This window comes from Citrobacter sp. TBCS-14, from assembly GCF_005280805.1.
GTDB classification, from domain to species: domain Bacteria; phylum Pseudomonadota; class Gammaproteobacteria; order Enterobacterales; family Enterobacteriaceae; genus Citrobacter; species Citrobacter gillenii.
This window is the reverse complement of sequence record NZ_SZWM01000295.1, coordinates 1-57,671: the sequence shown is the minus strand read 5'-3', so window position 1 is coordinate 57,671 and position 57,671 is coordinate 1. Positions and strand designations below refer to the sequence as shown.

Annotated in this window: 50 protein-coding genes, 2 pseudogenes and 1 riboswitch (1 of these 53 running past the window's edge); of the genes and pseudogenes, 25 read left to right on the top strand and 27 right to left on the bottom strand. The window is 53.0% G+C overall.

Going from position 1 to position 57,671, the window contains the following annotated elements; translation table 11 throughout:
- A protein-coding gene (cpxA, locus tag FDX22_RS14680) for an envelope stress sensor histidine kinase CpxA (RefSeq protein WP_096758834.1) crosses the window boundary here: on the bottom strand, positions 1-297 show its beginning. Its footprint begins 1,077 nt before the window's first position; 297 of the gene's 1,374 nt are visible here — the first part of the coding sequence; the start codon lies at positions 295-297; its stop codon lies off the left edge, out of view.
- Complete coding sequence (gene cpxR / locus FDX22_RS14675) at positions 294-992, bottom strand: envelope stress response regulator transcription factor CpxR (RefSeq protein WP_005121756.1); 699 nt, start codon at positions 990-992, stop codon at positions 294-296. Before cpxR ends, cpxA begins: the two co-directional genes overlap by 4 nt.
- 150 nt (positions 993-1,142) lie before the next feature.
- Here cpxR and cpxP point away from each other — a divergent pair, with 150 nt between their 5' ends.
- Positions 1,143-1,643 carry a cell-envelope stress modulator CpxP gene (cpxP, locus tag FDX22_RS14670; RefSeq protein WP_117343652.1) on the top strand — a complete coding sequence of 167 codons (501 nt, stop codon included), beginning with the start codon at positions 1,143-1,145 and terminating at the stop codon, positions 1,641-1,643.
- Between the two features lie 207 nt (positions 1,644-1,850).
- Here the strand turns inward: cpxP and FDX22_RS14665 are convergent, their stop codons facing one another.
- Together FDX22_RS14665 and FDX22_RS14660 are read right to left on the bottom strand one after the other, a co-directional pair.
- Positions 1,851-2,210, bottom strand: a complete 360-nt coding sequence (locus tag FDX22_RS14665) for a putative T6SS immunity periplasmic lipoprotein (RefSeq protein ID WP_117343653.1) — start codon at positions 2,208-2,210, stop codon at positions 1,851-1,853.
- Positions 2,207-2,770: a type IV secretion protein Rhs gene (locus tag FDX22_RS14660; RefSeq protein ID WP_146717402.1), complete on the bottom strand. Its 564-nt coding sequence runs from the start codon at positions 2,768-2,770 to the stop codon at positions 2,207-2,209. Before FDX22_RS14660 ends, FDX22_RS14665 begins: the two co-directional genes overlap by 4 nt.
- A gap of 307 nt (positions 2,771-3,077) precedes the next feature.
- Here FDX22_RS14660 and fieF point away from each other — a divergent pair, with 307 nt between their 5' ends.
- The 6 genes from fieF to FDX22_RS14630 all read left to right on the top strand — a co-directional run bounded on the left by fieF (position 3,078) and on the right by FDX22_RS14630 (position 10,133).
- Positions 3,078-3,980: a CDF family cation-efflux transporter FieF gene (gene fieF / locus FDX22_RS14655; protein ID WP_096758832.1), complete on the top strand. Its 903-nt coding sequence runs from the start codon at positions 3,078-3,080 to the stop codon at positions 3,978-3,980.
- A 184-nt stretch (positions 3,981-4,164) separates the two neighbouring features.
- A complete protein-coding gene (gene pfkA, locus FDX22_RS14650) occupies positions 4,165-5,127 on the top strand; it encodes a 6-phosphofructokinase (protein WP_096758831.1) in 963 nt (320 codons plus the stop codon).
- 200 nt (positions 5,128-5,327) lie between these two features.
- Positions 5,328-6,317: a sulfate/thiosulfate ABC transporter substrate-binding protein Sbp gene (gene sbp, locus FDX22_RS14645; protein WP_146717401.1), complete on the top strand. Its 990-nt coding sequence runs from the start codon at positions 5,328-5,330 to the stop codon at positions 6,315-6,317.
- A gap of 103 nt (positions 6,318-6,420) precedes the next feature.
- Positions 6,421-7,170, top strand: coding sequence for a CDP-diacylglycerol diphosphatase (locus tag FDX22_RS14640; RefSeq protein ID WP_137400232.1), 750 nt, complete (start codon positions 6,421-6,423; stop codon positions 7,168-7,170).
- A 73-nt stretch (positions 7,171-7,243) separates the two neighbouring features.
- Positions 7,244-8,548: an SLC13 family permease gene (locus FDX22_RS14635; protein WP_146717400.1), complete on the top strand. Its 1,305-nt coding sequence runs from the start codon at positions 7,244-7,246 to the stop codon at positions 8,546-8,548.
- Between the two features lie 112 nt (positions 8,549-8,660).
- Positions 8,661-10,133: a DASS family sodium-coupled anion symporter gene (locus tag FDX22_RS14630; protein ID WP_135912764.1), complete on the top strand. Its 1,473-nt coding sequence runs from the start codon at positions 8,661-8,663 to the stop codon at positions 10,131-10,133.
- A 41-nt stretch (positions 10,134-10,174) separates the two neighbouring features.
- Here the strand turns inward: FDX22_RS14630 and tpiA are convergent, their stop codons facing one another.
- Both tpiA and FDX22_RS14620 read right to left on the bottom strand, forming a co-directional pair.
- Positions 10,175-10,942: a triose-phosphate isomerase gene (gene tpiA, locus FDX22_RS14625; RefSeq protein ID WP_096758826.1), complete on the bottom strand. Its 768-nt coding sequence runs from the start codon at positions 10,940-10,942 to the stop codon at positions 10,175-10,177.
- Positions 10,943-11,050: 108 nt separating this feature from the next.
- Positions 11,051-11,650, bottom strand: coding sequence for a YiiQ family protein (locus FDX22_RS14620; protein ID WP_096758825.1), 600 nt, complete (start codon positions 11,648-11,650; stop codon positions 11,051-11,053).
- Positions 11,651-11,875: 225 nt separating this feature from the next.
- On the opposite strand from FDX22_RS14620, the gene FDX22_RS14615 reads away from it, so the two are divergent.
- Positions 11,876-12,298, top strand: a complete 423-nt coding sequence (locus FDX22_RS14615; protein ID WP_096758824.1) for a DUF805 domain-containing protein — start codon at positions 11,876-11,878, stop codon at positions 12,296-12,298.
- Between the two features lie 86 nt (positions 12,299-12,384).
- Here the strand turns inward: FDX22_RS14615 and fpr are convergent, their stop codons facing one another.
- The 4 genes from fpr to FDX22_RS14595 form a co-directional block, all read right to left on the bottom strand.
- Positions 12,385-13,131 carry a ferredoxin--NADP(+) reductase gene (fpr, locus tag FDX22_RS14610; protein ID WP_096758823.1) on the bottom strand — a complete coding sequence of 249 codons (747 nt, stop codon included), beginning with the start codon at positions 13,129-13,131 and terminating at the stop codon, positions 12,385-12,387.
- 95 nt (positions 13,132-13,226) lie between these two features.
- Positions 13,227-14,237 (bottom strand): class II fructose-bisphosphatase, encoded by a 1,011-nt coding sequence (glpX, locus tag FDX22_RS14605; protein WP_096758822.1) that lies wholly within the window; start codon positions 14,235-14,237, stop codon positions 13,227-13,229.
- Between the two features lie 177 nt (positions 14,238-14,414).
- Positions 14,415-15,923 (bottom strand): glycerol kinase GlpK, encoded by a 1,509-nt coding sequence (gene glpK / locus FDX22_RS14600; protein WP_096758821.1) that lies wholly within the window; start codon positions 15,921-15,923, stop codon positions 14,415-14,417.
- A gap of 21 nt (positions 15,924-15,944) precedes the next feature.
- Positions 15,945-16,790, bottom strand: a complete 846-nt coding sequence (locus FDX22_RS14595; protein WP_096758820.1) for an MIP/aquaporin family protein — start codon at positions 16,788-16,790, stop codon at positions 15,945-15,947.
- Between the two features lie 428 nt (positions 16,791-17,218).
- On the opposite strand from FDX22_RS14595, the gene zapB reads away from it, so the two are divergent.
- Positions 17,219-17,464 (top strand): septal ring assembly protein ZapB, encoded by a 246-nt coding sequence (gene zapB, locus FDX22_RS14590; RefSeq protein WP_115259761.1) that lies wholly within the window; start codon positions 17,219-17,221, stop codon positions 17,462-17,464.
- A gap of 217 nt (positions 17,465-17,681) precedes the next feature.
- On the opposite strand, the gene rraA is transcribed toward zapB, so the two are convergent.
- The 7 genes from rraA to priA all read right to left on the bottom strand — a co-directional run bounded on the left by rraA (position 17,682) and on the right by priA (position 25,660).
- A complete protein-coding gene (rraA, locus tag FDX22_RS14585) occupies positions 17,682-18,167 on the bottom strand; it encodes a ribonuclease E activity regulator RraA (RefSeq protein ID WP_115259760.1) in 486 nt (161 codons plus the stop codon).
- Between the two features lie 92 nt (positions 18,168-18,259).
- Positions 18,260-19,189, bottom strand: coding sequence for a 1,4-dihydroxy-2-naphthoate polyprenyltransferase (gene menA, locus FDX22_RS14580; RefSeq protein ID WP_117343660.1), 930 nt, complete (start codon positions 19,187-19,189; stop codon positions 18,260-18,262).
- Between the two features lie 67 nt (positions 19,190-19,256).
- Positions 19,257-20,588 carry an HslU--HslV peptidase ATPase subunit gene (hslU, locus tag FDX22_RS14575; protein ID WP_096758815.1) on the bottom strand — a complete coding sequence of 444 codons (1,332 nt, stop codon included), beginning with the start codon at positions 20,586-20,588 and terminating at the stop codon, positions 19,257-19,259.
- Between the two features lie 9 nt (positions 20,589-20,597).
- Positions 20,598-21,128: an ATP-dependent protease subunit HslV gene (hslV, locus tag FDX22_RS14570; protein ID WP_003028805.1), complete on the bottom strand. Its 531-nt coding sequence runs from the start codon at positions 21,126-21,128 to the stop codon at positions 20,598-20,600.
- A gap of 92 nt (positions 21,129-21,220) precedes the next feature.
- Positions 21,221-22,186 carry a cell division protein FtsN gene (gene ftsN / locus FDX22_RS14565; protein ID WP_115259758.1) on the bottom strand — a complete coding sequence of 322 codons (966 nt, stop codon included), beginning with the start codon at positions 22,184-22,186 and terminating at the stop codon, positions 21,221-21,223.
- 93 nt (positions 22,187-22,279) lie between these two features.
- Entirely contained in the window at positions 22,280-23,305 is a 1,026-nt protein-coding gene (cytR, locus tag FDX22_RS14560) for a DNA-binding transcriptional regulator CytR (protein ID WP_096758813.1), read from the bottom strand.
- A gap of 156 nt (positions 23,306-23,461) precedes the next feature.
- The gene (priA, locus tag FDX22_RS14555; protein ID WP_115259756.1) at positions 23,462-25,660 is read right to left on the bottom strand and encodes a primosomal protein N'; all 2,199 of its coding nucleotides are present in this window, start codon (positions 25,658-25,660) and stop codon (positions 23,462-23,464) included.
- A gap of 332 nt (positions 25,661-25,992) precedes the next feature.
- Here priA and rpmE point away from each other — a divergent pair, with 332 nt between their 5' ends.
- The 3 genes from rpmE to FDX22_RS14540 all read left to right on the top strand — a co-directional run bounded on the left by rpmE (position 25,993) and on the right by FDX22_RS14540 (position 28,739).
- The gene (rpmE, locus tag FDX22_RS14550) at positions 25,993-26,208 is read left to right on the top strand and encodes a 50S ribosomal protein L31 (protein ID WP_096758811.1); all 216 of its coding nucleotides are present in this window, start codon (positions 25,993-25,995) and stop codon (positions 26,206-26,208) included.
- Between the two features lie 336 nt (positions 26,209-26,544).
- A complete protein-coding gene (locus tag FDX22_RS14545) occupies positions 26,545-27,225 on the top strand; it encodes an oligogalacturonate-specific porin KdgM family protein (protein ID WP_096758810.1) in 681 nt (226 codons plus the stop codon).
- A gap of 89 nt (positions 27,226-27,314) precedes the next feature.
- Positions 27,315-28,739 carry an MFS transporter gene (locus FDX22_RS14540; RefSeq protein WP_115259755.1) on the top strand — a complete coding sequence of 475 codons (1,425 nt, stop codon included), beginning with the start codon at positions 27,315-27,317 and terminating at the stop codon, positions 28,737-28,739.
- 120 nt (positions 28,740-28,859) lie between these two features.
- On the opposite strand, the gene metJ is transcribed toward FDX22_RS14540, so the two are convergent.
- Complete coding sequence (gene metJ, locus FDX22_RS14535) at positions 28,860-29,177, bottom strand: met regulon transcriptional regulator MetJ (protein ID WP_003825168.1); 318 nt, start codon at positions 29,175-29,177, stop codon at positions 28,860-28,862.
- Between the two features lie 265 nt (positions 29,178-29,442).
- Between metJ and metB the strand changes: the two genes are divergently transcribed.
- Positions 29,443-30,603, top strand: a complete 1,161-nt coding sequence (gene metB / locus FDX22_RS14530) for a cystathionine gamma-synthase (RefSeq protein WP_096758808.1) — start codon at positions 29,443-29,445, stop codon at positions 30,601-30,603.
- A gap of 2 nt (positions 30,604-30,605) precedes the next feature.
- Entirely contained in the window at positions 30,606-33,038 is a 2,433-nt protein-coding gene (metL, locus tag FDX22_RS14525; RefSeq protein WP_146717399.1) for a bifunctional aspartate kinase/homoserine dehydrogenase II, read from the top strand.
- Positions 33,039-33,138: 100 nt separating this feature from the next.
- Here the strand turns inward: metL and FDX22_RS14520 are convergent.
- Positions 33,139-33,321: pseudogene (locus FDX22_RS14520) on the bottom strand (carboxymuconolactone decarboxylase family protein); the annotation flags it as partial.
- On the opposite strand from FDX22_RS14520, the pseudogene FDX22_RS14515 reads away from it, so the two are divergent.
- The 3 genes and pseudogenes from FDX22_RS14515 to katG all read left to right on the top strand — a co-directional run.
- Positions 33,303-33,630 (top strand): annotated as a pseudogene (locus FDX22_RS14515) (LysR family transcriptional regulator); the annotation flags it as partial. The pseudogenes FDX22_RS14520 and FDX22_RS14515 sit on opposite strands and share 19 nt — an antisense overlap.
- 157 nt (positions 33,631-33,787) lie before the next feature.
- Complete coding sequence (gene metF, locus FDX22_RS14510) at positions 33,788-34,675, top strand: methylenetetrahydrofolate reductase (RefSeq protein WP_096758802.1); 888 nt, start codon at positions 33,788-33,790, stop codon at positions 34,673-34,675.
- Between the two features lie 167 nt (positions 34,676-34,842).
- The gene (katG, locus tag FDX22_RS14505) at positions 34,843-37,023 is read left to right on the top strand and encodes a catalase/peroxidase HPI (RefSeq protein WP_146717398.1); all 2,181 of its coding nucleotides are present in this window, start codon (positions 34,843-34,845) and stop codon (positions 37,021-37,023) included.
- 106 nt (positions 37,024-37,129) lie between these two features.
- Here katG and gldA read toward each other — a convergent pair whose 3' ends face one another.
- The 6 genes from gldA to argE form a co-directional block, all read right to left on the bottom strand.
- Positions 37,130-38,233, bottom strand: a complete 1,104-nt coding sequence (gene gldA, locus FDX22_RS14500; protein ID WP_135912759.1) for a bifunctional L-1,2-propanediol dehydrogenase/glycerol dehydrogenase — start codon at positions 38,231-38,233, stop codon at positions 37,130-37,132.
- Between the two features lie 11 nt (positions 38,234-38,244).
- Positions 38,245-38,907 (bottom strand): fructose-6-phosphate aldolase, encoded by a 663-nt coding sequence (gene fsa / locus FDX22_RS14495; RefSeq protein WP_146717397.1) that lies wholly within the window; start codon positions 38,905-38,907, stop codon positions 38,245-38,247.
- Positions 38,908-39,175: 268 nt separating this feature from the next.
- The gene (locus tag FDX22_RS14490) at positions 39,176-40,027 is read right to left on the bottom strand and encodes a helix-turn-helix transcriptional regulator (protein ID WP_146717396.1); all 852 of its coding nucleotides are present in this window, start codon (positions 40,025-40,027) and stop codon (positions 39,176-39,178) included.
- A 151-nt stretch (positions 40,028-40,178) separates the two neighbouring features.
- Positions 40,179-41,912: a phosphoethanolamine transferase CptA gene (locus FDX22_RS14485; protein ID WP_137400463.1), complete on the bottom strand. Its 1,734-nt coding sequence runs from the start codon at positions 41,910-41,912 to the stop codon at positions 40,179-40,181.
- Between the two features lie 211 nt (positions 41,913-42,123).
- Positions 42,124-44,775 carry a phosphoenolpyruvate carboxylase gene (gene ppc, locus FDX22_RS14480; RefSeq protein ID WP_115259747.1) on the bottom strand — a complete coding sequence of 884 codons (2,652 nt, stop codon included), beginning with the start codon at positions 44,773-44,775 and terminating at the stop codon, positions 42,124-42,126.
- A gap of 280 nt (positions 44,776-45,055) precedes the next feature.
- On the bottom strand, positions 45,056-46,207 hold the full coding sequence (gene argE, locus FDX22_RS14475; protein ID WP_096758795.1) for an acetylornithine deacetylase: 1,152 nt from the start codon (positions 46,205-46,207) through the stop codon (positions 45,056-45,058).
- Between the two features lie 155 nt (positions 46,208-46,362).
- On the opposite strand from argE, the gene argC reads away from it, so the two are divergent.
- The 4 genes from argC to oxyR all read left to right on the top strand — a co-directional run bounded on the left by argC (position 46,363) and on the right by oxyR (position 50,842).
- A complete protein-coding gene (argC, locus tag FDX22_RS14470) occupies positions 46,363-47,367 on the top strand; it encodes an N-acetyl-gamma-glutamyl-phosphate reductase (RefSeq protein WP_117343670.1) in 1,005 nt (334 codons plus the stop codon).
- A 7-nt stretch (positions 47,368-47,374) separates the two neighbouring features.
- Positions 47,375-48,151 carry an acetylglutamate kinase gene (gene argB / locus FDX22_RS14465; RefSeq protein WP_117343671.1) on the top strand — a complete coding sequence of 259 codons (777 nt, stop codon included), beginning with the start codon at positions 47,375-47,377 and terminating at the stop codon, positions 48,149-48,151.
- Between the two features lie 107 nt (positions 48,152-48,258).
- The gene (argH, locus tag FDX22_RS14460) at positions 48,259-49,632 is read left to right on the top strand and encodes an argininosuccinate lyase (RefSeq protein ID WP_146717395.1); all 1,374 of its coding nucleotides are present in this window, start codon (positions 48,259-48,261) and stop codon (positions 49,630-49,632) included.
- Between the two features lie 292 nt (positions 49,633-49,924).
- Positions 49,925-50,842, top strand: coding sequence for a DNA-binding transcriptional regulator OxyR (oxyR, locus tag FDX22_RS14455; RefSeq protein WP_115259743.1), 918 nt, complete (start codon positions 49,925-49,927; stop codon positions 50,840-50,842).
- Here oxyR and sthA read toward each other — a convergent pair.
- On the bottom strand, positions 50,825-52,225 hold the full coding sequence (gene sthA, locus FDX22_RS14450) for a Si-specific NAD(P)(+) transhydrogenase (RefSeq protein ID WP_096758790.1): 1,401 nt from the start codon (positions 52,223-52,225) through the stop codon (positions 50,825-50,827). The two genes, oxyR and sthA, sit on opposite strands and share 18 nt — an antisense overlap.
- Positions 52,226-52,416: 191 nt before the next feature.
- On the opposite strand from sthA, the gene fabR reads away from it, so the two are divergent.
- Both fabR and FDX22_RS14440 read left to right on the top strand, forming a co-directional pair.
- Positions 52,417-53,052 carry an HTH-type transcriptional repressor FabR gene (gene fabR / locus FDX22_RS14445; RefSeq protein WP_003028862.1) on the top strand — a complete coding sequence of 212 codons (636 nt, stop codon included), beginning with the start codon at positions 52,417-52,419 and terminating at the stop codon, positions 53,050-53,052.
- Between the two features lie 15 nt (positions 53,053-53,067).
- On the top strand, positions 53,068-53,427 hold the full coding sequence (locus tag FDX22_RS14440; RefSeq protein ID WP_003825114.1) for a YijD family membrane protein: 360 nt from the start codon (positions 53,068-53,070) through the stop codon (positions 53,425-53,427).
- A 46-nt stretch (positions 53,428-53,473) separates the two neighbouring features.
- On the opposite strand, the gene trmA is transcribed toward FDX22_RS14440, so the two are convergent.
- Complete coding sequence (gene trmA, locus FDX22_RS14435; RefSeq protein WP_135912755.1) at positions 53,474-54,574, bottom strand: tRNA (uridine(54)-C5)-methyltransferase TrmA; 1,101 nt, start codon at positions 54,572-54,574, stop codon at positions 53,474-53,476.
- Positions 54,575-54,689: 115 nt separating this feature from the next.
- Positions 54,690-54,886, top strand: a riboswitch (cobalamin riboswitch).
- 64 nt (positions 54,887-54,950) lie between these two features.
- Here trmA and btuB point away from each other — a divergent pair.
- Both btuB and murI read left to right on the top strand, forming a co-directional pair.
- Positions 54,951-56,789, top strand: a complete 1,839-nt coding sequence (btuB, locus tag FDX22_RS14430) for a TonB-dependent vitamin B12 receptor BtuB (RefSeq protein WP_146717394.1) — start codon at positions 54,951-54,953, stop codon at positions 56,787-56,789.
- A complete protein-coding gene (gene murI / locus FDX22_RS14425) occupies positions 56,734-57,585 on the top strand; it encodes a glutamate racemase (protein WP_115259740.1) in 852 nt (283 codons plus the stop codon). Before btuB ends, murI begins: the two co-directional genes overlap by 56 nt.
- The last annotated feature ends 86 nt before the right edge of the window (positions 57,586-57,671 follow it).

Genomic DNA, 57,671 nt, shown 5'->3' with positions numbered 1-57,671 from the left:
GCGTTCTGCGCCGATCACGCGTCCTTCCGTCGTAACAAGTAATAACCGCTGTCCCGGCGGCGCCCACTTGTCTATCGCACGAAACAAGCGACGCCACCACATCAAATCGTTGGGCGGATCGTTCGCCAGTTCAGCTTCAACGTGCTGCTCAATCATCAACCCCTGGCGCTGTTCGCTATCCAGTAGCTCGGTCATCTGGCGTGAGTCGAGCTTGGGTAACATCAGCACCAGCATCAGCACCAGTGCCAGCGTTAACCAGAAGATGGCAAAGATGCGTGCGGTTAAACTTCCTATCATGAAGCGGAGACCATCAGATAGCCGCGACCGCGCAGGGTTTTAAACCACGGGTGCCCGTCTTTACGCTCCGGCAGCTTACGACGCAGGTTCGAGATATGCATGTCGATAGCACGATCGAACGGTGTCAGGCGTTTGCCCAGCACTTCCTGGCTTAAATGTTCACGAGAAACCACCTGGCCGAGATGCTGCGCCAGCAAATACAGCAGGGTGAATTCGGTACCGGTTAACTCCAGGGTTTGCCCGTCAAAGCTGGCTTCCTGGCGACCTGGATTGAGGCTTAACGCATCCACCTCCAGCGTCGGCGAGCCGTTATCGCTGTTCTGCTGCTGTTCGCTCCAGTGGGAGCGGCGCAGAATGGCGCGGATACGCGCGACCAGTTCGCGGTCGTTAAACGGTTTGGGTAAATAATCGTCCGCGCCCAGCTCAAGGCCGAGTACGCGATCCAGTTCGCTGCCGCGGGCGGTCAGCATGATTACGGGGGTCTGGTGTGTCTGGCGAAGTGCTTTCAGTGTATCAATGCCGTTTTTCTTCGGCATCATGACGTCGAGCAAAAGTAAATCGATGCTGTCATCCAGAAGCTCCAGTGCCTGCTCCCCATCATGGGCAACCAGCACATCGAAACCTTCCATTTCGAGCAGCTCCTTTAACAGGGATGTCAGCTCTCGGTCATCATCAACTAGCAGTATTTTATTCATTTTTTACGTACCTCCGAGGCAGAAATTACGACATCAGGCGGCGCTAATCTATGACTTTACGTTGTTTTACACCCCCTGACGCATGTTTGCAGCCCGAATCGTAAACTGTCTCTCGTTGAATCGCGACAGAAAAGATTTTGGGAGCAAGTGATGGGCAAAGTTACCGCTGCCGTCATGGCCTCAACGCTGGCACTCAGTACGTTTAGCCATGCAGCTGAAGTCGTCACAGGCGATCACTGGCACCTGGGTGAAAGCTCTTCGCAACGTAATGCGCAGAGCCACATGTTTGACGGTATCAGTTTAACCGAACATCAACGTCAACAGATGCGAGATTTAATGCAGCAGGCCAGACATGAGCAGCCTCCTGTTAATGTTAGCGAAATGGAGACAATGCATCGTCTTGTCACCGCAGAGAATTTTGATGAAAGCGCTGTGCGCGCTCAGGCAGAAAAGATGGCACAACAGCAGGTTGCCCGCCAGGTTGAAATCGCCAAGGTCCGCAACCAGATGTATCGCCTGTTAACGCCCGAGCAGCAAGCGGTTTTAAATGAGAAACATGAACAACGAATGGAGCAGCTGCGCGATGTCGCGCAATGGCAAAAAAGCTCATCGTTGAATTTATTGAGTAGTAGCAACTCACGTTCCCAGTAGTAACCCTGTTTTCCTTGCCATAGACACCATCCCTGTCTTCCCCCACATGATGTGGGGGTTTTTTTTGCCCAAAATTCCAGTGAACTGCCAAAGAAAAACAGCGACTTGCAGAAGGTATTTAGCGCTTATAAAAGCTTTTGTTATGTGTGGCTGACCTCAATGTAACTCACAGCCTTTATGTAGAGCCGTGTAATCTGATAATAGTGCTCAGCTTTTTCCTAAATCCAACACAGTACCATCATGGGTAATGATAAATGTGTAGTAGTGATTTTTTCCATTTAAGGTATAGCTTGCACCATACACCACCCCTTTTTCTAAATTAACCGTGAAGCAGGTACTTGGGTAGGTGAGATGTTTAAAATCGCCGACTAATAATTTTTTACCTTCTCTACCATTAGTTGACAGAATATAGCGGTTTAACACATCGTTTTTATCTATGGTAAAGCAAACACGATTGCCATCTACGTAGATCGCCCGTCGTTCACCGGACTCTGCACCCTCTCTGCCTTTCCCCGGGCACCCGGCCAGAAATAAAAGTAAAGGGAGAAAAAAGAGCGATTTCTTCATATCTGAAAGCTCCCGAGTACCTTTTCATATTTCTGCATTAATTCCAGCGCCGGTTCTTCAGGGTCATAATCGCGGTAAACATAGAGATCGCTATGCCCATCAAACCCATAGTGCTTTAACAACCAGTAATCGCTGACTAAGGATGCTTGCTGCTCCAGTCCGTAATCAAGTAGATTTTTTTCATTTAGACTGTATGTATAATCAGCAGCCCATGAGAACGCCCCACGTGTTCGTACCCACATTCCATATTGGTGCTGCCAAACATGCATCATTTCATGCAAAAAAAGATGCTGGGCATTTGGTGTTGGCTGTTTTGTTGGCATCGAGAAATCATCTTCGTATTTTATGGTTCTAAACCACATTTCGCCGTCAGGCGTCATCGCCTGACCTGGGTTTTGAGTATCAAAAGGAAGGTAACTTTCCAGATGAATCCAAACTTGATGGTAAAGAATGCTGAAGTCAAAGAGCGAGTTTGCAAGATTTATCTCGCCAAGCCTTAACCTACGCAGTCCCCCTTCTTGGATCGGTTTCCAGTCAATAGAATTAGGGTAATACACTATCTTAATCCCTCAAGATATGTTGATTGAGTATTTATCGTACACCTAAAGTAAAGGAGTAATGGAAAAGTTGTTGAGAGGTCCTAAAAATTCAGAATAAAACGTATTCAGATGACGTATTGCCATACTGGTCCGGCTATAAGAGGGGGCGTAATTTTTTATTTTAATGTGCTATGTTTGCTGCAACATTCCATCCCCGTTTTTCCACACATTGCGTATGGTTTTTTTTGCCCAGAATTTGACACTTTCTTATTGCCTGACTGTTTTAGTTCATCCGTTATACTAGCGGCATATCCTGATGGGAGTGCTTATGAATCAAACTTATGGGCGGCTGGTGAGCCGGGCGGCTATCGCGGCGACCGTGATGGCTTCGCTGTTACTTTTGATCAAAATTTTTGCGTGGTGGTACACCGGGTCGGTGAGTATTCTGGCTGCACTGGTGGACTCTTTGGTCGATATTGCCGCGTCGTTAACCAATTTGCTGGTGGTGCGCTATTCCTTACAGCCAGCCGATGATGAACACACGTTCGGGCACGGGAAAGCAGAATCGCTGGCGGCGCTGGCGCAAAGTATGTTTATTTCTGGCTCGGCGCTGTTCTTATTTTTGACCGGCATTCAGCATCTTGTTCAACCGACGCCGATGAAAGATCCGGGCGTCGGGGTAATCGTCACCGTCATTGCGTTAATTTGTACTATCATACTGGTCACGTTTCAGCGTTGGGTCGTTAAGCGTACGCAAAGTCAGGCCGTGCGGGCAGATATGCTTCATTATCAGTCTGATGTTATGATGAACGGCGCTATTCTCGTCGCGCTTGGTCTGGCCTGGTACGGTTGGCATCGTGCGGATGCCTTGTTTGCGCTCGGGATTGGCATCTATATTCTATATAGCGCATTGCGTATGGGCTACGAGGCGGTGCAATCCTTGCTGGATCGCGCCTTGCCCGATGAAGAACGTCAGGAAATTATTGATATAGTGACGTCATGGCCAGGAGTCAGCGGCGCTCACGATCTTCGCACGCGGCAGTCAGGGCCGACCCGCTTTATTCAGATTCATTTGGAAATGGAAGATAATCTGCCGCTCGTTCAGGCGCATTTAGTGGCTGAACAGGTTGAGCAGGCGATTTTGCGGCGTTTCCCGGGATCGGATGTGATTATTCATCAGGATCCCTGTTCAGTCGTACCCAAGGAAGGCAAGATGTTTGAGCTTTCATAATTCGTTGTAAAAAAGTGAGCAGGGCCAGCATTTTGTGTATAAATTACCACCGTTTGGCCTGACCTGAATCAATTCAGCAGGAAGTGATTGTTATACTATCTGCATATTCGTTGGATCGTTTCGATATGCGGAATCGACTTCCGGCAGCAGATTTCATTTTGCATTCCAAAGTTCAGAGGTAGTCATGATTAAGAAAATCGGTGTGTTGACAAGCGGCGGTGATGCGCCGGGCATGAACGCAGCAATCCGTGGTGTTGTACGTGCAGCGTTGACGGAAGGACTGGAAGTCATGGGGATCCATGATGGCTACCTGGGTTTGTATGAAGACCGTATGGTTCAGCTCGACCGTTATAGCGTGTCCGACATGATCAACCGTGGCGGTACTTTCCTCGGTTCTGCTCGCTTCCCGGAATTCCGCGACGAAAACGTGCGCGCTGTGGCTATCGAAAACCTGAAGAAGCGTGGGATTGACGCCCTGGTTGTTATCGGTGGTGACGGTTCCTACTTGGGTGCAAAACGTCTGACTGAAATGGGTTTCCCGTGCATTGGCCTGCCGGGTACTATCGACAACGATATTAAAGGCACCGACTACACTATCGGCTACTTCACCGCACTGGGTACCGTGGTAGAAGCGATTGACCGTCTGCGTGACACCTCTTCTTCTCACCAGCGTATCTCCATCGTTGAAGTGATGGGGCGCTACTGTGGTGACCTGACTCTGGCGGCAGCAATTGCCGGTGGCTGCGAATTCGTCGTCGTTCCGGAAGTTGAATTCAGCCGTGACGATCTGGTCGCTGAAATCAAAGCTGGCATCGCCAAAGGTAAGAAACACGCGATTGTGGCGATCACCGAGCACATGTGTGATGTTGATGAACTGGCGCATTACATCGAGAAAGAAACCGGACGCGAAACGCGCTCAACCGTACTGGGTCACATCCAGCGTGGTGGTTCCCCGGTGCCTTACGACCGTATTCTGGCATCCCGTATGGGGGCGTATGCCATTGATCTGCTGCTTGAAGGTCATGGCGGTCGCTGCGTCGGTATTCAGAACGAACAGTTGGTTCACCACGACATCATCGACGCTATCGAGAATATGAAGCGTCCGTTCAAAGGTGACTGGCTGGACTGCGCGAAAAGATTGTACTGATTGCAATTGCCGGATGGCGGCTTGCGCCTTATCCGGCCTACATGATGCAAATCGTAGGCCTGATAAGCGTAGCGCCATCAGGCAAACACCCGATTCCATATATTCCCCCACGTTATAGCAAATCTTTTTTTATTCTTTAAAGTTTGGTTCGCTTTCTGGCACGCTCTGCTCATCACAACATTAAATAAGAGAGCTGGGCGATGAACAAATGGGGCGTAGGGTTAACATTATTGCTGGCATCGACCAGCGTTCTGGCAAAGGATATTCAGTTACTTAACGTATCGTACGATCCAACGCGTGAGCTGTACGAACAGTACAACAAAGCCTTCGCGGCGCACTGGAAACAGGAAACGGGCGATAACGTGGTGATCCGTCAGTCACATGGTGGCTCCGGTAAACAGGCAACCTCAGTCATCAACGGTATCGAAGCCGATGTGGTTACCCTGGCGTTGGCCTATGACGTGGACGCCATTGCTGAGCGTGGCCGTATCGATAAAAACTGGATTAAACGCCTGCCGGACAACTCTGCACCTTACACCTCCACCATCGTCTTCCTGGTGCGCAAAGGCAATCCAAAGCAGATTCATGACTGGAACGATCTGGTTAAACCGGGTGTATCAGTCATTACGCCAAACCCGAAAAGCTCCGGCGGGGCACGCTGGAACTATCTGGCGGCATGGGGTTACGCCCTGCACCACAACAACAACGATCAGGCCAAAGCTCAGGACTTCGTCAAAACTCTGTTTAAAAACGTGGAAGTGCTGGATTCCGGTGCGCGCGGCTCTACCAATACCTTTGTTGAACGCGGAATTGGCGATGTGCTGATCGCGTGGGAAAACGAAGCGCTGCTGGCGACGAACGAACTGGGTAAAGACAAGTTTGAGATCGTCACGCCAAGCGAATCTATTCTCGCAGAACCGACCGTGTCTATTGTCGACAAAGTGGTAGAAAAGAAAGACAGCAAAGTGGTGGCCGAAGCCTACCTGAAGTATCTCTATTCTCCGCAAGGTCAGGAAATTGCGGCGAAAAACTATTACCGCCCGCGTGATGCTGACGTGGCGAAGAAATACGAAAATGCCTTTCCGAAGCTGAAGTTGTTCACCATCGACGACGAGTTTGGTGGCTGGACCAAAGCGCAGAAAGAGCATTTCTCTAACGGCGGTACGTTTGACCAAATCAGTAAACGCTAACGCAGATGTGTTTGCAGGCCCGGTGGCATAACGCGACCGGGCTTTTTTATTTGTCATCATTTTACGTTACGCTTACCCTTCAATGGGATACAGGAAACGCGTAATGAAAAAAGCAGGCTATTTTTTACTGGTGGTGATGATTATCGCTGCCGCTGCGGGCATAGGTTACTGGAAACTCAACGGTAACCCGGATGCATTACGCCAGATTGTTCTTGAGCAATGCCTGCCGAACCAGCTGCAACGGCATAACCCTGCGCCGTGTGCGGAGGTGAAACCGGATGCCGGGTATGTGGTGTTCAAAGACCGTAACGGCCCTCTGCAATACTTATTGATGCCCACTTACCGCATTAACGGCACGGAAAGCCCGCTGCTGTTGCAATCAGGCACGCCGAATTTTTTCTGGCTCGCCTGGCAAGCGCGCGGTTTTATGAGCCAAAAATACGGCCAGGAAATTCCTGATAAAGCGGTATCGCTCACGATCAACTCGCCGTCTGGCCGCACGCAAAACCATTTCCACATTCATATCTCTTGCTTGCGTCCTGACGTTAGAACGCAACTGGATGACAATATGGCGAAAATCAGCACCCGCTGGCTGCCTTTGCCGGGGGGATTACGTGGGCACGAGTATCTGGCGCGCCGCGTGACGGAAAACGAACTGGCACAGCGCAGCCCGTTTATGATGCTGGCGGAAGAGGTGCCGGATGCGCGTGATCATATGGGGCGCTATGCGCTGGCGATGGTGCGTCAGAGTGATGAGTCCTTTGTCCTGCTGGCGACCCAGCGCGATCTGCTGTCGCTGAATCTCGCCTCCGCCGAGGAAATTCAGGATCATCAGTGCCAGATCCTGCGGTAACCCCACCTAATCTGGCGTTTACTCTCTGTGCCTGTCCCCGTATTCTTGTTGAAAAAAACAACAGGAGACAGGCATGTCGCTCTGGCTTACGCACCCTCTGTTTATCCCTTCACTGGTGGTTGGCATCACCATTCTGCTCTGGGCCACGTCGCTGTTACCGGAGTTCATTACGGCACTGATATTCTTCTCTGTCGCAATGGTGGCGAAAATCGCCCCACCGGAGGTGATTTTTGGCGGCTTTGCTTCGTCGGCGTTCTGGCTGGTTTTCAGCGGTTTCGTGTTGGGCATCGCGATACGTAAAACGGGACTGGCGGACAGGGCGGCGCGGGCGTTGTCGTCCCGGCTGACCGATTCCTGGCCGTTAATGGTCGCAAGCGTGGTGCTGCTGAGCTATGCGCTGGCGTTTGTGATGCCGTCCAATATGGGGCGTATTGCGCTGCTGATGCCGATTGTCGCGGCGATGGCGAAACGCGCTGGCATTGTCGACGGTACCCGTGCCTGGTACGGTCTGGCGTTAGCTGTGGGTTTTGGGACGTTCCAGCTTTCCGCTACCATCCTACCCGCCAACGTACCGAATCTGGTGATGAGCGGCGCAACGGAAGGTTCTTACGGTATCCATCTGAATTATCTACCCTATTTAATGCTGCATACGCCGGTCCTCGGCTGGCTAAAAGGCGCGCTGCTGGTTGGACTGATCTGCTGGCTGTTCCCCGGCAAGCCCCATGCCCCTATGGATGTGATGCCACCTGCGCCGATGAGTCGCGATGAAAAACGGCTGGCCTGGATGTTAGCGGTGGTGTTGCTGATGTGGGTCAGCGAAAGCTGGCACGGTATTGGTCCGGCCTGGACTGGGCTGGCGGCGGCAATCATTACGCTGTTGCCACGGGTAGGCTTTATTAACGGGGACGAGTTTTCCAGCGGGGTGAATATCCGCACCTGTATTTATGTGGCGGGGATCCTGGGGCTGGCGATCACCGTGACGCAAACCGGCATCGGTAGCGCGGTGGGGGAGGCGTTGCTACACGTGATGCCGCTGGACGCGGATAAACCCTTTACCAGCTTTCTGGCGTTAACCGGTATTACCACTGCGCTCAATTTTATTATGACCGCCAACGGCGTTCCGGCGCTGTATACCACGCTGGCACAGAGCTTTGCCGATGCGACCGGGTTTCCGCTGCTGTCGGTGATTATGATTCAGGTGTTGGGCTATTCCACTCCGTTGCTGCCGTATCAGGCATCGCCAATTGTGGTGGCGATGGCGCTAGGCAAAGTGCCTGCACGGGCAGGAATGCTGCTGTGCATTACGCTGGCTATGGCAACGTATCTGGTTCTGCTGCCGCTGGATTATCTGTGGTTTAGCGTACTGGGGAAACTATAACGTCTTGTAATCGTAAAAATTTATGTATTGAGAAGGTGAATCGCATTCTGTATGTCGATACCGGGTAATATCGATGTGCATACTTGCGTGCTGGAAACTCAAGGATTGACTCATGGACAGATTGACCCCTATACGCTGTTGGCCTGCCATTATCTCGATCGTGATTACCCTGACTATCTGGTTTGTTATCCCTTGCCCTCCTGACGTTACCCCCGAAGCGTGGCATCTGCTGGCGTTGTTTATTGGCACTATCGCGGCCATCATTGGCAAAGCCATGCCTATTGGCGCTATCGCGATTGTAGCGATTATGCTGGTGGCAATGACCGGCGTCACTCACCCTGGTAAACCGACTGCGGCGCTGAGTGATGCGCTGAGCGGTTTCTCTAACCAACTGATCTGGTTGATCGGTATCTCCATCATGCTGTCGCAAAGCCTGTTGAAAACGGGGCTGGGCGCGCGCATTGGCTATGGATTTATTGCCCTGTTTGGCAAACGGACGCTGGGTATTGCCTGGGCGTTAACCCTGGCGGAAACGCTGATAGCCCCTGTAACCCCAAGCAATACCGCGCGCGGTGGTGGGATTATTCACCCGGTCATGCGGGCGATTGCCGAAAGCCTCGGGTCTCAGCCAGGAGATAAGGAAAACGGTTCTACCGGCCGCTATCTGGCGCTGGTGAACTACAACATTAACCCGATCACCTCGGCGATGTTTATTACTGCGACCGCGCCTAACCCATTGATTGTCAGCTTTTTGACCAAAGGGACGGATGGGGTACTGAATATGACCTGGGGAATGTGGGCCATCGCTGCGCTTCTGCCTGCGGTCATCTCACTGATCGTGATGCCCATTATTATCTGGTGGCTCTACCCGCCGGCCATTACCCGCACGCCGAACGCGCCGCAGTTCGCCCGGCAAAAGCTCGATGCGCTTGGCCCGCTTGCGCTGGCAGAGAAAATCACCCTCGCGGTTTTCGTTTTGCTGCTCTGCCTGTGGGCGGGTGTTCCTGCGATGATCATGGGCAGTGCCTGGACCGTCAACCCCACCAGCGCGGCGTTAATCGGCTTATCAATTTTGTTAGTGACCGGGGTACTCAGCTGGGATGATATTCTCAAATGCCGTGGGGCATGGGATACGATAGTCTGGTTTGCTGCGCTGGTAATGATGGCGGACTTCCTGAGCAAACTGGGCCTGGTCGGTTGGCTGGCGACCAGCGTCGGAAGTGCCATCGATCATCTCGGCGTTCACTGGAGTATCGCCACACTGCTGCTGGTTCTGCTTTACGTCTATTCGCACTACTTTTTTGCCAGCACTACCGCGCATATTACGGCGATGTTCGCGGCGTTCTTCGCGGCGGGATTAGGTCTCGGTGCGCCTCCGGCGCTGCTTGGCCTGATGCTGGGATTCTCATCCTCGTTGATGATGTCGCTCACGCACTACGGCACAGGTACTGCGCCCATCATTTTTGGCTCGGGTTACGTTACGCTGGCTGAGTGGTGGAAAACAGGGCTGGTGATGAGTGTGGCCAACCTGACTATCTGGGGGGTAACGGGTGCCTTCTGGTGGCACTGGCTGGGATATTGGTAACGCGGAGATGACAAGGGGGGCAATGCCCCCCTTACAACAACTTAAGCCTGTTTAGCGGCTTCAGCTGCCTTAACGATCACGGCGAAGGCGTCGGCTTTCAGAGAAGCACCACCCACCAGCGCGCCGTCGATGTCCGGCTGCGCGAACAATTCTGCCGCGTTAGCTGCGTTTACGGAACCGCCGTACTGGATGATAACTTGTTCAGCGATTTTTGCGTCAGCTTTAGCAATATGGTCACGGATGAATTTGTGAACAGCCTGAGCCTGTGCCGGAGTTGCAGATTTGCCGGTACCGATAGCCCATACAGGTTCGTAAGCGATAACCACGCCTTCGAATGCTTCTGCGCCCTGAGTCTTCAGTACTGCGTCGATCTGACGTGCGCACACTTCTTCAGTTTTGCCCGCTTCGTTTTCTGCTTCGGTTTCACCGATGCACAGAACCGGCGTCAGACCCTGCTCTTTCAGCACGGCGAATTTTTTAGCGATCAGTTCGTCAGACTCTTTGTGGTAAGTACGACGCTCAGAGTGACCGATAATGATGTATTTCGCGCCGATATCTTTCAGCATTTCAGCGCTGGTTTCACCGGTGAATGCGCCAGACAGGTTCAGGTCAACGTTCTGCGCGCCCAGGATGATGTGGCTACCGGCAGCGGCGTGGTTCGCCAGGTCGATATACATTTCCGGTGGAGCGATTGCTACTGCACAGCCAGCAACGCCAGCCAGTTCTTTACGCAGGTTAGCAACCAGCTCGTTTACCATGTGGCGGCTGCCGTTCAGTTTCCAGTTACCCATCACTAAAGGATGTCGCATTTCATTTCTCCACGCTTGTCAGCGAATTAAGGAAGATGGCCACCCGTCAGGGCAGCATGGTCTGTGAAACAGTATAGAGATTGATCATCATGAAGGCTTTGCTTTTTGTCATTTATTCGACCCTTCGAGATTTTCAGATAGCGCCAGCTTAATCGGTTCAACAGCGAAGGTCAGCCCTTTTTCGCCGTTATCTGCCACGACATAGCGAATTGCACCCTCGGTTTCTGCGTAGTAATGCTTACTTTTGCCTGCGGTGAGCAATTTTTGCAGTTTTTTCTGACTTTGTTCTTTGGTCAATAAGGGGGCTACGGTGCGGATGACGGCACTCATGTACTCCAGCGCTTTGGCTTTGGCGGCCTTTTGTTCCGGCCCCTGGATCGGCAGCCAGGTGATCTGCATGCTTTTAATTTTCAACGTCCCGCGCTCAAGGGCTGATGACGCATACAGGTTTTCATTGATTTTACTGGCTGCTCGGGTGAGATTTGCCTTATCGCGGCTGCTGTCGATGGCGCGGAATTCATTTAATGCAAGCTTCGGATTCTGCGTATTAAAGTTTTCACGAAATTGGCTGATCGACAGATCAAACGTCGGCGCACCCGCCAGCAGATAGGGGGCAGTGGTTGCCGTCGAGGGCGCTTCCGCCCGAGCCACAGGGCTTGCGGACAGGGCTGAAAACAATAATAAAAACAGAGTAAATCCTTGCTTCATCAATCGTACCTTTCATTATGACTGACCACGATTAAAACGATATACTCGTCGTCTTTCAAGTGGCAGGTGCGTTAGCTGCGTTCATTCACCCGAATCACTTACTTGAGTAAGCTCATCGGGACTCATTCACTTGCCGCCTTCCCACCACTCGAAATCCATAGAGCAAAACCGTCGGGCTTGTCAAAAGGGTAAGCTGTTCTTGAAGGTAATAATAAAGGAACTTACATGACCATACAGCAGTGGTTATTCTCAATTAAAGGGCGTATTGGACGCCGTGATTTCTGGATTTGGGTCGGCCTCTGGATTGTCGGTATGCTGGTTCTGTTCTCGCTGGCGAGTAAAAAACTTCTCGATATTCAGACAGCGGCTTTTTGCCTGGTGTGCTTGTTATGGCCGACAGCGGCGGTGACGGTAAAACGCCTGCATGACCGGGGACGCTCTGGCGCATGGGCGCTATTGATGATTCTGGCGTGGATGCTGCTGGCAGGAAACTGGACGATGTTACCCAGCGTCTTGCCGTGGGTCGTCGGACGCTTTGTCCCCACGTTGATTCTGGTCGGTATGCTGATTGACCTGGGCGCGTTTGTTGGCACCCAGGGCGAGAATAAGTTTGGTAAGGATACGCAGGACGTGAAGTACAAAGCGTGAATACAATGCCAGATGGCGAAAGTGTCACCCGTAGGCCGGATAAGGCGAAGCTACCATCCGGCAAAAGTGACTTCAGGCAAACACCCTTACCAGTAATGCTCAGCGGTCATATGGCCCGGTCGGCGACGCAGGTGTTTGGTCATCTGCCGGGTATCTTTCAGCAACTGCTGGGTATCGCGTACCATCTGTGGGTTCCCACAGAGCATCACATGGCTGGTGGCGGTATCCATCGGCAGACCGACTGCTTTTTCCAGCTCACCGCTTTCAATCAGTGCGGGAACGCGGCCAGTAAGCGAACCTGCAGCTGTTTCACGGCTGACGACGGTCTGAATACGTAATTTCCCTTCGTAACGCTTTTCCAGCGCCTGCATCAGCGGCAGGTAGCTTAAATCGGCGGCATAACGGGCAGCATGGACCAGCACCAGATTTTTAAAGCGATCGACATCTTTGCCCAGTTGCAGAATGGATAAGTACGGGCCGATCGCCGTGCCGGTTGCCAGCATCCACAGCGTATCGCAATCGGGGACTTCATCCAGCACAAAGAACCCCGCGGCTTCACTGACCACCTGTACGTCATCGCCAGGTTTTAGCGCGGCCAGACGTGGACTCAGCTTCCCGTCAGGCACTGTCACCAGATAAAACTCTAAATCGGGGTTGTCTGGTGCATTCACGTAGGAATAGGCGCGCTGGACGCGTTCGCCGTCGATCTCCAGACCAAGCTTGGTGAACTGACCCGCAGTGAAGGGGAGAACCGGCGCGCGCACGGTCAAACTAAACAGGGCGTCGGTCCAGTTCTGTACCTTAGTGACTTTGCCTGTTACCCAATCTGCCATGGTGTCCTCCTGTCTGCTTTGATTGCCTTATCTTCGTTCGTTGCACGAAAGATTTCCAGCCCCGAAGGACTGGAAGGCTCAATCAAACAAATTTGTTACAGGATATGCGCCTGCACATCAGGATCTTTGCGATCAAGGTAGTGGATGGATTGAATACGACGGATCGTGCGCGACTTGCCGCGGATCAGCAGCGTTTCGGTGGTGGCGATATTGCCTTTACGGCTGATTCCATCCAACAGATCACCTTTGGTGATCCCGGTGGCGGAGAAGATAACGTTATCGCTACGTGCCATTTCGTCCAGACGCAGCGCTTTACCGGCTTCAATGCCCATCGCCTGGCAGCGGGCCAGTTCCTGTTCGCCGATACGGCGGTTTTCTTCGCTGTCGCCTTTGACGTCATGACGTGCCAGCAAACGACCCTGCATGTCGCCGTCCAGCGCGCGGATGACGGCGGCAGAAACGACACCTTCCGGTGCGCCGCCAATGCCGTACAGCACGTCAACTTCGCTGTCTGGCATACAGGTCAGAATGGAGGCTGCGACGTCGCCATCGGGAATGGCGAACACGCGAACGCCAAGCTTCGCCATCTCTGCGATCACCTCATCGTGGCGAGGTTTGGCCAGAATCGTCACGGTCAGATCGCCGAGCGGCTTGTTGAGTGCGGCGGCGACATTACGTAGGTTTGTTTCCAGCGGCAGGTTCAGGTCGATAGCCCCTTTGGCGCCAGGGCCGACAATCAACTTCTCCATGTACATATCTGGCGCGTTGAGGAAACAGCCTTTGTCACCAACTGCGAGGACCGCCAGCGCATTCGCCTGGCCCATTGCCGTCATGCGCGTACCTTCGATAGGGTCGACCGCAATGTCTACGGCATCGCCGTGACCGGTACCGACTTTCTCACCGATAAACAGCATCGGCGCTTCATCAATTTCACCTTCGCCAATCACGATGGTGCCGTCAATATTGACCTGGTTGAGCATAATACGCATGGCGTGCACCGCTGCGCCGTCGGCGGTATTTTTATCGCCGCGTCCCAGCCATTTATAGCCAGCCAGTGCCGCCGCTTCGGTTACGCGTGAAAATTCAATGGCAAGTTCTCGTCTCATTGCAAACTCGTAGCAGAAAGGAATGGCGCGAAGTGTAGCACAGGGGAGAGGGCGGGATTATTGATGTGTGTGCGGGATTGCCCCGCACGAAGATATTGCCGGATGGCGACGCTAACGCGTCTTATCCGGCCTACGTCAGATTCGTATCAGTAGGCCGTGCCATCCGGCAATGACGGGTTACTCTTCGTGGTCTTCCCACGCCAGGGCGCGTTTAACCGCTTTTTTCCAGCCGCTGTAACGGAAGTTACGTTCGGTGGTTTCGATGCCTGGGCGGAATTCACGCTCGATGACCGCTTTTTCCTGCAGTTCATCCAGGTTTTGCCAGAAGCCAACGGCCAGACCTGCCAGGTATGCGGCACCCAGTGCAGTCACTTCACGTACTTCCGGGCGCTCAACGCGGGTGCCAAGAATGTCGGACTGGAACTGCATCAGAAAGTTGTTGGCGACCGCGCCACCGTCGACACGCAGCGCGTGCAGACGAATACCGGAGTCGGCCTGCATTGCTTCCAGCACGTCACGGGTCTGATAAGCGATAGACTCAAGCGTTGCACGGATAATGTGGTTGGAGTTAACGCCACGGGTCAGGCCAAAGATGGCACCACGCGCATACGGGTCCCAGTATGGCGCACCCAGACCGGTGAATGCCGGAACGACGTACACACCGTTGGTGTCCTTCACTTTGGTGGCGAAGTATTCGGAGTCGAACGCATCGCTGATGAGTTTCATTTCATCACGCAGCCACTGAATGGATGCGCCGGCCATAAACACCGCGCCTTCCAGCGCATAGTTTACTTCCCCGGTCGGACCGCAGGCGATGGTGGTCAGCAGCCCGTTTTCAGACTTCACGGCTTTCTCGCCGGTATTCATCAGCATGAAGCAGCCGGTGCCGTAGGTGTTTTTCGCCATCCCTTCTTTCACGCACAGCTGACCGAACAGTGCGGCCTGCTGGTCACCCGCGATACCCGAGATAGGAATACGCGTGCCGCCTTTACCGCCAATGTTGGTCTGACCGTAGACTTCAGAAGAACGACGCACTTCCGGCAGCATGGCTCGCGGGACGTCCAGCGCGTCCAGCATTTTGTCGTCCCAGTCCAGGGTATGGATGTTGAACAGCATGGTACGTGAGGCGTTGGTGTAATCCGTTACGTGTACGCGCCCCTGAGTCATTTTCCAGATAAGCCAGGTGTCCACGGTACCAAACAACAGTTCGCCGCGACGAGCGCGCTCACGCGAGCCCTCTACGTGGTCGAGGATCCACTTCACTTTGGTGCCAGAGAAGTACGGGTCAATGACCAGCCCGGTGTTGTTACGGACATAGTCTTCCATGCCGTCGCGCTTAAGTTTCTCGCAAATATCCGCGGTACGACGACACTGCCAGACAATGGCGTTATAGATAGGTTTACCGGTTTCACGCTCCCAGACGATGGTGGTTTCGCGCTGGTTGGTAATCCCGATCGCGGCAATTTCGTCGGAACTGATATCGGCTTTCGCCAGCACTTCTACCAGCGTAGAGCTTTGAGTCGCCCAAATTTCCATCGGGTCGTGTTCTACCCAACCGGCTTTCGGGTAGATTTGCTCGAATTCGCGTTGTGAAACGCTAACAATATTTGCATCGTGGTCCATTACGACCGCGCGGGAGCTGGTAGTGCCCTGGTCGAGCGCAACGATATATTTTTTTTCAGTCATGATTTTTGTCCCGTAGTCACATTACTGCGAAGCTTTTTGTTGAGTGTTGGCCGCGACGTCTTTCTCTTCAATCGCGCAGACATCGCACGGCAAATGGCGACCAATCAGTTTGCGATATGCCCATGCGCCCAAAATCGCGCCGGTAATCGGGCCAAACACCGGTACCAGGAAGTAAGGAATATCGCGACCGCCCGTGAAGGCAATCTCACCCCATCCAGCCATCCAGGCGAAGAGTTTCGGTCCGAAGTCACGTGCCGGGTTCATTGCAAAACCGGTCAGTGGTCCCATGGAGGCACCAATAACTGCGATCAATAAACCGATCAGCAGCGGCGCCAGTGGACCACGTGGCACACCGTTACCATCGTCGGTCAGTGCCAAAATCAGCCCCATCAGAATAGCGGTAATGACCATTTCAACTGCGAAGGCCTGCACAAAATTGATATGCGGGTTTGGATATGTTGAGAATGTCCCTGCCAGATTGAGGCTTTCAGCGCTACCGCGCACGATATGGTTGGTTTGTTCGAAATCGATGAAAAGATTGTAATAAAGCCCGTAAACCAAAGCCGCTGCGCAAAAGGCGCCGGCAATTTGTGAAATGATAAAAGGTACGACTTTACGCTTATCAAAGCAGGCAAACAGCCAAAGTGCGATTGTGACCGCCGGATTCAGGTGTGCACCAGAAACGCCTGCCGTCAGATAGATAGCCATCGCTACCCCCAGACCCCAGATGATACTGATTTCCCACTGCCCAAAAGTCGCCCCAGCGACTTTGAGTGCAGCAACACAGCCCACACCGAAGAAAATCAACAACCCGGTACCGAGGAATTCAGCAATGCACTGGCCTTTCAAGGTTGATGTTTGACTCATAATCGGATCCTGAAGAGAGATTAATGTTTATTGTGTGCGAGAAGGTCACTGACATCCCCGGAGCCCGGTAGGCACACTGTTAATTTATCGTTAACGAGCAAAAACGAGAAATATCGAAATTAAAATGTGTGTGCTGCATCAACAAAATGAGCGTTTTCGCGCCATAACGAGGTATTTGTAATACATAACTAGTGTGAGCTGAATCATTTCATTAACCAATATGTTAACACTTTTGAGCTATAGGGTGTTTGTCGCCAGGACAAGGATTAAAAGTGTTGCAAACCGCAATCTACGCGGGATGCTGCTGGACAGGGATGGCGCGGCTTCATACAATCGGTGCTAAGTAGAGAACGCGCGTTTTTATTAAGGCGTCACCGTTATCGGGACGAGGATTTTTATCCATCAACGCCTTGCAATTCAGGAGAGGTATGACGATGTCATTAGAAGTGTTTGAGAAACTGGAAGCAAAAGTACAGCAGGCGATTGATACCATCACGCTGTTGCAGATGGAAATCGAAGAGCTGAAAGAAAAAAACAACTCACTGTCGCAGGAAGTTCAGTCTGCACAGCAGCAGCGTGAAGAGCTGGAGCGTGAGAACAACAGCCTGAAAGAACAGCAGAGCGGCTGGCAGGATCGTCTGCATGCTCTCCTGGGGCGTATGGAAGAAGTCTAATTACGCTTTATCTTTCGCGCCGTAGCAGCGTTGGCTGTGCTCAGCTACCCCAGTCACGTAGTTTACTACGCTCCTGGGGATATCTTCGTTTGCCGCCTTGCTACAACACGAAATCTCTCGCGTAATTGGCTCTGCGTGTAGGCCGGATAAGGCGCAAGCCGCCATCCGGCGATCGGCGATAACGCATAAAAAAGGCACCGTAAGGTGCCTTTTTCGATTACTCGATATCGAGCGGGTCTTCGGAGAGGATCATCCCGGTATTGTCGGCGTACAGGTGGTCGCCGGAGAAGAACGTCACGCCACCGAAGTTGACGCGCACATCGCTTTCTCCAATGCCTTCACCTGCGGCACCCACCGGAATAGCGGCAATTGCCTGGATACCGATGTCCAGTTCTTCCAGATCGTCTACCTGGCGTACTGAACCGTAGATGACCAGACCTTCCCATTCATTCTGTACGGCCAGCCGCGCCAGTTCGGCATCAACCAGCGCACGACGGACAGAGCCGCCGCCATCGACCAGCAGAATGCGACCACGGCCATTTTGTTCGAGCAGATCGTACAGCAACCCGTTGTCCTCGAAACATTTTACCGTGGTGATTTGTCCGCCAAACGACGACCGTCCCCCAAAGTTAGAGAACAGTGGTTCCACGACGTTGACATCTTCCTGGTAGATGTCACAAAGCTCGGATGTATCGTATTTCATAGGCTCAACGTTCAGTTGCTGCGAGAATTTTTAGTATATCGCGCTATGTGTACTGTTGGCAAAATCATCAATTGTTAATTGATATTTGTCAGTTAAACAGACCACTGGCTTAGGAAAATTCCAACCACAAACAGCAGGTTAGTTAACAGTGCCGCTTTTACGGTGCGTTCCAGCATCGGACGCATTGCTGCCGGATCCATTTCACGCATTACGTATCGCGCCTGCTTAATCAGCAGCGGAGCGGCGAGGATGAACAGCCATCCCCACAGACTTTGCAGCGAAAACAGATTAAACAGCGCCAGGCAAACCAGCGTCCCCATCAGCAGGCAGGCATGGTAACGACGTGCATTCACGGCCCCCAGACGCACCACCAGCGTGTTTTTACCGTTCTCCCTGTCGCTGTTGATATCACGCAGGTTATTGACGTTGAGCACCGCGGTAGCCAGCAGACCGCAGGCGGTGGCTGGCAGGATCAGCGCGGGGATCAGCGTATGGGCCTGCAAATACCAACTGCCCATCACGCTCAGCCAGCCGAAGAAAACCAGCACGGAAATATCACCGAGGCCGATGTAGCCATAGGGGCGATTGCCGACGGTATAGGTGATCGCCGCGATAATCGACAAGCCACCGAGCACCAGGAAGCCGACAAAATCAGCCATCGTGTGGCAGGCCACCGCCACTAGTGCCAGGCCGGACAGGCAAATTAAGGCCACGGTGACCATTAATGCGCGCTTCATCTGCTGTTGGGTGATCACCCCTTTTTGCATGCCACGCAGCGGTCCAATGCGGTCAGGCTTGTCGCTGCCTTTGACAGCATCGCCATAGTCGTTTGCGAGATTGGACAGGATTTGCAGCAGCCCCGCCGTTATCAATGCCAGCAAAGCCACCAGCGGATCGAAATACCCTTGCCACCATGCTAATGCCGTACCGACGATGATCGCCGCGAAGGCGAGCGGTAAGGTCTTAGGTCGTAAACTTTCCAGCCAGGCTTGTGAGCGGCTAATTTGTTGTTGTTCAGTCATATTTAGCGCCAATAAAAATGGGGCTTTATCAGCCCCATCAACAGTGATGAAAATGCATTGAACGCGATTATAGGATAAAACGGCTCAGATCTTCATCTGCGACCAGCGCATCCAGATGTTTGCTCACATATTCGGCATCAATTGTGATGCTTTGGCCGTTTAAATCGCTCGCATCATAGGAAATATCTTCCATCAGACGCTCAAGCACGGTGTGCAGACGACGGGCACCGATGTTCTCGGTGGTTTCGTTGACCTGCCAGGCGGCCTGAGCAATGCGCTTAATGCCATCTTCCGTGAACTCAATATTAACGCCCTCAGTTGCCATCAGTGCTTTGTACTGGACGGTGATGGAGGCGTTAGGCTCAGTCAGGATACGCTCGAAATCGCTGGTGGTCAGTGCCTGCAATTCTACACGAATTGGCAGACGACCCTGCAGTTCCGGGATCAGGTCGGACGGTTTCGCCACCTGGAACGCGCCGGAAGCGATAAACAGAATGTGATCTGTTTTCACCATGCCGTGCTTGGTCGAGACGGTGCAGCCTTCGACCAGCGGCAGCAGGTCGCGCTGCACGCCTTCACGGGACACGTCCGGACCGGAGGATTCACCGCGCTTACAGATTTTGTCGATTTCGTCGATAAACACGATCCCGTGCTGCTCAACGGCGTCGATAGCGTCTTGCTTCAGTTCTTCCGGGTTTACTAGCTTCGCCGCTTCTTCTTCAATCAACAGCTTCATGGCTTCTTTGATTTTCAGCTTACGCGGTTTTTGTTTCTGGCCGCCCAGGTTCTGGAACATAGACTGCAGCTGGCTGGTCATCTCTTCCATGCCAGGAGGTGCCATAATTTCTACGCCCATCGGCGCAGCGGCGAGATCAATTTCAATCTCTTTGTCGTCCAGTTGGCCTTCACGCAGTTTTTTACGGAATGCCTGACGTGCAGCGGAAGGTTCCTGAGGCTGTTCAGACTGTCCCCAGTTATTTTTAGCTGGTGGGATCAGTACGTCGAGAATACGTTCTTCCGCCATTTCTTCGGCGCGGAAGCGGTTTTTCTCGATCGCCTGGACGCGGACCATTTTAATGGCAGCATCGGTCAGATCGCGGATGATGGAGTCAACTTCCTTACCCACATAGCCGACTTCGGTGAATTTCGTGGCTTCAACTTTGATGAACGGTGCGTTGGCTAGTTTTGCCAGACGACGGGCGATTTCGGTTTTACCGACGCCGGTTGGGCCAATCATCAGAATGTTTTTTGGCGTAACTTCATGGCGCAGCTCTTCGTCGAGCTGCATGCGGCGCCAGCGGTTACGCAGAGCAATCGCCACGGAACGCTTGGCGTTATCCTGGCCGATGATGTGTTTGTTCAGTTCGCTGACAATTTCGCGTGGGGTCATTTCAGACATGGGGGATCCTTACGCTTTGGAGTTCAATTCTTCGATGGTATGGAAGTGGTTGGTATAAATGCAGATATCCCCTGCAATATCCAACGCTTTCTCAGCAATCTCGCGGGCGCCAAGCTCGGTGTTTTCAAGCAGAGCACGTGCCGCAGCCTGGGCGTAGGGACCGCCGGAGCCGATGGCAATCAGATCGTTTTCTGGCTGAATGACATCGCCATTACCGGTAATGATGAGTGATGCAGTCTCATCGGCAACAGCCAGCAGCGCTTCGAGTTTGCGCAGCATACGGTCGGTACGCCAGTCCTTCGCCAGCTCAACGGCAGCTTTCACCAGGTGACCCTGATGCATTTCAAGTTTGCGTTCAAATAGTTCAAACAGCGTGAATGCATCCGCAGTGCCGCCCGCAAAGCCCGCGATGACTTTGTCGTTGTACAGACGGCGGACTTTTTTCACGTTGCCTTTCATTACGGTGTTACCCAGTGTGGCCTGACCATCACCGGCGATTACCACATGGCCGTTACGGCGTACGCTTACTATTGTTGTCACGAGCAGACCCCTTGGTTACAAATACGGAATTCAGGCCCCGCACAGATGTACGGGGCGTAATGCAAGTATAGATGGGGGGGATTTTGGGGGTTTCAACCCCCGGCAGACAGTCGAATACAGTTTGTGTGACCCGCTACTTTCAAACGGCTGATGGTGTTGTCAGCGTTTTCTTTGCCTTTGAGTGGGCCAATAACCACGCGATTCCAGCCGTTGTTGGTGGTAATACGGGAGTTAAAGCCCTCAAAAGCCAGCTGTGCACGCACGGTTTCTGCCTGTTCAGCCCCTTTAAACGACCCACACTGCACCATCCAGCGGCGCTCATCTTTTTTCTCAGCAGTCTGCTTCGGCACTTCGGTAATCGGTGCTGCTGGCTGCGTCTTCGGCTGAGCGGCAGCGGTATGTGCAGGCGTCTGCAGCAGATCCTGGTATGGCTGTTGGGCCGCAGGTTTGGGCTGCGTTTGACGAGGCTGCTGCACCGGCGCGGCTTGTGCGGTACGTGTTTGCTGCTGCTGAGGCTGCTCCGTTGCCCGAGGGCGTGGCTGCTGAGCCTGCTGCTGCGCGTTGCTCCATTGCTGTTGCTGCACCTGACGCTGACGCTGCAGCGTTTGCTGGCGCTGCGCAGGCGTTTGCTCATTCCACGGAACTTCGTTGAGCTGAGTAGGCTGCTGACGCATATCAGCCTGCATTTGCGCCAGCAACTGGCGCTGCTCATTGGTCAGCTGATCGGCATTCAGCACTTCACCGCCCGCAGAGGGTTCGGTTGGTGCACGCACGCCTGGTTGACGGCTTTCAAGTTCTTTGATGTATCGCCAGCGTTCTTCCGGCTTCGGCGGAATGCCATTGCCGGTAACTTTCTGGTTTTGCAGCGTCTCGGACTCTTCTTTCTTGTGATGCGTAATGAAGTACAGACCACCGATAAAGGTCACGAGTACGGCTGCTGCAATAGCGACCATCGCGGGTGAAACCGCAGGCGTATTGCGTTGCTTATTCCGTGAGGTGCTCTTTTTGCGCCGCGAAGGTGCCGGTTGGCCGCGACGTACATAATCTCGTTGTGCCACTATCGTTTCGCTGTATTTATTCGTTCGTCAGCCCGCCATGTTACTTAAGCGGCGGGCCTTTGACCAGACAGGGGAGTCCGAAAGCACTTTACTTTACGTCAGTGCCCGGGTGGTGCCCCGAATAATGAGTTCACAGTCCAGTAAACGTGACCCGCTGCTGACATTTTGCCCCTGGAGTTGATCGAGCAGTAACAGCATAGCCTCACGTCCGATATCGAAACGCGGCTGTGCGACGGTTGTCAGCGGTGGATCACAATATTCCGTCAGTGAAATGTTATCAAAGCCAATAATCGACAGGTCGTCAGGCACTTTCAGTCCCTGGCGTTTGGCGTAGGAAAGTGCGCCCAGCGCCATGACGTCGCTGTGGCAAAAGACGGCTGTCGGTGGTTGAGGCTGTTCAAGCAGTTGTTTTAGCGCGTTAGCCCCCGCTTCGTAGGTAAAATCGCCGCGCGCAATAAAATGCGGATCGACGGTAATCCCACTGCGACGTAACGCCTGAACGTAACCTTGCAGGCGATAGTGGCACAGTGGCATATCTTCTGGTCCGGCGATACAGCCGATGCGTTTGTGCCCCAACTCCAGCAGATAGTTCATCGCGTTAAAGGCGGCGGTGAGGTTATCAATGTGAACGGTGGGCAGTTCCAGCTCAGGCGCGAACTCATTGGACATCACCATCGGTGGTAAATTGCGCTGTTCTTCTACGCTGGCATCAAATGGCAGGCGTGAGCTGAGCAGCACCATGCCGTCAATTTGCTTGGTAATAATGAGGTTAAGAAAGGTCTTTTCCTGCTGGTTCTGATGCGCGCAATCGCCGATCAGCACCAGATAACCCTGCTCGGCGGCGGTGACTTCAATGCCGCGAATGACTTCGCTGAAAAAGGGATCGCAAATATCCGGGACGATGACCAGGATGGTACGTGATTCATTACGCTTAACGTTGCGGCCCATTGACTGCGGTAAATATCCTACTTCCAGAGCGGCCTGCTCAACCTTGTTACGGGTTGACTGAGAGACTTTGTCTGGATTCATCAATGCACGGGAAACGGTTGCCGTGGAGACCTTCGCCTTCAGGGCAACATCTTTCATCGTTGCGGCAGTGACCTGCTTGTTCGGTTTCACTCTTTCTCCTCGCCAGGGCGCTGCTGGTGCAGCTCTGTCCCTGGGTAACCTTCATCTGAAACATTTTTATCAGATAGTGAATCGAAGCAGTTACAGAATTTTCATAAAAAGTGTGATGGATATTTAATTTTACGATCCGCCTCGCATCATGAGGGCTTATCCCTCAATGGGATCGACATCCAGCACCCATTTGACCTTGCGTGCTTCGGGCAGGGTATTGATCAACGCCAGCGTGCCGCTGACGATATGCTGCAGTCGAATGCGTGACGGATGTTGCAACAAAATTTGCCAGCGATAGCGACCGCCACGTTTGGGCGCCAGCGCGGGAACCGGGCCCAATACCCACAGCTTATCGTCGGCCAGCGGGCTGGCCTGAATCAGATTACGTAACTGTTGTAAAAACAGCGGTGCCTGCTGGTTGTTGTGATCTTCAGCCCGCACGATCACGTGGCTGGTCCACGGTGGGAGCTGCAACGTTTGTCGCTCGGCCAGTGCCTGCTCGGCAAAGGCGTCATAGCCTTTATGCAATAAGGTTTGCAGCAACGGATGTTCAGGGTGATGCGTCTGCAATACCACTTCGCCCTGTTTCCCTGCACGTCCTGCGCGCCCGGATACCTGGGTATAGAGCTGGGCAAAGCGCTCTGCGGAGCGGAAGTCAGCAGAGAATAATGCCCCATCCACATCCAGCAGCGCCACCAGCGTGACGTCCGGGAAGTGGTGGCCTTTCGCCAACATTTGCGTCCCGATAAGAATGCGTGCTCCGCCGCGATGGACCTCCGCCAGATGCTGCTCAAGCGCCCCTTTACGGCTGGTGGTATCGCGATCGATACGTGAAATCGGCACGCCGGGAAAGAACGGCGCTAAGGCCTGTTCGAGCTGCTCGGTGCCGAGTCCAACCGGTACCATATGCGTAGAGCCGCAGGAGGGGCACTGACGCGGTATCGGGCGCTGGCTGTCGCAGTGGTGGCAGCGCAGATGATGCTGCGCCTGATGCAGCGTGTAGTAGTGATCGCAGCGTGGACATTCAGCAATCCAGCCGCAGTCGTGGCACAACAACGCAGGGGCAAAACCCCGGCGATTAAGAAACAAGATAACCTGGTTATCAGCCTGCAGATGCTGACGCATGCGGGCGATCAGCGCCGGGGCCAGTCCGGCCTGTACCTGCTGACCTTTCAGATCCAGCACGTGCTGCGTCGCAGGACGGGCATTTCCGGCGCGACGCGTCAGGCGCAACATGCGATATTTTTTTTGTCGTACGTTGCACAGCGTTTCCAGCGCCGGTGTGGCTGAGCCGAGGATAATCGGGATCTGCTCGCTGTGCGCACGGTAAACCGCCAGGTCGCGGGCGTGATAGCGCCAGCCTTCCTGCTGTTTATAGGAGCTGTCATGTTCTTCGTCGATGACAATTACGCCGAGGTTTTTAAACGGGGTGAACAGCGATGAGCGGGTACCGATGACAATTGCTGCTTCACCGTTTTTTGCTTTCAGCCATGCAGAAAGACGTTCGCTGTCATTTAAACCAGAGTGCAGGACTTCGACCGGAGCATTGAAGCGTTCACGAAAGCGGGCGATGGTTTGCGGCGTCAGGCCTATTTCCGGCACCATCACCAGCGCCTGCTTGCCCTGAGCGAGGACGTTTTCCAGTACGCTTAAATAGACTTCCGTTTTGCCAGAGCCTGTGACGCCGGCGAGTAGCCAGGCGCTAAAGCTGTCCGATGCGCTGTGAATAGCTCCAACGGCGGTGGCTTGTTCGGTATTCAGCCTTAAACGCTCGCCAGAGACGGCGTAGTGCGTGCGCCAGTCACTGAATCCAGGCGTTTCGCTTGCCAGGGAGCACAGACCTTTTTTGCGTAGCGCCTGCAATGCCGCATCATTAAATTCGAGGTCGGCCACCTGATCCCGCCAGATTTTTCCCTGTCGCAGTGCTGCCAGCGCCTGCTGCTGCTTCGGTGAGCGTTTCAGGTTGTTCAGGTCAGTGGCATGGCCTTCTTCGGTGGCAAACCAGTACCACATTGGCGTGTTGGTGGCGGGACGCCCCTGGCGCAGTAGCATCGGCAGGGCGTGAAACAGCACGTCACCAATGGGATGATGGTAATAATCTGCGGCCCACAGCAGTAAGCGCCAGACGGAGGTCGAATAGACCGGTTCGCTGTCCAGCACCTCAATGACCGCTTTTAGTTCGCTCCGCGGCAGTTCGCTGTTCTCGCTAACTGACAGGACAATGCCAATGCGTTCTTGCTGTTTGCCAAAGGGTACACGCACGCGACACCCGGCTTTGGCGCTCATACCTTCCGGTAAGAGGTAGTCAAAGGTGCGGGGTAGCGGGACGGGTAAGGCAACGTGAGCAACGGGCATTGAATCATCCTGACTTGAATTCTGGCGGGTTAGTATACACATTAGTGAGGAGCGGAATGCGGATCAGTTTGCATGAGCAGGCTAATTTCTGTATGATTCGCCGCCTTTGATGCAAATTGATTGCGTCAAATACTGACCATTACCCGAGAGTTTCGCGCAGCTGGAAGGCGGCAAGCGAGCGAATCTCTGGGAGCATAGTGAACTATGTGACCAGAGTGAGTGAACGCAGGCAACGCATCAGCAGTGTGAAAGGTGACGGGGAATAATTAACATCGCGTGGTGTCTGGCGTTAGGGCTGGAAGAGCGACGCGGCCTTAACTGAGGTTCTCCCCATGAAAAAAGATATTCATCCGAAATACGAAGAAATTACTGCAAACTGCTCTTGCGGTAACGTCATGAAAATCCGCTCTACCGTTGGTCACGATCTGAACCTCGACGTGTGCGGTAAATGCCACCCGTTCTATACTGGCAAACAGCGTGATGTTGCTACCGGTGGCCGTGTTGACCGCTTCAACAAGCGTTTCAGCGTACCGGGTACCAGCAAATAAGTTTTTTGCTGTCGGAAAAAAGCGCCGTAAGGCGCTTTTTTTGTACCTGTGAATCAGTGCTGAAATATGTATGCTTGCGGTGAATGTAAAACAAATGCATAAATAAAACGGTGTTTTTATTTTATCGGTAGAATGTTTCTATTGGTGATCTTTATCGTTTTTATCTTTACGTCTTTGCCACTGATTTGAGTTTTTGGCAAAATTTAAAAGGTTTTGTCCCTCCAGCTTAAATACAATTTTTGGGAAATCTAAAATTATTCATAGATCCAATTTGATTATCCTTTTTAGGGAGATCATATGGATTCATTCCTTAATTGTTTATGGGAAGGGACGTTTATGAAATTAAACTCCGCATTATTACTTATTCCATTATTCTCTGCAGCTGCACACGCAGGTTATGTTGATTACCGCCATGAATATTATGACGATGGCCGTAACTATGACCGTGTTTATATGTCTCACCGTTTTGCTACCGGTTTTGGTGTGGCAGTCGAAGCTATCTCACGTTCCGATGACTCGCAATCGAATGATGCGTGGAACAATATGGAAAGTAACGGCAACGAGTATACAGCAAGCTATCAATTTACTTCGCAGGGGCTTACCTGGCAGCCGGGTATTGCAATCGAGACTGGCGATAACATCACGATTTATAAGCCTTATATTCGCGTGCAGTATAACATCAATGACAACTGGTGGACCGCGTTCCGCTATCGTCAAGAGTACATGCGTAGAAACACGGAGGGTAAAGATGACCGTATGGTTTATCGCCCTGAAGCCTGGGTTGGTTATAACATCAATAACTGGATGTTTGAACTGAACGGCATTTATAAAATTGCCGATAGTGAAGATTTATATAACAACAAAAGCGAAGATTATGAGTATAACTTCCGGGTTGCTTATAACATAGGTTCCTGGGTTCCTTTTGTTGAAATCGGTAATGTTTCATCAGGTTATAACACAACAACGACAGACGATCGTCAGACCCGTTATCGTGTCGGTCTCGGTTATAACTTCTGATCGCTAATACTCTTCTCATCGGTTTATTACGCTGAGTATCGGGATATAAGCATAATTTGCGTGAATAGTGTATCTAAGGAGTTGACATCATGTCCAATGATGGAACTATGATTAGAAGCAATAGCAGTATTGCCGTCAGACCTTTCGGATTCAGAGATAAAATTGGTTATTTATGTGGTGACCTGGGAACCTGTTTTATTCTTGGGTTAGTGAATAGCTTTTTAATGATTTATTACACCAACGTACTCGGTGTTTCTGGCGTTATTGTTGGCTCACTTTATTTTGTGACCAAACTCTTTGATGCGTTTGTCGATGTTGGCGTAGGGCGCTTATGTGATACGTCTAAACTGACGGCGTACGGGCGTTTTAACCCTTGGGTACGCCGCATGAAGTATCCATTCTGTATCATTGCGGTCGTCCTGTTTCTGCCGTTTGTACAAGACTTTTCTTATACGGCGAAAATTATCTACATCTGCATCTCCTATTTCATTTACGGCTCACTGCTATCGACTGTGAGTATTCCTTATGGTGCCATGTCTGCGGCGATTAGCTCTAACCCGGAAGATCGCGTATCGCTTTCAACCTACCGCAGCGTTGGGTCCGCAATCGGCGGCGGGGCAACCGGCTTTTTTATTCCTATCCTGATGTACACCACTCTGGTGGACGGAAGCCAGGTGATTTCCGGGCAGCACTTCTTCTGGATCGCCATTGGTTGCGCAATACTGGGCTTTATCTTTTTAACGCTGACCTGCCATTTAACGACGGAACGCGTGCGGGTGGAAAGAAAAGATAGCATGCCCGTGTCGGTGCTTCTGAAAGGGTTGATACGCAATAAAGCATTGATTGTTTTAGTTGTTGTGGATCTGCTGATCGTGATTAATCAGGGGCTTTCCGGCACCAATATGACCTACCTGTTTAATGACTATTTCCACAATAAAGAGGCGATGTCTGTCGCGTTACTGTTTACCTTTGGTTCCTTGATTTTGCTGGCGCCCTCGGCATCCTGGCTCACTAAGCGATTTGGTAAGAAAGAAGCCAGCGTAGGTGCGCTGCTCTTTTCGGTGGTCATGTACGTGATCATGTACTTCACCCATATCACCGACGCGAAAGTCTATTTGGTTTTCCTGTTCCTGGCGACGCTGGGGGCGGGGTTATTCAACCTGATGATTTGGGCATTCATGACCGATGTTTGCGACTACCACCAGTATGTCACCGGCGATCGTGAGGATGGTACCGTTTATGGTGTGAACTTCTTTGCCCGCAAGGTGGGTCAGGCGTGCGCAGGGGCCATTGGCGGTTTTATGCTGGCGATCATTGGTTATCAATCGTCATCAACGGGCGGTGCGGTGCAAACCAGCATTGTGCAGGAAAATATTTATACGATGGCGAATCTCTTGCCGGCTTTATGCTTGTTTTTGGCGGCGGTCGTGCTGATTTATTTCTATCCGTTGAACCGTAAAGAAACGCTCAAAATGGAAGAAACATTGAACAAGCTCAATGGTATTAGTAAGTAACGTCGTGAAGGTATGAGGCTCTGTATCGCGCGTTATGCGTTAGGATAAACAGGACGAGAAGAGGCGGGAGCAGTCCCGCGTCTTCTCATCTTTTGCAACGTCAGCCGCCGTTTTAACTAGTTAGTACTCCCACGTCTCCGGGTTGATCCCCAGTTCACGCATAATTACCTTGGCTTCTTCCGGGATTTCATCACTGCGCTCTTTGCGCAGATCGTCATCGTTGGGTAACGGTTGTCCGGTAAAGGCATGCAGAAACGCTTCACACAGCAGTTCGCTGTTGGTGGCGTGGCGCAGGTTGTTCACCTGACGACGCGTGCGTTCATCGGTAAGGATCTTTAACACCTTCAGAGGAATGGAAACCGTAATCTTTTTGACTTGCTCACTCTTCTTACCGTGCTCAGCGTATGGGCTGATATATTCGCCGCTCCATTCAGCCATGAGATACTTAATCCTCTTTGTCATTAAATTTGAGGCCAGAACCTGAGCCCGGACCATAACTGTGCGTAGTTTATCGTAGTGGCGCGGCCCTGACACGAAGTTAGCCGACGCAGATGTACGCTAATGCATATAATTTTAACGGCTATTTTGAATTTGCTCAATCTATACGCAAAGAAGTTTAGATGTCCAGATGTATTGACGGCTATTGTAACAATGATTACTCTGGGGTCTGACTATTCACCGGCTCAGCCAGGAACTCCTCAATATGACGCGTAAACAGGCCACCATCGCAGTGCGTAGCGGATTAAATGACGACGAGCAGTACGGTTGCGTTGTCCCGCCGATTCACCTTTCAAGCACCTATAATTTTACCGGATTCAACGAGCCTCGGGCCCATGACTATTCACGTCGCGGTAACCCGACGCGTGATGTTGTCCAGCGTGCGCTGGCGGAGCTGGAAGGCGGTGCGGGCGCGGTGCTGACCAGTACCGGGATGTCGGCAATTCATCTGGTAACTACGGTGTTCCTGAAGCCGGGCGACCTGCTAGTGGCGCCGCACGACTGTTACGGCGGCAGCTATCGCCTGTTTGACAGTCTGGCGAAGCGTGGGTGTTATCGCGTGCTGTTTGTCGATCAAGGCAATGAAGCCGCGCTGAAGGCCGCGTTGGCGGAGAAACCGACGTTGGTGCTGGTAGAAAGCCCAAGTAATCCGCTGTTACGCGTGGTCGATATTGCGAAAATCTGCCAGTTGGCGCGTGAGGCTGGCGCGGTAAGCGTCGTTGATAACACGTTTTTAAGCCCGGCACTGCAAAATCCACTGGCATTGGGCGCCGATCTGGTGTTGCATTCATGCACGAAATATTTAAATGGTCACTCAGATGTCGTGGCTGGCGTGGTGATTGCAAAAGATCCAGAACTGGTCACTGAGCTGGCATGGTGGGCGAATAATATTGGCGTCACCGGCGGCGCATTTGATAGTTATCTGCTGTTGCGCGGCCTGCGTACGCTGTCACCTCGTATGGAGGTGGCACAACGCAACGCCCAGGCGATTGTCGACTATTTGCAAACCCAGCCGCTGGTGAAAAAACTGTATCACCCGTCACTGCCGGATAATCAGGGGCATGAAATTGCCGCGCGTCAGCAAAAAGGCTTTGGCGCGATGTTGAGTTTTGAACTGGATGGTGATGAGCAAACGCTGCGCGACTTCCTTGGCGGGTTATCATTGTTTACGCTGGCAGAATCACTGGGGGGCGTCGAAAGCCTGATCTCCCATGCCGCGACCATGACCCACGCGGGGATGGCACCAGAAGCACGTGCTGCTGCCGGCATTTCTGAGACGCTGCTGCGTATCTCCACCGGTATTGAAGATGGCGAAGATTTAATTGCCGACCTGGAAAATGGCTTCCGGGCTGCAAACAAGGGGTAAACATGAGTGTGATTGCGCAGGCAGGGGCGAAGGGTCGTCAACTGCACAAATTTGGTGGTAGTAGTCTGGCTGACGTGAAATGTTATTTACGTGTCGCAGGCATTATGGCTGAGTACTCTCAGCCTGACGACATGATGGTTGTTTCCGCGGCGGGCAGTACCACTAACCAGTTGATTAGCTGGCTGAAGTTAAGCCAGACCGATCGCCTTTCTGCGCATCAGGTTCAGCAGGCGTTACGCCGCTATCAGAGCGAGCTTATTAGCGGTCTGTTACCACCAGACGTGGCCGATGGGCTGATTGGTGAGTTTATTCACGATCTGGAGCGCCTGGCCGGTTTACTCGACGGCGGCATCAACGATACGGTCTACGCTGAAGTAGTCGGGCATGGTGAAGTGTGGTCAGCGCGTCTGATGTCTGCCGTACTTAACCAGCAGGGTCTGGAATCTGCCTGGCTGGATGCGCGCGAGTTTTTGCGCGCGGAACGCGGCGCTCAACCGCAGGTGGATGAAGGCCTTTCGTATCCCTTACTGCAACAGCTGTTGGCGCAGCATCCGGGGAAACGCCTGGTGGTGACCGGATTTATCAGCCGCAGTAATGCGGGCGAAACGGTGCTGTTGGGGCGTAACGGTTCTGACTACTCCGCGACCCAGGTTGGCGCACTGGCGGGTGTTTCCCGCGTGACTATCTGGAGCGATGTCGCCGGGGTGTACAGCGCGGATCCGCGCAAAGTAAAAGATGCGTGTTTGCTGCCGTTGCTGCGCCTTGATGAAGCCAGCGAACTGGCGCGTCTGGCGGCACCGGTTCTCCATGCCCGTACCTTACAGCCGGTTTCCGGCAGCGATATTGATCTCCAGTTGCGCTGTAGCTATACGCCGGAGCAAGGATCGACGCGCATTGAACGCGTGCTGGCTTCCGGTACCGGGGCGCGTATTGTCACCAGCCATGACGACGTTTGCCTGATTGAGTTCCAGGTGCCCACAGGTCAGGACTTTAAGCTGGCTTACAAAGATATCGACCAGATTTTAAAACGTGCACAGGTGCGTCCGCTGGCGGTGGGTGTGCATCCTGATCGCCAACTGCTGCAATTTTGCTACACCTCTGAAGTCGCTGACGGCGCGCTGAAAATTCTTGATGAAGCAGGCCTGCCGGGCGAGCTGCGTTTGCGTCAAGGCCTGGCGTTGGTGGCGATGGTGGGTGCTGGGGTGACGCGTAACCCGCTGCACTGCCACCGTTTCTGGCAACAACTGAAGGGCCAGCCGGTTGAGTTTACCTGGCAGTCAGAAGAGGGTATCAGCCTGGTTGCCGTGCTGCGTACTGGCCCGACCGAAAGCCTGATCCAGGGTCTGCACCAGTCAATTTTCCGCGCTGAAAAACGCATCGGCCTGGTGCTGTTTGGCAAGGGGAATATCGGTTCTCGCTGGCTGGAGCTGTTTGCTCGTGAGCAGAGCACGCTGTCTGCGCGTACCGGTTTTGAATTCGTGCTGGCAGGCGTGGTGGATAGCCGCCGTAGCCTGCTGAATTACGAAGGACTGGACGCCAGCCGCGCGTTAGCCTTCTTTGATGATGAAGCGGTAGAGCAGGATGAAGAATCCTTGTTCCTGTGGATGCGCGCGCACCCGTATGACGATTTAGTCGTGCTGGACGTCACCGCCAGTGAACAACTGGCGGATCAGTATCTGGATTTCGCCAGCCACGGTTTTCACGTGATTAGCGCCAATAAATTGGCTGGCGCAAGCACGAGTAATAAGTATCGCCAAATCCACGACGCCTTTGAGAAAACCGGTCGTCACTGGCTGTATAACGCCACTGTCGGTGCCGGATTGCCGATCAATCATACCGTACGGGATCTGATTGACAGCGGAGACACCATTTTGTCGATCAGTGGGATCTTCTCCGGCACGCTGTCGTGGCTGTTCCTGCAATTTGACGGTTCTGTTCCGTTTACCGATCTGGTGGATCAGGCGTGGCAGCAGGGGCTGACCGAGCCAGACCCGCGCGTTGACCTTTCTGGTAAAGATGTGATGCGCAAGCTGGTGATCCTGGCGCGTGAAGCGGGCTACGACATCGAGCCGGACCAGGTTCGCGTGGAGTCACTGGTACCTGCGCACTGTGAAGAAGGCTCTATTGACCATTTCTTTGAAAATGGCGATGAGCTGAATGAGCAGATGGTTCAGCGGCTGGAGGCCGCCCGTGAAATGGGGCTGGTACTGCGCTACGTGGCACGTTTCGATGCCAACGGCAAAGCGCGTGTGGGGGTGGAAGCGGTCCGTCCTGAGCACCCGCTGGCGGCGCTGCTGCCGTGCGATAACGTGTTCGCCATCGAAAGCCGCTGGTACCGCGATAACCCGCTGGTGATCCGTGGGCCGGGGGCGGGTCGTGATGTGACCGCCGGGGCGATTCAGTCGGATATTAATCGTCTGGCGCAGTTGCTGTAGGGTGTGTGTTGCCGGATGGCGCTACGCTTATCCGGCCTACGTAGTAAGGGTAATGCTGTGTAGGCCGGATAAGATGCGCAAGCATCGCCATCCGGCATCTTTACTGTTTCGCAAACACCTCTTTTGCGGCGAACAGCCCGTTCAGCGCAGCGGGAAAGCCTGCGTATACTGCCATCTGCATAATCACTTCAGTAATCTCCTCCTGCGTTAATCCCACGTGCAGTGCGGCGGCAATGTGCACCTTTAGCTGCGGTGTGGCGTTACCTAACGCGCCAGGTGCGGCGTGGAAAACTGGACGCGGCTAGTGTGGCGCTGCCGCTGGAGGCTACTGGACTCACCGTGATCCCGCTCGCCTGTCTGCATTGAAGAGCCGCTGGAGCATGATGTTCTGCTTGCGCGTATTGCGCGTGGCGAGGGGGTGAGCCTGTTTCCGGCATCGTTTGCAGCTATCCAGCGGCAGGGGGTGGTGTTTCGTCCGCTATGCGACACGGAATTGTGCATCACTGTCGGACTGGTATTACCGACTGAACAAGAATCTCGCCTGCAATGGCTTCCTTTATTACTCTCGGCGTCCTTCCTTTCTGCACGTTAAAGTGAATTATTTTCATCTTCACTGAGTATTCCTCACCTTTCACGATGATTTTTATGTTGACGTTACGGCGCTTTTCCGTCATTTTTACATCTAGACGTCTAAACGTATAGCAGTTCACAACACAACATATAACGACAAAAGATTGATGAGGTAAGGTATGAGCTTTTTTCACGCCAACCAGCGGGAAGCCCTGAATCAGAGCCTGGCTGAAGTCCAGGGTCAGATTAACGTTTCGTTTGAGTTTTTCCCGCCGCGCACCAGTGAAATGGAGCAAACACTGTGGAACTCAATCGATCGCCTGAGCAGTCTGAAGCCCAAGTTTGTCTCCGTGACCTACGGCGCAAACTCCGGTGAGCGTGACCGCACGCACAGCATCATTAAGGGGATTAAGGATCGCACCGGTCTTGAAGCGGCCCCGCATCTGACCTGTATTGATGCTACTCGCGACGAGCTGCGAATTATCGCTCAGGATTACTGGAACAACGGGATTCGTCATATTGTGGCCCTGCGCGGCGACCTGCCGCCAGGCAGTGGCAAACCGGATATGTACGCCGCCGATCTGGTTGGGTTACTCAAAGAAGTGGCAGACTTTGATATCTCTGTTGCGGCCTATCCGGAAGTCCACCCGGAAGCGAAAAGCGCCCAGGCCGATCTGCTCAACCTGAAGCGTAAGGTCGACGCCGGAGCGAATCGCGCGATCACCCAGTTTTTCTTCGACGTGGAAAGCTATCTGCGTTTTCGTGACCGCTGCGTAACTGCAGGTATCGATGTGGAAATTATCCCGGGTATCCTGCCGGTCTCTAATTTTAAGCAGGCGAAAAAATTCGCTGACATGACCAACGTGCGCATCCCTTCCTGGATGTCGACGATGTTTGACGGTCTGGATGATGATGCGGAAACCCGCAAGCTGGTGGGCGCTAACATTGCCATGGACATGGTGAAGATTTTAAGCCGTGAAGGGGTGAAAGATTTCCATTTCTATACGCTCAATCGCGCCGAGATGAGCTACGCGATATGCCATACGCTGGGCGTCAGGCCTGCTTAATTGTAACATCAGCCCTCTACGGAGGGCTTTTTGTTGATCATTTTGATCTACATCTCTGTAACTAAAAATATAAAAGGATTTAGCTATCGAATCTGTGGGTTTTTTCGACTATATCTTATCTCTGGTGGTGTATATCGTAGCTAGAACACTGTAAAGGGAGCATATAGATGAGCATGTCCGACGATAGCCAAAACGCATCAACTGCCGGTAAGTGTCCTTTCCATCAAGGCGGTCACGATCCCAGCGCGGGAGCAGGAAGAAATAACCGCGACTGGTGGCCGAATCAACTCCGCGTAGACCTTTTGAACCAACACTCCAACCGTTCGAACCCATTGGGTGAAGATTTCAATTACCGCAAAGAATTTAGCAAACTCGACTATTCTGCCCTGAAAGGGGATCTCAGAGCCCTCCTGTCCGAATCTCAACCGTGGTGGCCCGCTGACTGGGGCACGTATGCCGGTTTGTTTATCCGTATGGCATGGCACGGCGCAGGGACCTATCGCTCCATTGATGGACGCGGTGGCGCAGGTCGCGGACAGCAGCGTTTTGCACCACTGAACTCCTGGCCAGACAACGTGAGCCTGGATAAAGCCCGTCGTTTGTTGTGGCCTGTTAAGCAAAAATATGGTCAGAAAATTTCCTGGGCCGACCTGTTTATCCTCGCGGGTAACGTGGCGCTGGAAAACTCCGGCTTCCGTACCTTTGGCTTTGGTGCCGGTCGTGAAGACGTATGGGAACCGGATCTTGATGTGAACTGGGGTGACGAAAAAGCCTGGTTGACGCACCGCCATCCGGAAGAGCTGGCGAAAGCCCCGCTGGGTGCGACTGAGATGGGACTTATCTACGTGAACCCGGAAGGGCCGGATCACAGCGGCGAACCGCTTTCCGCGGCAGCAGCGATTCGTGCCACCTTCGGCAACATGGGGATGAATGACGAAGAAACCGTGGCGCTGATTGGCGGTGGTCATACGTTGGGTAAAACCCACGGTGCAGGTCCTGCATCGCACGTCGGCCCCGATCCAGAATCAGCACCGATTGAGGCCCAGGGCTTAGGTTGGGCCAGCAGCTACGGCAGCGGTGTGGGCGCAGACAACATCACCTCCGGTCTGGAAGTGGTCTGGACGCAAACGCCGACCCAGTGGAGCAACTATTTCTTCGAGAACCTGTTCAAATACGAATGGGTACAGACCCGCAGCCCGGCCGGTGCTATCCAGTTTGAAGCGGTCGATGCCCCTGAAATTATTCCGGATCCGTTTGATCCGTCGAAAAAACGTAAGCCGACGATGCTGGTTACCGATCTGACGCTGCGTTTTGATCCGGAATTCGAGAAGATCTCCCGTCGTTTCCTCAACGATCCGCAGGCGTTTAACGAAGCCTTTGCCCGCGCATGGTTTAAGCTGACGCACAGGGATATGGGGCCAAAATCACGTTACATTGGACCAGAAGTCCCGCAGGAAGATCTGATTTGGCAGGATCCGCTGCCGCACGCGTTCTTCAACCCAAGCGAAGAAGATATCCTTAACCTGAAGGCGACCATTGCGGCTTCCGGGCTTTCCGTGGGCGAGTTGGTGTCGGTGGCATGGGCTTCTGCGTCAACGTTCCGCGGGGGCGATAAACGCGGCGGGGCTAACGGGGCGCGTCTGGCGCTGAATCCGCAACGCGGCTGGGAGGTGAATGCGACGGCAGCCCGTGTTCTGCCGGTGCTGGAAGGTATTTATAAATCGGCGCATACCGCCTCGTTAGCCGATATCATCGTGCTGGCAGGCGTCGTTGGTGTAGAGAAGGCGGCAAGCGCGGCAGGTGTCAGTATCAATGTACCTTTTGCGCCGGGTCGTGTGGATGCGCGTCAGGATCAGACTGATATTGAGATGTTTGACCTGCTCAAGCCGATTGCCGATGGTTTCCGTAATTATCGTTCCCGTCCTGAGGTTTCGACCACCGAGTCGCTGCTGATCGATAAAGCGCAGCAACTGACGTTAACCCCGCCGGAAATGACCGTGCTGGTGGGCGGTATGCGTGTGCTGGGAACAAACTTCGATGGTAGCCAGCATGGCGTCTTTACCGATCGCCCAGGCGTGCTCAGCACTGACTTCTTTGTCAATCTGCTGGATATGCGTCATGAGTGGAAGGCGGTTGATGCGTCACAGGAGCTGTTTGAAGGTCGCGACCGTCTGAGCGGCGAAGTGAAGTACACGGCAACCCGCGCTGACCTGGTGTTTGGCTCTAACTCGGTCCTGCGTGCTGTGGCTGAAGTGTATGCCTGCAGCGATGCCCACGAGAAGTTTGTGAAAGACTTTGTCGCGGCATGGGTGAAAGTGATGAATCTGGACCGTTTCGACTTGCTGTAAAGCAAGAGGCCGGATGGCATACAGAAAATCCCCGCAATTGCGGGGATTTTTATTGGCCGTTAGGCATGGCCGGATAAGGCGAAGCCGCCATCCGGTCAAACCGTGCTTATTCCCACTCTTGCAGGAATCGCTGACCGTACTGATCTGCCACCAACAGCGCGGCGTAAACCTGATCAGGCGTGGCTCCGCCAGGCATGTTGTGAATGGTTTCGCCTTCGGCACAGGCTGCTTCGGCCACGATGCGCATTTTGGCCGGAATATCCTGCTTGATATCCAGTTGGGCAAGGGTGATTGGCAGACCAACGGAGTGGCACAGTGCCGCCACGGTTTCAATTTCTTCTACCGGCGCATTTTCCAGTACTAACTGCGTTAACGTACCGAATGCCACTTTTTCACCGTGATAATAGTGATGTGCATCCGGGATGGCCGTCAGGCCGTTGTGAATAGCATGTGCTGCGGCCAGCCCACCGCTTTCAAAACCGACGCCGCTCAGGTAGGTGTTGGCTTCAATCACGCGCTCCAGCGCTGGGGTCACCACGTGCTGCTCGGCGGCCAGCATCGCTTTTTCGCCTTCTTCGATCAGCGTGTTGTAGCACAGCTCGGCTAGCGCCAGTGCCGCCTGAGTACACTGACCACCGGCCATGGTGGTGGCGCCGCTGCGTGAACAGGCGCGGGCTTCAAACCAGGTTGCCAGCGCATCGCCAATGCCGGCGGCAAGTAAACGAGCCGGTGCCCCCGCGACAATTTTGGTATCCACAATGACCCGGTCCGGGTTGTTCGGCAGCAGCAGATAGCGATCGAACTCACCTGCATCGGTGTAAATTACCGACAGCGCGCTGCAGGGGGCATCGGTTGAGGCAATGGTCGGTGCAATGGCAACCGGCACGCCCATAAAGTGGGCCAGTGCTTTGGCGGTATCCAGCGTTTTACCGCCACCAATGCCTAATACCGCGCCACACTGCGCTTGTTCCGCGACGCCGCGCAGGCGATCGATTTCGTTTTGTGAACATTCGCCGCCAAACGGGGCGATTTCCAGCGCCAGACCGGCATCCTGGAAGCTTTTTTCCAGGGCGGGTTGGGCAAAGCCTAAGACAAATTTGTCTCCAACAACCAGCCAGCGTTCCGCCAGCGGTTTGAGGTAACTGCCAAGACGAGTAATAACATCGGCACCCTGGATGTATTTACCCGGTGATTGAATAATGCGATCCATACGTTATCTCCTTAAAGAGTGATCCGACCAAATGCGTTGTTCCAGTCCTGCTCAAACTTCTCTATTGCAGACTCTACCGCAGGGGTATTGAGCATTTGTTGCGCTACATCTAATGGCAGGGTGATTGCTTCACATCCTGCCAGTAAGCAATCCAGCGCCTGGCGTGGCGTTTTAAAGCTGGCTGCCAGCACCATGCTGTTTGGCGCATGCAGCTCCAGCAATGTTTGCAGTTCCTGTACCGTGCGGATACCGTCTCCGCCCTGGGCGTCAACACGGTTCACATAAGGGGCGACATATTTTGCTCCCGCCAGCGCGGCCAGCAGTCCTTGCGCTGCGCTGTACACGGCGGTGCCTAAGGTGGTAATACCTTCTTTTTTCAGTTGCTTGATGGCCGCCAGACCTTCGGCGGTGACCGGGATTTTAACGACGATACCTGGTACGGCGAGGCTCAGGCGCTTAGCTTCTTCCACCATCCCCTGCGCATCACGGCTCATGGTCTGCGCGAACAGAATGCCGTCTTTGCCCATTGCCTTTTGCAGACGCGGCAGTACCTCCCAGATGGACTCTTTACTTGCCGCCACGATGCTTGGGTTGGTAGTGACGCCAGCAATCGGGAAGATGCGTGCCAGACGTTCAACTTCCGCCACGTTGGCGGTATCCAGGTACAGTTCCATACAAAACACCCTCTTAATATTCGGTTAGCCGCCCGTTGCCGGAATGCTGTTCTGCGTACAGGATAAGAGCGTTTTACAGTCGTGCGCTATCTGACAAATCTGCCAAAAACTGGATAAATGTAATGTATCTGTCAAAGTGAGAGATACATCACATGTTAATTAGCTATGGGTTTATTCTGGGGTATAGAGAGTTTTGAGGGTTCTTGAATATTACAAAAATCCAGTAAACGATGGATTTGTGCTCAGTCTGTATCGCTACGCAACGGCTTCACTGCCGATGTGCCTCTTTTTCCGTTAACTGGCTGTGATATTGCCGACGATACTCTGACGGAGAACGCTCTGTATTCTTACGAAACAGGCGACAGAAGTAGTTACTGTCGACAAATCCACAGGAGTGTGCCACTTCTTTCACCTTCAGGTCGTAACCCTTCAGCAGCGCCTTCGCGTGTTCCAGTCGCGTATGGTTCAGATACTCGTTAAAACCAATCGCCCCGGTTTTCTGAAACAGGTGTGAGAGGTAATTCGGTGAAATGTAGAATGCCTGGGCGACGGATTCGCGGGTCAGCGGCGAGGCGTAGCGTTCGTCGATATAGTCGCGAATAGCGTCGAAAAGCGCCTGACTACGCGACGCGGTCTGGATCTGGCTGCCCAGCAGATCGCGACAGTGGCTTAACAGACTGGCGACGATCAACCTGGCCGTTTGTTGCTCCTGTGGCTGCATCTGCATCTCATGTAGCGTTTGCAGCAGGAAAGAGCCAATACGCGGTCCGCGCCGCGCAACGTGTTGTTTGGCGAGGTTTTGATATTGTTTTCCATCCCACTGAACGATGCTGAAACCTAACTGCTGTTTGCCGAACAGGATGCTGAGCGTGGTGACCGGCGTGTGCCACTGCGGGAGATTCCAGCCACCTGCCGGGACGTACAGCACATCACCAGAGGTAAGTTTGTTTCCGATGCTGACATCAGCAAACTCGCCTTCCAGTACAATTTCCAGACGGGGAAAATCAACCTGATAGGCTAATTCCGGCATTGAACCGTTGGTGCTGGCGAAACACACCTGCCGCAGCGGGAGGGGACCGTTAATCAGGCGGGAGAGAAGGTGGCTGACGTCGTGATACATGTGAATCCCTTGCTGGCAACTGACAGGGCCACAGTAACGTTGAAAGCAACCGCCCTCAAGTGATTATTGCCGGATGGCGGCTAATGCCTTATCCGGCCTACAAGTCATTGCGAGCTGTAGGTCGGATAAGCGTAGCGCATCCGGCAGCCTGTTATTGATTACCGATTTGATCGCCGTAAGGCAGAGTATCGTAATCAATCAGGGCGTTTTTCTTGTACGGATTACCAATCCAGCGGGTTGTCTCTTTGAACTGCGGGTTGGTAATGGCACGTGTCGGGTCGAATCCATCGTAGGTAAAGCCCGCTAAATCAGACCAGGTATGAATAAGTTCAGAGCTGCTGTACTTACGATCGACATCTTGTGAGAAGTCACGCGGGTGTGCAGCCTGCCATTTTTCAGACGTCCATAGCAGGAACGGCACCGTGTACATATGACGCGTTGGGTTGTCTTCATTACGCCCCTGCGTTTTATGCGGCGGCGTGTCATACACCTCTTCGCCATGGTCGGAGAAGTAGAGCAGGAAGCCGTTCGGATCGGTGGCTTTGTAGTCGTTAATCAGGCTGGCAATGATGTGGTCGTTATACACATTAGCGCTGTCGTAATCGTTATAGGCTTCCAGCTCATCGTTGCTCAGGCCTGCAGGAACGTGGTCGATATTGTTGTCGAATTTCCCCTGACCATCCGGATAGCGGAATTTGTACTTAATATGTGTTCCCAGCAGATGAACGATGATGAATTTTTTCGGCGCCGGATCGGCCAGCACTTCTTTAAACGGTGCCAGCACGTTGCTGTCATATTCGCGCGCACTTTGCGTTCGCTGCTGGTTCATATAGAACTGCTTATCCGTTTGCTTGGAAAATACGGTCAGCATGGTGTTACGGGCGGTCATGGTTTGCTGGTTAGTGATCCAGAAGGTCTTATACCCCGCCTGCTTCATCATGTTCATCAGCGACGGCTGCGTCAGATATAAATCCGGGTTCTTCTCGTTAGCAAAGGTCAGCGCCTGCTGCAGGATTTCAATAGTGTAAGGACGAGAGGTCACAACATTATTGAATACGGTCAGGTTAGGATCGGATTTGTGCAGCGCGTCCAGTTCCGGCGTGGTTTTACGCGGATAGCCGTACAGGCTCATGCGCCCACGCTGAGTTGACTCACCAATCACCAGCACCAGCGTGCGCGGAGCATCGCCAGAGTTGTCTTTAAAGTGCGCCAGTGGCGGTAGCGCATTGTTCTCATTCAGCAGACTGTTCAATGAGGTTAGTTGTTGACGATACTGATAATAGCCAGAAATAAACTGCCACGGTGCGGCGGGCTCCATACGAGCAGCAAGACCGTTCAGCGTTTGCTCGAAAGGTTTATGCTTAATAAATGTATTGACGGTCATCGGGTGCAGAATCAAGCCGTATAACAGCGCAAACGACACCAGATAACGCCAGGGGGAGGGAATATGAACCGGGCGCAGGCGCGTCCACAGCAGAATCGCTACGGCGGTATAGGCCAGCGCGATGAAGACAATTTTAAGGCTGAAATACTGACTTAAGTATTCGCTGGCTTCGTTGGCATTAGTCTCAAACATCACGTACAGCACGCTCTGTGAGAACTCCTGCCCGTAAATGACGTAATAACTCAGTGCGGCGAGCGACGCGGCCCACAGCACGACGCCAATGACGGCGGCAATAATACGGATACGATTAGGGAATAAGAATACCGGGATCAACCATAGCGAACTAAATAATAATGAGTCACGTAATCCGGTCGATCCGCTATAACCGCTAAAATAGATAATGGCCTGCAGTAATGAAGAAAAAAACCAAAAATAGAGAAGTGCCCAACCTAGGGCTTTCCAGCTAAACGGGGGTTTAGTCTGGAGTTGTAAGGATTGCATAGTGTGAGCCTGTCATTAATCGTGTCGCCAAGAGTAGCGGCTAAATCTTAAGGAGATCTGAAGCGTCGCGACGTTAAGATCGCGTTTCGTTGATGATTCATTCATAAAATAAATGAATCAAGGCAAGAATATATTTGAAATGAAACGGTTATGACAAGCGTTTTTGAGGTCACCCCCGCGCAATTGCACGAGGGTGACAGGGGGGGCTTACTTAACCGGTATTACGCATACCCGCTGCGACACCGGCGATGGTGACCATCAGCGCTTGTTCAACGCGCGGATCGGGGGCTTCACCTTGTTCTTCTGCCAGACGCGAACGGTGTAACAGTTCAGCCTGTAGCACGTTCAACGGATCGGTATAAATATTTCTTAACTGAATTGACTCGGCAATCCACGGCAGGTCGGCCATCAAATGTGAGTCGTTGGCGATTGCCAGTACCACGTTGATGTCGGCTTCCAGACGGTGGCGCAGTTCTTCACCTAACGGCCACAGCTCTTTTTTGACCAGACGCTGATCGTAGTATTCTGCCAGCCACAGGTCCGCTTTCGAGAACACCATTTCCAGCATGCCAAGGCGCGTGGAGAAGAATGGCCAGTCGCGGCACATCGCTTCAAGTTCGCTCTGTTTACCGTCTTCAACTACTTTTTGCAGTGCGGTACCTGCGCCCAGCCAGGCCGGGAGCATCAGGCGGTTTTGTGTCCAGGCGAAGATCCACGGAATGGCACGCAAAGACTCTACCCCACCGGTCGGGCGGCGCTTAGCTGGACGTGAGCCGAGCGGTAATTTACCCAGTTCCTGCTCGGGAGTTGCTGAGCGGAAGTAAGGTACAAAGTCTTTGTTCTCACGCACGTAGCCACGGTACAGCTTGCAGGAGATATCTGACAGCTCATCCATAATATGGCACCAGCTGTCTTTCGGTTCCGGCGGTGGTAGCAGGTTGGCTTCCAGGATCGCGGCGGTGTACAGAGACAGGCTGCTGATGGTCACTTCCGGCAAACCGTATTTGAAGCGGATCATCTCACCCTGCTCAGTGACACGCAGTCCGCCTTTCAGGCTGCCAGGTGGTTGTGAGAGCAGTGCCGCGTGGGCCGGAGCGCCGCCGCGGCCGATAGAACCACCCCGGCCGTGGAACAACGTCAGTTCAATGCCGGCTTTTTCGCAGGTTTTGATCAACGCATCTTGCGCCTGATATTGCGCCCAGGACGCCGCCATCACGCCTGCGTCTTTTGCGGAATCAGAGTAGCCAATCATGACCATCTGCTTGCCCTGAATCAGACCGCGGTACCAGTCGATATTCAACAACTGAGTCATTACATCGTCAGCATTGTTGAGGTCGTCCAGCGTTTCAAACAGCGGCGCTACCGGCATGGTAAAACCAATGCCAGCTTCTTTCAGCAGCAGGTGAACGGCCAGCACATCCGACGGTGTTTTTGCCATCGAGATCACGTAGGCAGCAATAGAACCATGAGGTGCTTCGGCAATCACTCGACAGGTATCGAGGACTTCGCGGGTATCGTTACTCGGTTCCCAGCTGCGCGGCAGCAGTGGACGTTTGGAGTTCAGTTCTCGGATCAGGAAGGCCTGTTTGTCTGCTTCTGACCAGCTTTCGTAGTCGCCAATGCCCAGGTAACGGGTCAGTTCGCCCAGCGCTTCGGTATGACGGGTGCTTTCCTGACGAATATCGATACGCACCAGCGGGACGCCAAAACATTTCACTCGGCGCAAGGTATCGAGCAGTTCGCCATTGGCGATGATGCCCATACCGCAGGCTTGCAGTGACTGATAACACGCGTACAGCGGTTCCCATAGCTGCTCGTTTTGTGTCAGCAGACCTGCAGGTTTCGGCAATTTTTCGCCTTTCAGTCGCGCTTCCAGCCAGGCCTGGGTCGTCATCAGACGCGAACGGAGCATTTTCATCAGATGGCGATAAGGTTCTGCCGCGCCTTCTTCACCCACCAGCGCTAATAGCTCAGGCGTGGCTTCGACCATCGACAGTTCAGAAACCAGAAACTGGATGTCTTTCAGGAACAGATCGGTCGCTTTCCAGCGGCTGAGCAGGAGCACGTGGCGGGTGATATCTGCCGTTACGTTCGGGTTACCGTCACGGTCACCGCCCATCCACGAGGTGAATCGGACTGGGACAAAATCGACTGGCAGCTTGTAGTTCAGATGCGCTTCCAGCTGTTCATTCAGTTCACGCAGATAGTTCGGTACACCTTCCCACAGGCTATTTTCAACCACGGCGAAGCCCCATTTGGCTTCATCAACCGGGCTGGGACGCAGTTTACGGATTTCATCCGTGTGCCATGATTGGGCGATTAGCTGGCGCAGGCGACGCATCAACTGGTGGCGTTCGTAATCGACGATGTCTTTGTTATCAAGCTGCTTGAGGCATGCGTTAACCTCACCCATTTTATGAATCAACGTACGGCGGGTGATTTCGGTTGGGTGTGCGGTCAGGACCAGCTCCAGAGAAAGCGATTCCACGGCTTTTTTGATTGTTGCTTCATCGAGGTTAGGCTGGTCTTTCAGTTTACGCAGGGTTCGGGCAATCACTTCCGGGTTGCTGGCAGCTTCGCCTTTTGGCGAAATGCTGTGGTACTGTTCGGCGGTATTGGCCAGGTTCAGGAACTGACTAAACGCACGGGCAACTGGCAGCAGCTCGTCGTTAGACAGATTCTGCAGCGTAGTGAGCAGTTCCTGACGGTTCGCTTCATTGCCAGCGCGGGATGATTTAGACAGCTTACGGATTGTTTCTACGCGATCGAGAATGTTCTCTCCCAGCGCATCCTTGATGGTTTCTCCCAGCACTTTGCCGAGCATACTGACATTACTACGCAACGCGGAATATTGTTCGTTCATATGATCCCAGACACCCCATCTGTTTTGAATATGTCCTGTATCTTTCGCGTCCCAGCGGCATTGGCTGCAACGCGAAATCTTTCGGACTTAACTTTTTAGTCGTCTTTTATAAAGCCACGTAAAACACCTGACGTCAATTGCTGCGAAATCGGTTCAGCAAACGAAAAAATGGCGGGAATTTACGTTATTTAATTCACATCGCGTCAAATAAGCGTTGCTTATGCAAATGTTAAAAGAATCGCCTTGCTTACCACTAAAGGATTAGCAAGGCGACGTTCGGTTAATGCCAGCAAAAATGATGCACAACCTGGGTAATTAATTCGCGGGTTGGCTTAATGAAGCGTGTTTCCAGATATTCATCTGGTTGATGTGCCTGATTAATGGAACCTGGTCCCAGTACTAGCGTCGGGCACAGCGTCTGGATAAACGGTGCTTCTGTGCAGTAGTTCACCACATCGGTTTTCTCGCCGAGCAGTTTTTCCACCACCTCGACCAGTTGGTGATCCGGCGGGCATTCGTAACCTGGGATCGGCGGGTGCAGCTCGGAAACCGTCAGTCGGCCAGGCCAGCGTTCGCTCACCGGGGCCAGCGCGTCCGTCAGTAAGCCATTCAGGTCGCTTAACGTCATTCCCGGCAACGGGCGGATATCCATGTGCAGTTCGCAGCAGGCGCAAATACGGTTGGAGGCATCGCCGCCATGCAGGCTGCCGAGGTTCAGCGTCGGGTAAGGCACGGTGAATGAATCGTGGTGATAGCGTGCTTTCAGCGAGTCGCGCAACTGCATAATGTGGCCGATGGCATCGTGCATCAGTTCAATGGCGTTCACGCCGCGCGCTGGATCGCTGGAATGGCCAGACTGGCCGAGCACGCGCACCGCCGTGGAGATATGGCCTTTGTGTGCGCGAATTGGCTGCAGGGATGTTGGCTCACCGATGATCGCGCAATCCGGGCGAATCGCCGTATTTTCAGAGAAGTAGCGTGCGCCCGCCATACTGGTCTCTTCATCGGCGGTGGCCAGGATGTAGAGCGGCTTTTTCAGCTGTTTCACATCGACATCACGCAGTGCATCGAGAATAAACGCGAAGAAACCTTTCATATCCGCCGTACCCAGTCCGTAGAGCTTGTTGTCATGTTCGGTCAGGGTGAACGGATCGCGCGTCCAACGTCCGTCGTCAAACGGTACGGTGTCGGTATGACCGGCGAGCAGCAGGCCGCCTGCACCGGTGCCTGTACTTGCCAGCATATTGAATTTATTACGGGTGCCGGGAACCGGTTGTACCTCAACGCTGAAGCCTAAATCTTTGAACCAATCCGCCAGCAGAGTGATTAAACCTGCATTACTTTGATCGAGCGCTTCTTCGGTGGCGCTGATCGATGGTGTGGCAATCAGAGCGCGGTAAATCTCGATAAATGGCGGTAAATTGTTTTTCATTGTTGACACACCTCGGGTCATGATAGTATCAATATTCATGCAATATTTGTGAATAAAAATACAATAATGTTGAGCGAAATAAAACCCACCAAGTGAAAGGTGAGGTGATAAAGGCTTATACCTGGCAACCGAATATAAGAAGGTGAACAGCCCCGATGTTGAATACGCTGATTGTGGGCGCCAGTGGCTATGCTGGTGCAGAGCTTGTGACCTATGTAAATCGCCATCCTGATATGAACATAACCGCTTTGACTGTCTCAGCGCAAAGCAATGATGCAGGAAAATTAATCTCTGATTTACATCCGCAGTTAAAGGGCATTGTTGATTTGCCGTTGCAACCCATGTCGGATATCCGCGAGTTTAGCGCAGGGGTAGACGTTGTGTTTCTGGCGACGGCCCATGAGGTTAGTCATGACCTGGCGCCACAGTTTCTGGAAGCGGGCTGCGTGGTGTTTGACCTCTCTGGTGCATTCCGTGTTAACGACGGCGCCTTCTATGAAAAGTATTATGGCTTTACTCATCAGCATCCTGAGCTGCTGGAGCAAGCGGTCTACGGGCTGGCGGAGTGGAGTGCAAGCAAACTAAAAGACGCGAATCTGATTGCTGTACCGGGTTGCTATCCCACGGCGGCGCAGTTGTCGCTTAAGCCTCTGATTGATGCCAACCTGCTTGATCTCAGCCAGTGGCCGGTAATTAACGCCACCAGTGGTGTGAGTGGAGCAGGACGTAAAGCTGCCATCTCGAACAGCTTCTGTGAAGTGAGTCTGCAACCGTATGGTGTATTTACCCACCGCCATCAGCCGGAGATCGCCACACATTTGGGGGTGGACGTGATTTTCACTCCGCATCTGGGAAACTTCCCGCGCGGCATTTTAGAAACCATCACCTGTCGTTTGAAGCCGGGCGTGACCCATGCGCAGGTGGCGCAAGCACTGCAGCAGGCCTATGGTGATAAACCGCTGGTTCGTCTGTATGACAACGGTGTCCCGGCCCTGAAAAATGTGGTGGGTTTACCGTTCTGCGATATCGGTTTTGCCGTTCAGGGCGAGCACCTGATTGTGGTGGCAACCGAAGACAATTTATTGAAAGGCGCTGCCGCACAGGCGATGCAGTGCGCAAATATCCGTTTCGGCTTTGCTGAAACGCAGTCTCTTCTTTAAGGGTGCAATGATGAATCCATTAATTATCAAGCTGGGCGGCGTTTTACTGGATAGCGAAGAGGCGCTGGAGCGTTTGTTTACCGCTCTGGTCAATTATCGCGAGTCGCACCAGCGTCCGCTGGTCATTGTGCACGGTGGCGGCTGCGTGGTTGACGAGCTGATGAAAGGGCTCAACTTGCCGGTGACAAAGAAAAATGGTCTGCGCGTGACGCCAGCCGACCAGATCGACATCATTACCGGTGCCCTGGCCGGAACGGCGAATAAAACGCTGCTGGCGTGGGCGAAGAAACACCATATTGACGCTGTTGGTCTGTACCTTGGCGACGGCGACAGCGTAAAAGTGACCCAGCTCGATGTAGCGTTAGGTCATGTTGGACTGGCACAGCCTGGTTCTCCTAAGCTGATTAACACGCTACTGGAAAACGGTTTTCTACCGGTCGTCAGCTCGATAGGCGTCACGGAAGAAGGGCAACTGATGAACGTCAATGCCGATCAGGCTGCGACGGCGCTGGCGGCAACGCTGGGTGCGGATCTGATCCTGTTGTCTGACGTCAGCGGTATTCTGGATGGTAAAGGCCAGCGGATTGCCGAAATGACCGCAGCCAAAGCAGAACAGCTGATTGAGCAGGGTATTATCACCGATGGCATGATTGTGAAGGTGAACGCGGCGCTGGACGCGGCACGTACGCTGGGACGTCCAGTGGATATCGCTTCCTGGCGTCATGCTGAACAACTCCCGGCGCTGTTTAACGGCACGCCGATCGGTACGCGTATTCTGGCTTAACTATTATTGTGCCGGATGGCAGCGTCGCCTTATCCGGCCTGCATGGGTTTTGTAGGCCCGGTAAGCGTAGCGCCACCGGGCAAAATATCATATTAAGGAAATTCGTTATGGCACTTTGGGGTGGGCGTTTTACACAGGCAGCAGATCAGCGGTTCAAACAGTTCAACGACTCTTTGCGCTTCGACTACCGCTTGGCCGAGCAGGATATCGTCGGCTCTGTGGCCTGGTCCAAAGCGCTGGTCACGGTCGGTGTGTTGACTGCTGATGAACAATGTCAATTGGAAGAGGCGTTGAATACTCTGCTGGAAGAAGTACGCCTCGACCCGCAACAGATCCTGCAAAGCGATGCGGAAGATATTCACAGTTGGGTAGAAGGCAAGCTCATCGATAAAGTCGGGCCGTTGGGTAAAAAACTGCATACCGGGCGTAGCCGTAATGACCAGGTGGCAACCGATCTTAAACTGTGGTGCAAAGACACGGTGCTTGAATTGTTGTCTGCTAACCGTCAGTTGCAAAGCGCGCTGGTGGTGACAGCAGAGAATAATCAGGATGCCGTCATGCCGGGTTATACCCACCTGCAGCGTGCCCAGCCGGTGACGTTTGCTCATTGGTGTCTGGCCTATGTTGAAATGCTGGCGCGTGATGAGAGCCGTCTGCAGGATGCGCTCAAGCGTCTGGATGTCAGCCCGTTAGGCTGCGGTGCACTGGCGGGTACTGCCTATGAAATCGATCGCGAGCAATTGGCTGGCTGGCTGGGTTTCGCCTCGGCGACCCGCAATAGTCTGGATAGCGTATCCGATCGTGACCATGTTCTGGAGCTCCTCTCAGATGCCTCTATCGGTATGGTTCACCTGTCACGCTTTGCTGAAGATCTGATTTTCTTTAATACCGGGGAAGCTGGTTTTGTGGAACTGTCCGATCGCGTAACCTCCGGTTCATCATTAATGCCGCAGAAGAAAAATCCGGACGCATTAGAGCTGATTCGTGGCAAATGTGGCCGCGTGCAAGGTGCGTTGACTGGCATGATGATGACGCTGAAAGGACTGCCGCTGGCGTATAACAAGGATATGCAGGAAGACAAAGAAGGGCTGTTCGATGCACTCGATACCTGGCTGGACTGCCTGCATATGGCGGCGCTGGTGCTGGACGGTATTCAGGTAAAACGCCCACGTTGCCAGGAAGCCGCGCAGCAGGGCTATGCCAACGCTACGGAGCTGGCCGATTATCTGGTGGCGAAAGGCGTCCCGTTCCGTGAAGCACACCATATCGTGGGTGAAACGGTAGTTGAGGCGATTCGTCAGGGCAAACCGCTGGAAGCACTGTCACTGGCTGATTTGCAAAAATTCAGCGCCGTGATTGGCGATGACGTGTACCCGATCCTCTCGCTACAGTCGTGCCTCGATAAGCGTGTGGCGAAAGGGGGCGTTTCACCGCAGCAGGTAGCGCAGGCGATCGACTACGCGAAGGCGCGCCTGGCGTAACGTGTGTTTTGCCCGATGGCGGTAAACGCCTTCGCGTCGCCATCCGGCAAATAGTTATCTGAGCCTGGCATCAAGCCGGGCTTTTTTATGCAAAAAAAAGCGGACCAGAGGTCCGCAAACGTTCACGTTGGCTTTAGTTATTTCGAGTATGAGAACGGACAGTAGCTTCAAGGGTTAAAGGGGTACCGTTCCGTTTCTGTGGTGCATTATTAAACAGAATGCTTGATAGGGATAATCGTTCGTTGCTATGCTACCTATCGCTACGAACTATCGTGGCAATGGAGGATGAATAATGAATATTCGTGATCTTGAATACCTGGTAGCACTTGCCGAACACCGTCACTTCCGACGAGCGGCAGACTCTTGTCACGTCAGCCAGCCAACGCTGAGTGGGCAAATCCGCAAACTCGAAGATGAGCTTGGCGTTATGCTGCTGGAGCGGACGAGTCGTAAAGTGCTGTTCACTCAAGCGGGTTTACTGCTGGTGGATCAGGCGCGCACCGTGTTGCGCGAGGTCAAAGTGCTCAAGGAGATGGCAAGCCAACAGGGTGAGACAATGTCTGGCCCGCTACATATTGGTTTGATCCCAACGGTAGGACCTTACCTGCTGCCGCATATTATTCCTATGTTGCACCAGACCTTCCCGAAACTGGAAATGTACCTGCATGAGGCGCAAACGCATCAGCTGCTGGCGCAACTGGACAGCGGTAAACTCGACTGCGTGATTTTGGCGCTGGTGAAAGAGAGTGAAGCGTTTATCGAGGTACCGCTGTTTGATGAGCCGATGATGCTGGCGATCTATGAAGATCACCCATGGGCAAATCGCGACCGCGTACCGATGTCCGATCTGGCAGGTGAAAAACTGTTAATGCTCGAAGATGGTCACTGTTTGCGTGACCAGGCGATGGGCTTTTGTTTTGAAGCCGGGGCCGATGAAGACACCCATTTCCGGGCAACCAGTCTGGAAACGCTGCGCAATATGGTGGCGGCAGGCAGCGGGATTACCTTACTGCCCGCGCTGGCTGTCCCACCGGAGCGTAAGCGTGATGGTGTGGTGTATGTGCCGTGCATTAAACCAGAACCGCGTCGTACCATTGGTCTGGTGTACCGTCCGGGTTCGCCGCTGCGCAGCCGTTATGAACAGCTGGCAGAGGCCATCCGTGGTGCAATGGATGGCCATTTCGACAACACGTTAAAACAGGCGGTTTAGGCCGTTCAGTGCAGCTACCCGATAGGCTTCCGCCATGGTTGGGTAGTTAAAGGTGGTGTTAACGAAGTACTCGATGGTGTTACCACCACCTTTTTGCTCCATTATTGCCTGACCGATATGAATAATTTCGGCAGCGCGTTCGCCAAAGCAGTGGATCCCTAAAATCTCTTTGGTTTCCCGATGGAACAGAATCTTCAATGTTCCGACACTCATCCCGACGATTTGTGCGCGTGCCAGATGTTTAAACTGCGCGCGGCCAACCTCGTAAGGGACTTTCATTGACGTCAGTTGCTGTTCAGTTTTACCGACGGAGCTGATTTCGGGAATGGTGTAAATGCCTGTCGGAATATCTTCGATCAAGTGCGCGGTGGCCTCACCCTTGACCAGCGCCTGGGCGGCGATACGGCCTTGATCGTAGGCTGCGGAAGCAAGGCTCGGATAACCGATCACATCCCCTACGGCATACACATGCGGCAGCGCCGTCTGGTACATGCTGTTCACTTTTAGCTGGCCGCGGCTGTCCGTCTTCAGGCCAATATTCTCCAGCGCTAATGAATCGGTGTTACCGGTACGACCGTTGGCGTACAGCAGGCAGTCGGCTTTTAGTTTCTTTCCGGATTTCAGGTGCATGATGACGCCATCATCGCAGCCTTCAATTTTCTCGTATTCTTCGTTATGGCGAATCACCACGCCGCTGTTCCAGAAGTGATAAGACAGCGAGTCGGACATCTCCTGATCAAGAAACGCCAGCAGACGGTCACGGGTATTGATCAAATCAACTTTGACGTCCATTCCCCGGAAGATCGACGCATATTCACAGCCAATGACGCCCGCGCCATAGATCAGAACGTGGCGAGGTTCATGGTGCAGGCTGAGTATGGAATCACTGTCGTAAACGCGCGGATGAGAAAAATCGACATCATTTGGGTGGTAGGGACGCGAACCGCAGGCAATAACAAATTTATCTGCCGTGAGCGTTTCCACCGTACCGTCGTGGCACTCCAGAGCGAGGGTGTGTTCGTCAACAAAACGGGCATTCCCCTGCAAAATTTCACAGTGGTTTCGCTCGTAAAATCCTTGCCGCATACGCGTTTGCTGATTAATGACGTTATCGGCATGGTTAAGAATATCGGCAAAAGAAGAGCGAAGAAGCCGGGAATGGTCGCTGTAAAGTGGGTTCTGATTGAATTCAATGATACGGCTGACGGCGTGGCGGAGTGCTTTAGATGGGATGGTGCCCCAGTGGGTACAACCGCCGCCGACGTTATGATAGCGCTCAATAACGGCGACGCGCGCGCCTTGCTTAACCAGACCCATTGCAGCGCCTTCGCCGCCGGGGCCGGAACCTATTACTATTGCATCGTAATCGTAGGAATGTGACATGGTCAGGCTTACCTGTTCTTATACATAAAAGCAACAGAATAGTAACATCGTTGTCAGGATAACCCAATTATCGTTGTGCTTTTTTGCGAAGTCGAAGCACAAACAGCGCGTAAACAATCATTCACAAAGCCATGCCAACCGCCTAATCTCTGGTATAGTGCCAGCAAGGTATAAGGAAGGATTCAGACATCGTGATGGGCGTTAGAGCGCAACAAAAAGAAAAAACCCGGCGTTCGCTGGTTGAGGCCGCATTTAGTCAATTGAGTGCAGAGCGCAGTTTTGCCAGCCTCAGTTTACGTGAAGTTGCTCGTGAAGCGGGCATTGCGCCAACCTCATTTTATCGCCATTTTCGCGATGTGGATGAGCTCGGCCTGACGATGGTGGATGAGAGCGGCCTGATGCTACGCCAGTTGATGCGCCAGGCGCGTCAGCGTATCGCCAAGGGCGGCAGTGTGATCCGCACCTCGGTCTCAACATTTATGGAGTTCATCGGCAACAATCCCAACGCCTTCCGTTTATTATTGCGCGAGCGGTCTGGTACCTCCGCGGCGTTTCGTGCCGCCGTGGCTCGCGAAATTCAGCATTTCATTGCGGAACTTGCGGACTATCTGGAACTCGAAAACCATATGCCTCGTGCGTTTACTGAAGCACAAGCCGAAGCCATGGTGACGATTGTTTTCAGTGCGGGGGCAGAAGCGCTGGATGTTGGCGCCGAACAGCGTCGACAACTGGAAGAGCGGCTGGTATTGCAACTGCGCATGATCGCCAAAGGCGCATTTTACTGGTATCGCCGTGAACAAGAGAAGATGACGCATCACTCCGAGTAACGAGAAGGACGAGCAATGAAACAGTCAGGTCAAGATAAAGGTACGCTGCTGCTGGCGCTGGTTGCTGGCTTATCGATCAATGGTACATTTGCGGCGCTGTTTAGCTCCATTGTGCCATTCTCTGTATTCCCGATTATTTCGCTGGTGCTGACGGTTTACTGCCTGCATCAACGTTACCAGAATCGCACAATGCCTGTGGGGCTGCCGGGTCTGGCTGCGGCCTGTTTTATTCTTGGCGTTCTGTTGTACAGCACCGTGGTGCGTGCGGAATACCCGGATATCGGCTCGAACTTCTTCCCAGCGGTCCTGTCAGTGATTCTGGTGTTCTGGATCGGCTTTAAGGTGCGTAACCGTAAGCAAGAAATTGCGGAATAGTATTTGTAGGCCGGGGGTATCTTTGCTTTCCCGGCCTACAAAAAAATCACTTCGCGGTCAGTAATACTCCGCACTCCATGTGGTGCGTATACGGGAACTGATCGAACAGCGCCAGACGTGACACATTGTGCGTCTGGCTCAACGTTTCCAGGTTCTTACACAGTGTCTCCGGGTTGCAGGAGATGTACAGAATACGCGGATACGCCTGCACCATCTTCTCTGTTTCGCTGTCCAGGCCGCTGCGCGGTGGATCAACAAAAATGGTTTCACACTGGTAACTCTTCAGGTCGACGCCCTGTAAACGGTTGAACTCGCGCACCCCGTTCATCGCCTGAGTAAACTCTTCTGCAGCCATACGAATAATTTGCACGTTATCAATATGGTTAGCCGCAATATTGTACTGCGCGGCAGCCACGGACGGTTTAGCGATTTCAGTGGCCAGTACGCGGTTGAAGTTCTGCGCTAGCGCTAACGAGAAGTTGCCATTGCCACAGTACAATTCAAGCAGGTCGCCCTGCGAATCTTTGGTGACATCAATCGCCCATTCCAGCATCTGAATGTTCATGGCGGCATTCGGCTGCGTGAAGCTGTTCTCAACCTGGCGGTAGATAATCTCTTTACCCGCAACCGGCAAACGTTCATCGATGTAATCTTGATCCAACGCGATTTTGGTTTTGGTCGCCCGGCCAATCAGATGCACATTCAGGTTTTGCGCGCGTAGCGCATCCCGCAGTGCTTCGGCTTCCTGACGCCATTCGTCATCTAACTTTTTATGGTACAGCATGGATACCACCGCCTGATTGCTCATGGTGGTGAGGTAATCAATCTGGAACAATTTATGACGCAGGACGTGATTGTGACGAACGCCGTCAATCATGGCTGTCATCAGCGTGTTGATGAGTTCGCTGGCTGCCGGAAAGCTGTCGACGCGAATACGGCTTTTGGTCTGGCTTTCAAACATGATGTGATACAGGTCGTCACCGTCATGCCACAGGCGGAATTCAGCACGCATGCGGTAATGACTGACCGGCGAGCGAAACACTTCCGGAGCCTGATCAGTAAATGGCGTCATTAAGCTCTGTAAACGAGCCACTTTATCGGCTAGCTGCGCGTCATACTGTTCTGTCGGGAGGTGTTCGGGGGTCATGATGCGTCCTGAAAAATAAAAGTACGCGGGGATTGTAGGGATTGCTCAGTAGATGTCCAGTTATTGATGATTTCTAATATTGTGATACGCAGTCTGGACAGTCGGTAATAACAAACTGTAGCATCCGCGTTCCGGTCCTGTGAGTTAAAAGGGAATCCAGTGTAAATCTGGAGCTGACGCGCAGCGGTAAGGAAAGGTGAAATGAGAGCGTAAGCAGACACTGCCTTTGGGTGGGAAGTCTTCATTTCTTTTTATTCGCTATATTGAATAACCTTCCAAGCCCGAAGACCTGCCGGCTAACGTCGCATCTGGTTTTCATCATCGCGTACTATCGGTGGGACCTGCGGCATCCTTCTTATATTGTGGATGCTTTACAATGATCAAAAAATCATTGCTGCTGACGGCACTTTCCGTCGCGGCATTTTCTGGTTGGGCGCAGGATGCTAGCCCGGATACTCTCGTCGTTACGGCTAACCGTTTTCAGCAACCCCTTAGTGCAGTGCTTGCTCCCATCACCGTTGTTACGCGCCAGGAAATCGATCGCTGGCAATCTACCTCTGTGAATGACGTTCTTCGCCGCCTGCCGGGTGTCGATATCGCGCAATACGGTGGTATGGGACAAAATTCGTCTATTTCTATTCGTGGGACCAACGCCAGCCATGTACTGGTGCTGATTGACGGCGTGCGCCTGAATTTAGCTGGGGTGAGTGGTGCCGCCGATCTCAGCCAGTTCCCGGTATCACTGGTGCAACGTATTGAATACATTCGTGGGCCGCGTTCCGCTGTTTATGGTTCTGATGCGATCGGCGGTGTGGTGAATATCATTACCACGCGAGAAAAACCGGGGACGGAATTGACCGCCGGTGTGGGCAGTAATGGTTATCAGAATTACGACATCTCGACGCAGCAACAGCTCGGTGAGAATACGCGCGTGACGCTGATGGGGGATTATGCCTATACCAAAGGTTTTGACGTTGTCGCCTACGGTAGCACTGGTGAGCAAGCGCAGCCCGATAAAGATGGTTTTTTAAGTAAGACGCTGTACGGCGCACTGGAACATAACTTCTCCGACACCTGGAGCGGGTTTGTGCGCGGCTATGGCTATGATAACCGCACCAATTATGATTCTTACTACTATCCAGGCACGCCGTTAGTCGATACCCGTAAGCTCTATAGCCAAAGCTGGGATGCCGGACTGCGCTTTAATGGCGAGCAAATCCAATCACAACTGGTTTCCAGCTACAGCCATAGCAAAGACTACAACTATGACCCGGACTATGGTCGCTACGACTCCTCGGCAACCCTGGATGAGATGAAGCAATATAACGTGCAGTGGTCAAACAGTATCGTGGTTGGCCATGGCAATGTGGGCGCTGGCGTCGACTGGCAAAAGCAAACCACAGAGCCAGGCACCGGGTATGTTACGGACGGTTACGATCAGCGTAATACCGGTATTTATCTGACCGGGTTGCAACAGCTTGGCGACTTCACCTTCGAAGGCGCGGCGCGCAGCGACGACAACTCCCAGTTTGGTCGGCATGGCACATGGCAAACCAGCGCCGGATGGGCGTTCATTGACGGCTATCGTTTCATTGCTTCTTATGGTACCTCTTATAAAGCACCTAATCTGGGGCAGCTGTACGGTATGTATGGCAATGCAAACCTTGATCCTGAAGAGAGCAAGCAGTGGGAAGGGGCGTTTGAAGGGTTAACGGCGGATGTAAACTGGCGTTTGTCAGGATATCGCAACGACATCGATAACATGATCGATTATGACCCCCACACTCTGAAATACTATAACGAAGGGAAAGTGCGGATTAAAGGCGTTGAAGTGACGGCGAGTTTCGATACGGGTCCGCTGGCGCATACGCTGAGCTATGACTATGTCGATGCGCGTAATGCGATTACGGACAAGCCGCTGGCCCGCCGTTCCAAACAGCAGGTGAAGTATCAGCTCGATTGGCAGGTCTATGATTTTGACTGGGGCCTGACGTATCAATATCTGGGAACACGATATGACAAGGACTATGTCACTAACCAGCCGGTAAAATTGGGTGGAGTGAGTTTGTGGGATCTGGCGGTGTCATATCCGATCACCTCACAGCTGACAGTTCGTGGTAAAATCGCCAACCTGTTCGATAAAGATTACGAGACAGTTTATGGCTACCCAACTGCAGGACGGGAATACACCTTGTCTGGCAGCTACACTTTCTGATCCACGTCCCACCGTGCTGGTGTTTGATTCCGGCGTCGGTGGGTTGTCGGTCTACAATGAGATCCGCAACCTCTTGCCGGATCTCCACTATATATACGCTTTCGATAACGTTGCCTTTCCTTATGGAGAGAAGAGCGAGGAATTTATTGTCGAGCGTGTTGTTGAGATTGTGACTGCCGTTCAGCAGCGCTACCCCCTTTCACTGGCTGTTATCGCCTGCAATACCGCCAGCACGGTGTCACTCCCTGCGTTACGCGAAAAGTTCGCTTTCCCGGTCGTCGGCGTGGTACCTGCAATTAAACCGGCGGCGCGCCTTACGGCTAACGGTGTAGTGGGGCTGCTGGCGACGCGAGCGACGGTGAAGCGTTCATATACGCATGAGTTGATTGCGCGCTTTGCGAACGAGTGTCAGATCGCGATGTTGGGTTCCGCTGAGTTGGTGGAACTGGCGGAAGCGAAGCTGCACGGAGAAGCAGTTCCTCTGGATGAGTTGCGCCGCATTCTGCGACCATGGTTGCGGATGTCGGAACCGCCGGATACGGTTGTTCTCGGATGTACGCATTTCCCTCTATTACAGGAAGAACTTTTACAGGTTCTACCTGAAGGGACGCGACTGGTGGATTCCGGTGCCGCGATTGCGCGTCGCACGGCTTGGTTGTTAGAACATGAAGCACCTGACGCAAAATCAGCTGACGAGAATATTGCCTTTTGTATGGCAATGACGCCTGAAGCTGAACAATTACTGCCAGTCCTCCAGCGTTATGGCTTCAAAACGCTCGAAAAACTGGCAGTTTAATCAGTTTTGGTGAAATAATACGCACTCGGAAAATTATTTTAAATTTCCCCTTGTCAGCCTGAAATAACTCCCTATAATGCGCCTCC

Excerpts from the sequence above, each read along its gene's own strand:
- cpxR (WP_005121756.1), bottom strand. The coding sequence starts at position 992 with ATGAATAAAATACTGCTAGTTGATGATGACCGAGAGCTGACATCCCTG.
- cpxP (WP_117343652.1), top strand. The coding sequence starts at position 1,143 with ATGGGCAAAGTTACCGCTGCCGTCATGGCCTCAACGCTGGCACTCAGT.
- FDX22_RS14665 (WP_117343653.1), bottom strand. The coding sequence starts at position 2,210 with ATGAAGAAATCGCTCTTTTTTCTCCCTTTACTTTTATTTCTGGCCGGG.
- fieF (WP_096758832.1), top strand. The coding sequence starts at position 3,078 with ATGAATCAAACTTATGGGCGGCTGGTGAGCCGGGCGGCTATCGCGGCG.
- pfkA (WP_096758831.1), top strand. The coding sequence starts at position 4,165 with ATGATTAAGAAAATCGGTGTGTTGACAAGCGGCGGTGATGCGCCGGGC.
- sbp (WP_146717401.1), top strand. The coding sequence starts at position 5,328 with ATGAACAAATGGGGCGTAGGGTTAACATTATTGCTGGCATCGACCAGC.
- FDX22_RS14640 (WP_137400232.1), top strand. The coding sequence starts at position 6,421 with ATGAAAAAAGCAGGCTATTTTTTACTGGTGGTGATGATTATCGCTGCC.
- FDX22_RS14635 (WP_146717400.1), top strand. The coding sequence starts at position 7,244 with ATGTCGCTCTGGCTTACGCACCCTCTGTTTATCCCTTCACTGGTGGTT.
- FDX22_RS14630 (WP_135912764.1), top strand. The coding sequence starts at position 8,661 with ATGGACAGATTGACCCCTATACGCTGTTGGCCTGCCATTATCTCGATC.
- tpiA (WP_096758826.1), bottom strand. The coding sequence starts at position 10,942 with ATGCGACATCCTTTAGTGATGGGTAACTGGAAACTGAACGGCAGCCGC.
- FDX22_RS14620 (WP_096758825.1), bottom strand. The coding sequence starts at position 11,650 with ATGAAGCAAGGATTTACTCTGTTTTTATTATTGTTTTCAGCCCTGTCC.
- FDX22_RS14615 (WP_096758824.1), top strand. The coding sequence starts at position 11,876 with ATGACCATACAGCAGTGGTTATTCTCAATTAAAGGGCGTATTGGACGC.
- fpr (WP_096758823.1), bottom strand. The coding sequence starts at position 13,131 with ATGGCAGATTGGGTAACAGGCAAAGTCACTAAGGTACAGAACTGGACC.
- glpX (WP_096758822.1), bottom strand. The coding sequence starts at position 14,237 with ATGAGACGAGAACTTGCCATTGAATTTTCACGCGTAACCGAAGCGGCG.
- glpK (WP_096758821.1), bottom strand. The coding sequence starts at position 15,923 with ATGACTGAAAAAAAATATATCGTTGCGCTCGACCAGGGCACTACCAGC.
- FDX22_RS14595 (WP_096758820.1), bottom strand. The coding sequence starts at position 16,790 with ATGAGTCAAACATCAACCTTGAAAGGCCAGTGCATTGCTGAATTCCTC.
- zapB (WP_115259761.1), top strand. The coding sequence starts at position 17,219 with ATGACGATGTCATTAGAAGTGTTTGAGAAACTGGAAGCAAAAGTACAG.
- rraA (WP_115259760.1), bottom strand. The coding sequence starts at position 18,167 with ATGAAATACGATACATCCGAGCTTTGTGACATCTACCAGGAAGATGTC.
- menA (WP_117343660.1), bottom strand. The coding sequence starts at position 19,189 with ATGACTGAACAACAACAAATTAGCCGCTCACAAGCCTGGCTGGAAAGT.
- hslU (WP_096758815.1), bottom strand. The coding sequence starts at position 20,588 with ATGTCTGAAATGACCCCACGCGAAATTGTCAGCGAACTGAACAAACAC.
- priA (WP_115259756.1), bottom strand. The coding sequence starts at position 25,660 with ATGCCCGTTGCTCACGTTGCCTTACCCGTCCCGCTACCCCGCACCTTT.
- rpmE (WP_096758811.1), top strand. The coding sequence starts at position 25,993 with ATGAAAAAAGATATTCATCCGAAATACGAAGAAATTACTGCAAACTGC.
- FDX22_RS14545 (WP_096758810.1), top strand. The coding sequence starts at position 26,545 with ATGAAATTAAACTCCGCATTATTACTTATTCCATTATTCTCTGCAGCT.
- FDX22_RS14540 (WP_115259755.1), top strand. The coding sequence starts at position 27,315 with ATGTCCAATGATGGAACTATGATTAGAAGCAATAGCAGTATTGCCGTC.
- metJ (WP_003825168.1), bottom strand. The coding sequence starts at position 29,177 with ATGGCTGAATGGAGCGGCGAATATATCAGCCCATACGCTGAGCACGGT.
- metB (WP_096758808.1), top strand. The coding sequence starts at position 29,443 with ATGACGCGTAAACAGGCCACCATCGCAGTGCGTAGCGGATTAAATGAC.
- metL (WP_146717399.1), top strand. The coding sequence starts at position 30,606 with ATGAGTGTGATTGCGCAGGCAGGGGCGAAGGGTCGTCAACTGCACAAA.
- metF (WP_096758802.1), top strand. The coding sequence starts at position 33,788 with ATGAGCTTTTTTCACGCCAACCAGCGGGAAGCCCTGAATCAGAGCCTG.
- katG (WP_146717398.1), top strand. The coding sequence starts at position 34,843 with ATGAGCATGTCCGACGATAGCCAAAACGCATCAACTGCCGGTAAGTGT.
- gldA (WP_135912759.1), bottom strand. The coding sequence starts at position 38,233 with ATGGATCGCATTATTCAATCACCGGGTAAATACATCCAGGGTGCCGAT.
- fsa (WP_146717397.1), bottom strand. The coding sequence starts at position 38,907 with ATGGAACTGTACCTGGATACCGCCAACGTGGCGGAAGTTGAACGTCTG.
- FDX22_RS14490 (WP_146717396.1), bottom strand. The coding sequence starts at position 40,027 with ATGTATCACGACGTCAGCCACCTTCTCTCCCGCCTGATTAACGGTCCC.
- FDX22_RS14485 (WP_137400463.1), bottom strand. The coding sequence starts at position 41,912 with ATGCAATCCTTACAACTCCAGACTAAACCCCCGTTTAGCTGGAAAGCC.
- ppc (WP_115259747.1), bottom strand. The coding sequence starts at position 44,775 with ATGAACGAACAATATTCCGCGTTGCGTAGTAATGTCAGTATGCTCGGC.
- argE (WP_096758795.1), bottom strand. The coding sequence starts at position 46,207 with ATGAAAAACAATTTACCGCCATTTATCGAGATTTACCGCGCTCTGATT.
- argC (WP_117343670.1), top strand. The coding sequence starts at position 46,363 with ATGTTGAATACGCTGATTGTGGGCGCCAGTGGCTATGCTGGTGCAGAG.
- argB (WP_117343671.1), top strand. The coding sequence starts at position 47,375 with ATGATGAATCCATTAATTATCAAGCTGGGCGGCGTTTTACTGGATAGC.
- argH (WP_146717395.1), top strand. The coding sequence starts at position 48,259 with ATGGCACTTTGGGGTGGGCGTTTTACACAGGCAGCAGATCAGCGGTTC.
- oxyR (WP_115259743.1), top strand. The coding sequence starts at position 49,925 with ATGAATATTCGTGATCTTGAATACCTGGTAGCACTTGCCGAACACCGT.
- sthA (WP_096758790.1), bottom strand. The coding sequence starts at position 52,225 with ATGTCACATTCCTACGATTACGATGCAATAGTAATAGGTTCCGGCCCC.
- FDX22_RS14440 (WP_003825114.1), top strand. The coding sequence starts at position 53,068 with ATGAAACAGTCAGGTCAAGATAAAGGTACGCTGCTGCTGGCGCTGGTT.
- trmA (WP_135912755.1), bottom strand. The coding sequence starts at position 54,574 with ATGACCCCCGAACACCTCCCGACAGAACAGTATGACGCGCAGCTAGCC.
- btuB (WP_146717394.1), top strand. The coding sequence starts at position 54,951 with ATGATCAAAAAATCATTGCTGCTGACGGCACTTTCCGTCGCGGCATTT.
- murI (WP_115259740.1), top strand. The coding sequence starts at position 56,734 with ATGGCTACCCAACTGCAGGACGGGAATACACCTTGTCTGGCAGCTACA.